The sequence below is a fragment of the Lentzea sp. NPDC004782 genome, assembly GCF_040609115.1.
Taxonomy (GTDB): Bacteria; Actinomycetota; Actinomycetes; order Mycobacteriales; family Pseudonocardiaceae; genus Lentzea.
This window is the reverse complement of sequence record NZ_JBEXJN010000015.1, coordinates 1-57,671: the sequence shown is the minus strand read 5'-3', so window position 1 is coordinate 57,671 and position 57,671 is coordinate 1. Positions and strand designations below refer to the sequence as shown.

At 69.1% G+C, this 57,671-nt stretch carries 49 protein-coding genes (1 of these 49 running past the window's edge); 33 read left to right on the top strand and 16 right to left on the bottom strand.

Translation table 11 applies throughout. The annotated features are described in order from the left end of the window. The 10 genes in view from ABZV40_RS16340 to ABZV40_RS16295 are tightly spaced (at most 26 nt apart) and all read left to right on the top strand, a layout consistent with a single transcriptional unit that may run on beyond the window. Positions 1 to 82: the end of an adenosylhomocysteinase gene (locus tag ABZV40_RS16340; protein WP_355441261.1), read on the top strand. 1,109 nt of this gene lie to the left of the window's left edge; the window shows 82 of its 1,191 coding nt (coding positions 1,110–1,191); its start codon lies beyond the left edge, outside the window; it ends in the stop codon at positions 80 to 82. Continuing rightward, on the top strand, positions 79 to 1,242 hold the full coding sequence (locus ABZV40_RS16335) for an adenosylhomocysteinase (protein WP_355441258.1): 1,164 nt from the start codon (positions 79 to 81) through the stop codon (positions 1,240 to 1,242). Before ABZV40_RS16340 ends, ABZV40_RS16335 begins: the two co-directional genes overlap by 4 nt. Positions 1,243 to 1,249: 7 nt before the next feature. Next, positions 1,250 to 1,903 carry a histidine phosphatase family protein gene (locus ABZV40_RS16330; RefSeq protein ID WP_355441255.1) on the top strand — a complete coding sequence of 218 codons (654 nt, stop codon included), beginning with the start codon at positions 1,250 to 1,252 and terminating at the stop codon, positions 1,901 to 1,903. Then, the gene (locus ABZV40_RS16325; RefSeq protein WP_355441252.1) at positions 1,900 to 3,060 is read left to right on the top strand and encodes a hypothetical protein; all 1,161 of its coding nucleotides are present in this window, start codon (positions 1,900 to 1,902) and stop codon (positions 3,058 to 3,060) included. Before ABZV40_RS16330 ends, ABZV40_RS16325 begins: the two co-directional genes overlap by 4 nt. 22 nt (positions 3,061 to 3,082) lie before the next feature. Beyond that, the gene (locus ABZV40_RS16320; RefSeq protein ID WP_355441248.1) at positions 3,083 to 3,883 is read left to right on the top strand and encodes an MTAP family purine nucleoside phosphorylase; all 801 of its coding nucleotides are present in this window, start codon (positions 3,083 to 3,085) and stop codon (positions 3,881 to 3,883) included. Between the two features lie 18 nt (positions 3,884 to 3,901). Beyond that, entirely contained in the window at positions 3,902 to 4,603 is a 702-nt protein-coding gene (locus ABZV40_RS16315; protein WP_355441245.1) for a phosphoribosylaminoimidazolesuccinocarboxamide synthase, read from the top strand. After that, a complete protein-coding gene (locus tag ABZV40_RS16310; RefSeq protein WP_355441242.1) occupies positions 4,581 to 5,285 on the top strand; it encodes an SDR family NAD(P)-dependent oxidoreductase in 705 nt (234 codons plus the stop codon). Before ABZV40_RS16315 ends, ABZV40_RS16310 begins: the two co-directional genes overlap by 23 nt. 14 nt (positions 5,286 to 5,299) lie before the next feature. Next, positions 5,300 to 5,659 carry a hypothetical protein gene (locus tag ABZV40_RS16305; RefSeq protein ID WP_355441239.1) on the top strand — a complete coding sequence of 120 codons (360 nt, stop codon included), beginning with the start codon at positions 5,300 to 5,302 and terminating at the stop codon, positions 5,657 to 5,659. Then, entirely contained in the window at positions 5,656 to 6,480 is an 825-nt protein-coding gene (locus ABZV40_RS16300; RefSeq protein ID WP_355441237.1) for an HAD hydrolase family protein, read from the top strand. Before ABZV40_RS16305 ends, ABZV40_RS16300 begins: the two co-directional genes overlap by 4 nt. A gap of 26 nt (positions 6,481 to 6,506) precedes the next feature. Continuing rightward, positions 6,507 to 7,190, top strand: coding sequence for an HAD family hydrolase (locus ABZV40_RS16295; protein WP_355441234.1), 684 nt, complete (start codon positions 6,507 to 6,509; stop codon positions 7,188 to 7,190). On the opposite strand, the gene ABZV40_RS16290 is transcribed toward ABZV40_RS16295, so the two are convergent. Beyond that, entirely contained in the window at positions 7,166 to 8,104 is a 939-nt protein-coding gene (locus ABZV40_RS16290; protein ID WP_355441231.1) for a glycosyltransferase, read from the bottom strand. The genes ABZV40_RS16295 and ABZV40_RS16290 overlap by 25 nt on opposite strands. Before the next feature lie 214 nt (positions 8,105 to 8,318). Here ABZV40_RS16290 and ABZV40_RS16285 point away from each other — a divergent pair, with 214 nt between their 5' ends. After that, positions 8,319 to 8,774, top strand: a complete 456-nt coding sequence (locus ABZV40_RS16285) for an NUDIX hydrolase (RefSeq protein ID WP_355441228.1) — start codon at positions 8,319 to 8,321, stop codon at positions 8,772 to 8,774. 62 nt (positions 8,775 to 8,836) lie between these two features. On the opposite strand, the gene ABZV40_RS16280 is transcribed toward ABZV40_RS16285, so the two are convergent. From ABZV40_RS16280 to ABZV40_RS16265, 4 genes are all read right to left on the bottom strand, one after another. Next, positions 8,837 to 11,104 (bottom strand): heavy metal translocating P-type ATPase, encoded by a 2,268-nt coding sequence (locus ABZV40_RS16280; protein WP_355441225.1) that lies wholly within the window; start codon positions 11,102 to 11,104, stop codon positions 8,837 to 8,839. Then, positions 11,101 to 12,501 (bottom strand): multicopper oxidase family protein, encoded by a 1,401-nt coding sequence (locus ABZV40_RS16275; RefSeq protein ID WP_355441222.1) that lies wholly within the window; start codon positions 12,499 to 12,501, stop codon positions 11,101 to 11,103. The genes ABZV40_RS16280 and ABZV40_RS16275 overlap by 4 nt, the downstream gene beginning before the upstream one ends. A 40-nt stretch (positions 12,502 to 12,541) precedes the next feature. After that, entirely contained in the window at positions 12,542 to 12,754 is a 213-nt protein-coding gene (locus tag ABZV40_RS16270; protein ID WP_355441219.1) for a DUF2933 domain-containing protein, read from the bottom strand. A 156-nt stretch (positions 12,755 to 12,910) separates the two neighbouring features. Further along, on the bottom strand, positions 12,911 to 13,879 hold the full coding sequence (locus ABZV40_RS16265) for an NlpC/P60 family protein (RefSeq protein WP_355441216.1): 969 nt from the start codon (positions 13,877 to 13,879) through the stop codon (positions 12,911 to 12,913). 167 nt (positions 13,880 to 14,046) lie between these two features. On the opposite strand from ABZV40_RS16265, the gene ABZV40_RS16260 reads away from it, so the two are divergent. The 6 genes from ABZV40_RS16260 (at position 14,047) to ABZV40_RS16235 (ending at position 18,106) form a co-directional block, all read left to right on the top strand. Next, complete coding sequence (locus tag ABZV40_RS16260; RefSeq protein WP_355441213.1) at positions 14,047 to 14,421, top strand: DUF6153 family protein; 375 nt, start codon at positions 14,047 to 14,049, stop codon at positions 14,419 to 14,421. 55 nt (positions 14,422 to 14,476) lie between these two features. Further along, positions 14,477 to 15,085, top strand: coding sequence for a DUF305 domain-containing protein (locus ABZV40_RS16255; RefSeq protein ID WP_355441210.1), 609 nt, complete (start codon positions 14,477 to 14,479; stop codon positions 15,083 to 15,085). Between the two features lie 114 nt (positions 15,086 to 15,199). Beyond that, entirely contained in the window at positions 15,200 to 15,562 is a 363-nt protein-coding gene (locus ABZV40_RS16250; protein ID WP_355441208.1) for a BlaI/MecI/CopY family transcriptional regulator, read from the top strand. Then, the gene (locus ABZV40_RS16245; protein WP_355441205.1) at positions 15,559 to 16,488 is read left to right on the top strand and encodes a M56 family metallopeptidase; all 930 of its coding nucleotides are present in this window, start codon (positions 15,559 to 15,561) and stop codon (positions 16,486 to 16,488) included. Before ABZV40_RS16250 ends, ABZV40_RS16245 begins: the two co-directional genes overlap by 4 nt. A gap of 308 nt (positions 16,489 to 16,796) precedes the next feature. Further along, positions 16,797 to 17,159 (top strand): BlaI/MecI/CopY family transcriptional regulator, encoded by a 363-nt coding sequence (locus ABZV40_RS16240; protein ID WP_355441202.1) that lies wholly within the window; start codon positions 16,797 to 16,799, stop codon positions 17,157 to 17,159. Next, positions 17,156 to 18,106, top strand: a complete 951-nt coding sequence (locus ABZV40_RS16235; protein WP_355441200.1) for a M56 family metallopeptidase — start codon at positions 17,156 to 17,158, stop codon at positions 18,104 to 18,106. Before ABZV40_RS16240 ends, ABZV40_RS16235 begins: the two co-directional genes overlap by 4 nt. A 5-nt stretch (positions 18,107 to 18,111) precedes the next feature. Here the strand turns inward: ABZV40_RS16235 and ABZV40_RS16230 are convergent, their stop codons facing one another. After that, the gene (locus ABZV40_RS16230) at positions 18,112 to 19,473 is read right to left on the bottom strand and encodes a multicopper oxidase family protein (protein WP_355441197.1); all 1,362 of its coding nucleotides are present in this window, start codon (positions 19,471 to 19,473) and stop codon (positions 18,112 to 18,114) included. Positions 19,474 to 19,791: 318 nt separating this feature from the next. Between ABZV40_RS16230 and ABZV40_RS16225 the strand changes: the two genes are divergently transcribed. The 3 genes from ABZV40_RS16225 to ABZV40_RS16215 all read left to right on the top strand — a co-directional run bounded on the left by ABZV40_RS16225 (position 19,792) and on the right by ABZV40_RS16215 (position 25,706). Continuing rightward, the gene (locus ABZV40_RS16225; protein WP_355441194.1) at positions 19,792 to 21,126 is read left to right on the top strand and encodes a serine hydrolase domain-containing protein; all 1,335 of its coding nucleotides are present in this window, start codon (positions 19,792 to 19,794) and stop codon (positions 21,124 to 21,126) included. A 456-nt stretch (positions 21,127 to 21,582) separates the two neighbouring features. Then, positions 21,583 to 23,154, top strand: a complete 1,572-nt coding sequence (locus ABZV40_RS16220) for a ricin-type beta-trefoil lectin domain protein (protein WP_355441191.1) — start codon at positions 21,583 to 21,585, stop codon at positions 23,152 to 23,154. Positions 23,155 to 23,447: 293 nt separating this feature from the next. After that, positions 23,448 to 25,706: an alpha-L-fucosidase gene (locus ABZV40_RS16215; protein ID WP_355441188.1), complete on the top strand. Its 2,259-nt coding sequence runs from the start codon at positions 23,448 to 23,450 to the stop codon at positions 25,704 to 25,706. Between the two features lie 25 nt (positions 25,707 to 25,731). Here the strand turns inward: ABZV40_RS16215 and ABZV40_RS16210 are convergent, their stop codons facing one another. The 6 genes from ABZV40_RS16210 to ABZV40_RS16185 all read right to left on the bottom strand — a co-directional run bounded on the left by ABZV40_RS16210 (position 25,732) and on the right by ABZV40_RS16185 (position 37,807). Then, positions 25,732 to 27,705, bottom strand: coding sequence for a TIM-barrel domain-containing protein (locus ABZV40_RS16210; RefSeq protein WP_355441185.1), 1,974 nt, complete (start codon positions 27,703 to 27,705; stop codon positions 25,732 to 25,734). 105 nt (positions 27,706 to 27,810) lie between these two features. Then, positions 27,811 to 32,220 carry an SdrD B-like domain-containing protein gene (locus tag ABZV40_RS16205; RefSeq protein WP_355441181.1) on the bottom strand — a complete coding sequence of 1,470 codons (4,410 nt, stop codon included), beginning with the start codon at positions 32,218 to 32,220 and terminating at the stop codon, positions 27,811 to 27,813. A gap of 275 nt (positions 32,221 to 32,495) precedes the next feature. Then, the gene (locus tag ABZV40_RS16200) at positions 32,496 to 34,814 is read right to left on the bottom strand and encodes a glycoside hydrolase family 3 N-terminal domain-containing protein (RefSeq protein WP_355441178.1); all 2,319 of its coding nucleotides are present in this window, start codon (positions 34,812 to 34,814) and stop codon (positions 32,496 to 32,498) included. A 22-nt stretch (positions 34,815 to 34,836) separates the two neighbouring features. Next, positions 34,837 to 35,661 carry a carbohydrate ABC transporter permease gene (locus ABZV40_RS16195; RefSeq protein ID WP_355441175.1) on the bottom strand — a complete coding sequence of 275 codons (825 nt, stop codon included), beginning with the start codon at positions 35,659 to 35,661 and terminating at the stop codon, positions 34,837 to 34,839. After that, positions 35,658 to 36,542 carry a sugar ABC transporter permease gene (locus ABZV40_RS16190; RefSeq protein WP_355441172.1) on the bottom strand — a complete coding sequence of 295 codons (885 nt, stop codon included), beginning with the start codon at positions 36,540 to 36,542 and terminating at the stop codon, positions 35,658 to 35,660. The genes ABZV40_RS16195 and ABZV40_RS16190 overlap by 4 nt, the downstream gene beginning before the upstream one ends. Further along, positions 36,539 to 37,807, bottom strand: a complete 1,269-nt coding sequence (locus tag ABZV40_RS16185) for an extracellular solute-binding protein (RefSeq protein ID WP_355441170.1) — start codon at positions 37,805 to 37,807, stop codon at positions 36,539 to 36,541. The genes ABZV40_RS16190 and ABZV40_RS16185 overlap by 4 nt, the downstream gene beginning before the upstream one ends. Positions 37,808 to 37,972: 165 nt before the next feature. On the opposite strand from ABZV40_RS16185, the gene ABZV40_RS16180 reads away from it, so the two are divergent. The 6 genes from ABZV40_RS16180 (at position 37,973) to ABZV40_RS16155 (ending at position 43,549) form a co-directional block, all read left to right on the top strand. Next, the gene (locus ABZV40_RS16180; RefSeq protein ID WP_355441167.1) at positions 37,973 to 38,998 is read left to right on the top strand and encodes a LacI family DNA-binding transcriptional regulator; all 1,026 of its coding nucleotides are present in this window, start codon (positions 37,973 to 37,975) and stop codon (positions 38,996 to 38,998) included. Between the two features lie 189 nt (positions 38,999 to 39,187). Then, positions 39,188 to 40,339, top strand: a complete 1,152-nt coding sequence (locus ABZV40_RS16175) for a right-handed parallel beta-helix repeat-containing protein (RefSeq protein ID WP_355441164.1) — start codon at positions 39,188 to 39,190, stop codon at positions 40,337 to 40,339. A gap of 164 nt (positions 40,340 to 40,503) precedes the next feature. Then, positions 40,504 to 41,247 (top strand): ABC transporter ATP-binding protein, encoded by a 744-nt coding sequence (locus tag ABZV40_RS16170; protein ID WP_355441544.1) that lies wholly within the window; start codon positions 40,504 to 40,506, stop codon positions 41,245 to 41,247. Next, positions 41,244 to 42,239 (top strand): ABC transporter permease, encoded by a 996-nt coding sequence (locus ABZV40_RS16165; RefSeq protein WP_355441161.1) that lies wholly within the window; start codon positions 41,244 to 41,246, stop codon positions 42,237 to 42,239. The genes ABZV40_RS16170 and ABZV40_RS16165 overlap by 4 nt, the downstream gene beginning before the upstream one ends. A gap of 45 nt (positions 42,240 to 42,284) precedes the next feature. Further along, positions 42,285 to 42,680: a GntR family transcriptional regulator gene (locus tag ABZV40_RS16160; protein ID WP_355441158.1), complete on the top strand. Its 396-nt coding sequence runs from the start codon at positions 42,285 to 42,287 to the stop codon at positions 42,678 to 42,680. Beyond that, complete coding sequence (locus tag ABZV40_RS16155) at positions 42,677 to 43,549, top strand: ABC transporter ATP-binding protein (RefSeq protein WP_355441155.1); 873 nt, start codon at positions 42,677 to 42,679, stop codon at positions 43,547 to 43,549. Before ABZV40_RS16160 ends, ABZV40_RS16155 begins: the two co-directional genes overlap by 4 nt. A 112-nt stretch (positions 43,550 to 43,661) precedes the next feature. Here the strand turns inward: ABZV40_RS16155 and ABZV40_RS16150 are convergent, their stop codons facing one another. Both ABZV40_RS16150 and ABZV40_RS16145 read right to left on the bottom strand, forming a co-directional pair. Next, positions 43,662 to 43,916 carry a Smr/MutS family protein gene (locus ABZV40_RS16150; protein ID WP_355441152.1) on the bottom strand — a complete coding sequence of 85 codons (255 nt, stop codon included), beginning with the start codon at positions 43,914 to 43,916 and terminating at the stop codon, positions 43,662 to 43,664. Positions 43,917 to 43,918: 2 nt separating this feature from the next. Further along, positions 43,919 to 44,605, bottom strand: a complete 687-nt coding sequence (locus ABZV40_RS16145; RefSeq protein WP_355441149.1) for a TetR family transcriptional regulator — start codon at positions 44,603 to 44,605, stop codon at positions 43,919 to 43,921. Between the two features lie 78 nt (positions 44,606 to 44,683). Between ABZV40_RS16145 and ABZV40_RS16140 the strand changes: the two genes are divergently transcribed. From ABZV40_RS16140 to acpA, 3 genes are all read left to right on the top strand, one after another. Then, entirely contained in the window at positions 44,684 to 45,151 is a 468-nt protein-coding gene (locus tag ABZV40_RS16140; RefSeq protein ID WP_355441146.1) for an SRPBCC domain-containing protein, read from the top strand. After that, entirely contained in the window at positions 45,148 to 45,522 is a 375-nt protein-coding gene (locus ABZV40_RS16135; RefSeq protein ID WP_355441143.1) for a DUF1304 domain-containing protein, read from the top strand. Before ABZV40_RS16140 ends, ABZV40_RS16135 begins: the two co-directional genes overlap by 4 nt. 122 nt (positions 45,523 to 45,644) lie before the next feature. After that, positions 45,645 to 47,303: an acid phosphatase gene (gene acpA, locus ABZV40_RS16130; protein WP_355441141.1), complete on the top strand. Its 1,659-nt coding sequence runs from the start codon at positions 45,645 to 45,647 to the stop codon at positions 47,301 to 47,303. Positions 47,304 to 47,382: 79 nt separating this feature from the next. On the opposite strand, the gene ABZV40_RS16125 is transcribed toward acpA, so the two are convergent. Then, complete coding sequence (locus tag ABZV40_RS16125; protein ID WP_355441139.1) at positions 47,383 to 47,754, bottom strand: hypothetical protein; 372 nt, start codon at positions 47,752 to 47,754, stop codon at positions 47,383 to 47,385. A gap of 121 nt (positions 47,755 to 47,875) precedes the next feature. Between ABZV40_RS16125 and ABZV40_RS16120 the strand changes: the two genes are divergently transcribed. The 3 genes from ABZV40_RS16120 (at position 47,876) to ABZV40_RS16110 (ending at position 53,845) form a co-directional block, all read left to right on the top strand. After that, complete coding sequence (locus ABZV40_RS16120; protein WP_355441136.1) at positions 47,876 to 50,893, top strand: BTAD domain-containing putative transcriptional regulator; 3,018 nt, start codon at positions 47,876 to 47,878, stop codon at positions 50,891 to 50,893. A 33-nt stretch (positions 50,894 to 50,926) separates the two neighbouring features. Continuing rightward, on the top strand, positions 50,927 to 51,610 hold the full coding sequence (locus ABZV40_RS16115; RefSeq protein ID WP_355441133.1) for a FadR/GntR family transcriptional regulator: 684 nt from the start codon (positions 50,927 to 50,929) through the stop codon (positions 51,608 to 51,610). Between the two features lie 246 nt (positions 51,611 to 51,856). After that, positions 51,857 to 53,845, top strand: a complete 1,989-nt coding sequence (locus tag ABZV40_RS16110) for an alpha-L-fucosidase (protein WP_355441130.1) — start codon at positions 51,857 to 51,859, stop codon at positions 53,843 to 53,845. 3 nt (positions 53,846 to 53,848) lie between these two features. Here the strand turns inward: ABZV40_RS16110 and ABZV40_RS16105 are convergent, their stop codons facing one another. Further along, positions 53,849 to 55,846 carry a TIM-barrel domain-containing protein gene (locus tag ABZV40_RS16105; protein WP_355441127.1) on the bottom strand — a complete coding sequence of 666 codons (1,998 nt, stop codon included), beginning with the start codon at positions 55,844 to 55,846 and terminating at the stop codon, positions 53,849 to 53,851. A gap of 283 nt (positions 55,847 to 56,129) precedes the next feature. On the opposite strand from ABZV40_RS16105, the gene ABZV40_RS16100 reads away from it, so the two are divergent. Continuing rightward, complete coding sequence (locus tag ABZV40_RS16100) at positions 56,130 to 57,590, top strand: non-reducing end alpha-L-arabinofuranosidase family hydrolase (protein WP_355441123.1); 1,461 nt, start codon at positions 56,130 to 56,132, stop codon at positions 57,588 to 57,590. Positions 57,591 to 57,671 lie beyond the last annotated feature (81 nt).

Genomic DNA, 57,671 nt, shown 5'->3' with positions numbered 1-57,671 from the left:
GACGGCGGAGCAGGACGAGGACGTCGCGCGGCGCAAGCTCGCCGCGATGGGCATCCGGATCGACGAGGAGACAGCGGCATGACGGTGAAGCTCGACACGGCAACCGCGCGCATGCCGGTGCTGGCGGCCATCAGGCGTGAGTTCGGTGAGGTCGCTCCGCTGAACGGCCACCGGATCGCGTTGTGCGGGCACGTCACCGCCGAGACCGCGGTGCAGGTGCGGACCTTGCTCGCGCTCGGCGCCGAGATCGCGTGGTGCGCGTCCAGCACGACCACCACCGACGAAGAGATCGCCGCGGCCATGCGCCAGGACGGCGTTGCCGTGCACGGGAAGCGCGGCATGTCCGAGGCCGACCTCCTCCACGGCGCGCACCAGGTTCTCAGCGTGTGGCCGGAGGGTCCGACACTCGTGCTCGACGAGGGCGCGGTGCTGATCTCCGCGCTGCACCGGGACTTCGCGCACCTGCCGGCGCCGGTGCTGGCCACCGAGAAGACCCCGGACGGGCTCGCGGCGCTCGCCGAGGTCGCGCTGCGGTTCCCGGTGATCAAGAGCGACGAGTCCTTCGGCAAGGACGCCGTCGACAACCCGCACGGCACGGCGCAGTCGCTCGTCGAGACGATCGCCACGGTCAGCGCGAGGTTGCTGGCGGGCAAGGTGTTCGTCGTGGCCGGGCACGGCAGGGTCGGATCGGGTGTGGCGCAGAAGGCGCGCGGGCTGGGCGCACGGGTCGTCGTCACAGAGGTCAGCGCCACCAAGGCGTTGCTCGCCGTGCTGAACGGCTACGAGGTGCTGCCCATGCGCGAGGCCGCCAAGATCGGCGACTTCTTCTGCACGGTCACCGGCAAGCCCGGCGTCATCGGGCGGGACGACCTGCTCGCGATGAAGAGCGGTGCCGTCCTGGCCAACGGCGGGCACCTGCCGTGGGAGATCGACCAGGACGCGCTCGACGCGCTCACCGCCGAGCGCAGGGAGCTCGCGCCAGGACTGGAGGAACTGCGGCTCTCCAACGGCAGGACCGTGGAACTGCTGGGCGGCGGGCACATCGTCAACCTCTCGGCAGGCCGCGGGAACGCGAGCGAGGTCATGGACGTGACCTTCGCGAGCCAGGTGCTGGCACTGCAACTGGTCCTGCCGAAGGCGGGCGACCTGGCACCCGGACTGCACGCGTTGCCACCGGAGTGCGACGAGTACGTGGCCACGGCGCTGGCGAAGGCGCTGGGCATCGAGCTGGACGAGAAGTAGGAAAGCGATGCGTGCTGAAGGACTCCACGGCGAGGTCGTGCTCATCCGGCACGGGCAGACCCACTGCACCGCGCCGGGCAGGTTCTGCGGTGCCCACGAGGGTGTGCTCACCCCGGTGGGCGAGCAGATGGCGAAGCTCGTCGCCGGGCACCCCGCTCTGGCCGGCACGCGTGCCGTGCACACGAGCCCATCGGCACGCACCCGCGCGACCGCGGCGGCGGTCGCCGCGCAGCACGGGCTGCAGGTGACGGTCGACGAACGGTTGCGGGAACTCCACTTCGGCGACTGGGAGGACCAGCTGCCGGCCGACGTCGACCAGGAGTTGCTGCGGCGGTGGGAGTTCGACCCGGCGCTGTTCTCGCCACCGGGCGGGGAGACGGGACTGACCGTGATGGCACGGGCCGTCGCGGCTGTTCGGGACGCCTTGCGCGAGGGTGGAAAGATCGCTGTCGTGACCCACAAAGCACCTGTGCGCCTCGTCCTGTCCTTCTTCCTCGGCCTCCCGCCCTCCCGCTACCGCGAGATCGGCAACGTGTCCGTGGGGTCGCTGTCGCACCTGCGGTTCGCGGGTGACCGGGTGACCCTCAAGGCGATCGGCGACGTCAGCCACCTGCCGGACGAGTGGCGGATCGCTCCGGACAAGGCGGGGGTGGCGGCATGAGCACCATGACCAAGGACGCTCGCCGATCCGCTCTCGTGCTGGCGTTCGGCCTGATGCTGCTGCACATGCCGAGCGGCCTGCCCGCCCCGCTGTACCCGGTGTACCAGGCGACTCTCGGCATCACCGCCGCGACCGTCAGCATGCTGTTCGCCACGTACGTGCTGGGCACGCTGGCCGGTCTCGTGATCATGCCGAGGGTGGTGCACCACCGGTACGTGCTGGTGTGGGCCTGCGCGTTGTCGATCGTCGCCGACGTGCTGTTCCTCTACGCCAACGGTGCGTTCTCGTTGTTCGCGGGGCATTTCACCCAGGGCGTCGTGCTGGGCGTGTTCACCGGTGCGGTACCCGTGCTGCTCGCTCAGCTCGACCTCTCGAACGTGAACAAGACGGTCGGCCGGTTCACCACGTCCGCCAACGCGGTCGGTCTCGCGGCCGGTCCGCTGTGGAGCGGTCTGCTGCTGGAGTTCGCGCCGTGGAAGGGCCAGTTGGTCTGGGTCGTGCAGATCGTCGCGACGCTCGCGGTGATGCCGTTCATGCGCGTGCCGGCCGGACTGGGTGCGGGCGCTGGGGAACAGGCCTCGATCGGCGCGGTCGTGAAGTCCATGCTCGCCGGTGTGCCCGGCCGGATCGCGCTGCTGACGGGTTTCTGCGCGTTCGCCTCCGGCGGCCTGCTCGCGTCGCTCGGGTCGGTCGTGCTGGAGTCGATCGTGGGCGTGCGCAGCGGTGGCGTGCAGGGCTTCCTGGTCGCGCTGTGCTTCATCCTGTCCGCGATCTTCGGTGCGGTGCACCTCAAGCGGAGCGATCTCGGTGTCACCGGGTTCGGTCTGGTGTTCAACGCCATCGGCTCGCTCGCACTGGTGGGCGCCGTGGTGTTCTCGAACATCTGGTTCATGGTCGCGGCGGCGGTGCTCTGCGGCATCGGTCAGGGTTTCGGTTTGCAGGGCGCGACTCAGCTCGTCGCCGTGCACGCCGACGACGCGAGTCGCGGCAAGGCGATCTCGCTGTTCTTCATCTGGTGCTATCTCGGCACCACCATCGCGAGCTTCGGGGTCGGCGGGGTCATCACGCTGGTCGGCCTGGGGGCCGCGTTCAACGGGTTCGCGGCGCTCGTCGCGGTGCTGTCCCTCTTCGGGCTGCTCTGGGGGCGTTCGCGATAAGGACCTTTCGGGGGGAGTTCTGTTGATCGATCTGGGTTTCATCGGAGGCACGGGGTTCTACGAGTTCTTCGAAGGTACGAAGGAGGTGGAGGTCAAAACGGAGTACGGTGACCCGAGCTCGCCCATCACGATCGCGGAGTGGGCGGGCAAGACGATCGGGTTCCTGCCGCGGCACGGCCGCAACCACGAGTACCTGCCGCATCGCGTGCCCTACACCGCCAATGTCGCGGCGATGAAGGAGCTCGGCGCGAAGCAGATCCTCGGGTTCAACGTCGTCGGCAGTCTCTCGGAGCGCGTCGGCAAGGGGGACTTCCTGCTCATCGACCAGTTCATCGATCTGACGTGGGGACGCAACTGGTCGGTGTTCGACAAGCCGGGCGGCGCGCACGCCGACTGCGCGGAGCCGTACTGCCACCGGTTGCGCCAGGAGGCTCTGTCCTCTTTGGAGGGTGTGGACGAGGTGGTGCACCCCGGCGCGACAGCGGTGATCATCAACGGTCCGCGCTTCCAGACCAAGGCGGAGAGCCGGCTCTACAACTCGTGGGGCGCCGACGTCATCAACATGACGCAGTCGACGGAGGCGTCGGTCGCCCGCGAGCTGGAGATGTGCTACGTCAACCTGTCCTACTGCACGGACTACGGCGTCATCTCCGAGGTGATCAAGCCGGAGAGCGGGGAGCCGCCGATCCTGCACCGCGAGATCGTGGAGGAGTTCCAGCGGAACGTTCACCGCGTCGAACCGGTGGTGCGCAAGGTCGTGGCCGCGCTGACCGACGACGCGTCGTGCCACTGCCGCAGCGCGATGGACGGTTGCTGGCTCTGACATCGGGAGGATCCGGACGTGACGAAGACCAAGGCCCCCGACATCGAGGGCCGTTCCAAGCGAATCTGGTTCATCGACGACGACACGTGCCAGGTGGAGCTGGTGCCGAGCCTGCGCAGTTTCACCTTCGACCGTGACGAGATGGTCGAGCACACCGCCAAGCCCCGGCTCGACTTCTACGAGCTCGCGGCGGAGAAGCTCGCCACCGCCGGGGTGCGCACCGCGTTCCTGGAACGGTCGGGCGACATCAGCTACATCGCGAAGTACCGGCCGGCCCCGCCGTTCGAGGTGATCGTGAAGAACATCGCGACGGGGTCGACGACCCGCAAGTATCCGGGACTGTTCGAGGAGGGGTACAGGTTCCCGCGGCCCGTGGTGAAGTTCGACTACCGCACGGATCCGGAGGACCAGCCGATCGGTGAGGACTACCTGCGGCTGCTCGACGTCCCGGTCGAGGCGTTCCACGAGACCGCGTTGCGCACCAACGAAGTGCTGCGCGAATGGCTCGCACCGCTCGATCTGTGGGACTTCTGCCTGGTGATCGCCGTCGACCGCGACGGCGAGCCGATCGTCATCTCGGAGGTGTCCCCGGACTGCATGCGACTGCGGAGTCCGGACGGCGGACCGCTGGACAAGGACCTGTTCCGCATGGGAGCGGACCCGAAGACCATCGTCGCGAAGTGGCGGGAGCTGATCGATGACGTCCGACATCGCGCCTGAGGGAAGGGTCGCACTCGTCACCGGCGCCAACCGCGGCACCGGCTTCGCCATCGCGACCCGGCTGGAAGAGGCGGGGATGAGCGTGTGGCGGCTCAACCGCACCGCAACCGGGCACGAGCGCGAGATCGTCGTCGACCTGTCCGATGTGGATGGTGTGGAGTCGGCGGTCGGCAGGGTCGTGGATCGCGCCGGACGGCTGGACCTGTTGGTGCCCAACGCGGTCGACCGCTACTTCGCGCCGGTGGCGGAGTTCGACACCAAGGAGTGGGAACAAGCCCTCACGGTGAACCTGACCTCCGTGCTGGTCGCGGTTCGGGCGGCGCTTCCTGCGTTGCGTGCGTCGCGCGGACAGATCGTGCTCATGGGCAGCCACGCGGGAACGCGCTTCTTCGAGCAGGGCGTGTCCTACTGCGCAACCAAGGCCGCGCTGAAGGCCGTGTGTGAAGTGTTGCTGCTGGAGGAACGGCCACGCGGTGTGCGCACCTCGTTGGTCTCACCGGGCGCGATCGCGAACCTCGACGGTGATCGGTCCGAGTTCAAGATGAGTACGGACTCGGTCGCCGCTCACGTGGCGTGGCTCGCCACCGCGCCGCGCGACGCGGTCGTGGGTGAGATCGAGCTGCGGCCGTCGGAGCTCCCCGTGCCGCTGCTCACCGGGCTCGACCGGCTGCAGGCCGTCTGATGGGGGGATCGCAGGTGGAGCGTTCCATCGTTCCGGCCGTGCGCGCGTGGCCTGACATCGGGCGGGTCGAGCTGACGTTCGCGGAGAAGCCGGTCAACGGCCTGACGCGGGTGACCTTCACCAGCCCGGTCCGGCTCGACCTCGTCGACGACCGGCTGATCTCCGTGAACGTGCTGCACGCGCCCGAGCTGCTGTGGACGGCCGTTCGAGGGGTGGCCTCGATCGCCAACGACTCCGGCTGGTTGTGGATCACGCTGGCGGAAGGCACGAGGGCGACGCGCCGGTGGGTCGGATCCGCCGGGGTGGAGTTCGCGCTCGAGGGACCGCGGCTGGTGTCGGTGGTGCTCGAACTGGATGAGGGCTACGCGGGATGACCGGCCCGACGCCGATGGGCATGATCCGGTTGGTCGCGGCTGATCTCGACGGCACCCTGCTCGATCGCGACGGCCAGGTGACCCCGCGGGTGCGTGCGGCCGTCGCCACCGCGCGGTCCGCAGGTGTGGAGGTCGCGTACTTGACCGGACGGCCTCTGCACGACGCACGCGTCGTGCTCGGCGCCGCCGGGCTGAGTGGCTTTCTGGCCGCCAGCAACGGCGCTGTCGTGTGCGATCGCGACGGTGCCGTGCTGAGCCGGCACGTGTTCGAGGGCGGCTTCGGGCTGGGCCTCGTCGGCGAGCTGCGCGGGCTCGGACTGGTGCTCGGCGCGGTCACCGAGTCCGATCTCGTGCTGGACAGCGAGTTTCCCGCCGATCTGGCGCGCGAGTGGTGTGTGGTGGCGAACGACCGGACTGTCGAGGACCTCGTCCGCGGTGGTGCAGTGCTGAAGCTGCTCGCGGCTCGTGCCGGGCAACGGGCGGACGAGCTCACTGCTGTCGTGCGCGACGTGGCGGAAGACGTCGTCGTCACCTACTCCACGCATCGGTTCCTGGAGATCTCGCCGCGCGCCGCGGACAAGGGCGCCGCGTTGCGGGTGATCGCGGCCGCGGCGGGCGTCGCGCTGCGGGAGATCGCCTGTGTGGGGGACATGCCGAACGACCTCGTCATGTTCGGCACCGGCGGCCTCGCCGTCGCGATGGGCAACGCCGACGACCAGGTGCGGGCCGCCGCGCACCTGGTCGTCGCGGGCAACGACGCGGACGGAGTGGCGGAACTGCTCGCGCGGATCGTGGATGCGCGGGTGGCAGAGGTTCGGTAGACAAGCTGTGGGGAGAGGAGAGCGGCGTGGCCGTGGAGCACATCATCTGGGACTGGAACGGAACCCTGTTCGCCGACGGTGAGGCGTTGATCGAAGCGACGATCGACGCGTTCACGGTGGCCGGCCTCGGTGCGATCACCAGGGAGGACTACCAGCGGCACCATCGTCAGCCGATCCCGGTGTTCTACGAGCAGTTGGTCGGGCGGCGGCTCACCAGGGTCGAGCAGGGCCTGCTGGACAGGAGCTTCCAGACTGCGTACCTCGCCAGGCGCGAGCGGATCGCGCTCACGGAAAACGCGGTGCGGGCGCTGGAGACGTGGAGGGACGCGAACGGCAGCCAGTCGCTGCTGTCGATGCACCCTCACGACCGGTTGATGCCGCTCGTGAAGAAGTTCGACCTCGGCGGCTTCTTCGTGCGCGCCGACGGGCTGGTGGGCACGGAGTCCGCCCGCAAGGCACCCCATCTGCAGCGGCACCTCGATCTCCTCGGGGTACCCGCGGCCAAGGTGCTGCTCGTCGGAGACAGCGTCGACGACGCGCGAGCGGCGATGGAGTGCGGCGTCTCGTGCGTGCTCTACCACGCGGGGTCGAACGCGCTGCACGCGCTCGAGCACTTCATCGCGCTCGGCGTCCCGGTGGTGAAGGGCTTGCTCGAAGCCGTCCACTCCGTGCTGGACGGCTCCGGTCAGCTCGTCATCGCGTCTGATTGACGCGCGCTGTCGAGAAGCGTTTCCATCCGCGCTCGGACCTCGTCGTCCGGGTATTTTCCCGTGAAGCCGTCGAACAAGATGTGGAGAATGTCCTCATAATAGAGGTGCGGTAGCTGAACGTTCGCGATGAGCCGTTCGATGATGATTTCGTGCATGAGCACACCGAATTGCCGGTAGCGCGCCGCACGCGAATCTGCGGCGACCGGGTACCGCGCGCAGATTCGCTTCCAGCAGTCGAAGAAGCTCTGGAAACCGTCGAGGTTGTAGTCGGCGTCGGCCGTCATGCTCGACGAGTTCTCGAGGCGGTGGTAGATCGCGGTGACTTCGGGGACGTTCGCGCAGCGGTAGCCGTGCACGCGGATCAGGCGCAGCCACATCTCCCAGTCCTCGCAGAGCGGCAGGTCGACGTCGAACCGCGCGCCTGGCAGATCGCGCGGATTGCGGCAGACCACGCTCAGCGGTGGCACGAAGTTCAGAACGTGCAGGAACTCCACGTCCGAGGGCAGGTCGTAGTTGCGGGCGGTCTGCTCGACCGGCGCGCCGCGGTCGGTGCGGACCCCGGCGTTGGCGTGCACGAAGTCGACATCGCCCTGTTCGAGCACCTTCAGCGCACGCGCCAGGTGGCCGGGCAGGTAGAGGTCGTCGTCGTCCAGGAAGCTGACGTACTTGCCGCGCGCGACGTCCAGCGCCGCGTTGCGCGCGTCGCCCACGCCCTGGCTCGAATCTCGGTTCACCAGCTGTGTGGACAATTCACCCGCAAACTCGGCGATGACGTGCGACACATCGACCCCGCCGTCGTTCACCACAACGACCTCGACCTCGTCGACGGTTTGCGCGGCGACGGAACGCAATGCCTCGGCGAGCGGTTCAGGACGGTTCTTGGTGGGTATGACCACACTGACGAGCGGACTCACGATGAACTCCCCTTTCGGCGATTCCCCCGGTTCGCGATGCTAGCGACGATCTCGTCGTGGAGCCAGTGAGGGAATGTCCGGCAGAAGGCGGCCAACGTGGTCTGACCGTTGTCGCGGAGTCGACTGGCAGTTCACCACCGACGACGACCACTAGGCGCAATACTTGCACCGTGAGCGTCAAGACGCTGTCATCGAGGGTCGTCTACCGGAACCAGTGGATGTCGACAAACCTGACTTCGCCGTCGTCATCCCGTTGGAGAACAACGGGTTTCACCTCGTCGAGCAGTACCGCTACCCCATCGGGCGCCGGTCGTGGGAGTTTCCGTCTGGCTCCCTGCCCGCGGGTCACACCGGTACACCGGTGGAGGCGGCGGCAGTCGAACTGGCCGAGGAGACCGGGTTCACGGCCGGTCGGCTGGACGAGCTCGGCTATCTGCACTGCGCGAACAGCACCACGGGCGAAGGATTTCACATCTTCCTCGCCACGGAGCTCACACCGGGCGAGCCACACCGAGAGGCAACCGAGCAGGACATGCGCCAGCAGTGGTTCTCGCGAGCGCAGGTGGAGCAGATGTTGCTCGACGGCACGATCACGGACGGTCCGACGGCCTCCGCCTATCTCCTTCTCACGCTGAGGAACAGGGTGCCGGATCAGCCGTCGACCGCGTGATCGACAGGGAAGTTCTGGACGGCGCGGTCATCCCACCGGCCTCACGACAGGGGACGACGTGCTCAGCTGGCCGGCAGTCGCAGTCGCTTGAGGGCGAGTGCGTTGAGAGCGACGATGACGCTCGACCCGGACATCGACAGAGCGGCGATCTCGGGCCGGAGCACGAGCCCGAACGCCGGTTCGAACACCCCGGCCGCGATCGGCAGCGCGATGGTGTTGTAGCCGATCGCCCAGCCGAGGTTCTGCCGCATCTTGCGCAGGGTGCCGCGGCCGATGCGCAGTGCGATCGGGACGTCGAGCGGGTCGGAGCGCATCAGCACCACGTCGGCGGTCTCGATGGCCACGTCGGTTCCGGCTCCGATGGCGATGCCGAGATCGGCCTGGGCCAGTGCGGGTGCGTCGTTGACGCCGTCGCCGACCATGGCGACGCGGCGGCCGCCGGACTGCAGTTCGGCCACCTTCGCCGCCTTGTCGCCCGGCAGCACCTCGGCGATCACGGTGTCGATGCCCAGCCGCGCGGCGATGCGTTCGGCGGTGGCCTGGTTGTCGCCGGTCAGCATCACGACCTCGACACCGAGGTCGTGCAGCGCCTTCACCGCGGCGACCGAGGTTTCCCTTGGCGCGTCGGCGATGCCGATCACCGCGGCGGCCACGCCGTCGACGGCGGCCAGCACCGCGGTGCGGCCGGTGGCGGCGAGCTCGTCGCGGCGGCTCGCCAGCGGGCCGAGCTCGACGCCTTCCTGCTCGAGGAGCCGCAGGTTGCCGACGACCACGCGCCGGCCGCCGACCTCCGCGATCGCGCCATGGCCTGGGACGTTCTCGAACCGTGCCGCGCGCAGTCCGTCGAGGTCTCCGGCGCGGCGGACGACGGCTTCGGCGAGCGGGTGCTCGGACTCGCGTTCGACGGCGGCGACCAGGCGCAGCAGCTCGTCCTCGGCGAAGCCGTCGGTGATCACGTCGGTGACCTCCGGCTCGCCCTTGGTCAGCGTGCCGGTCTTGTCCATCACCACGACCTCGACGCGGGCGGAGGTCTCGAGCGCCATGGCGTTCTTGAACAACACGCCGCGTTTCGCGCCGAGGCCGGTGCCGACCATGATCGCGGTCGGGGTGGCGAGGCCGAGCGCGTCGGGGCAGGTGATCACCACGACCGTGATGGCGAACAGCATGGCCGTCGCGAAAGAGGCGCCGGACAGCAACCAGGCCGCGAGGGTGAGGCCTCCGCCGACGAGTGCGACGAGCACGAGCCAGAACGCCGCCCGGTCCGCGAGTCGCTGGCCGGGTGCCTTGGAGTTCTGGGCCTCCTGCACGAGTTTGACGATCTGCGCGAGCGCGGTGTCGGAGCCGACCTTGGTGGCCCTGACCCGCAGGGTGCCGTTGGCGTTGATCGTGGCGCCGACGACGACCGAGCCAGGAGCCTTGTGCACGGGCAGGCTCTCACCGGTGACCATCGACTCGTCGACCTCGGACTCGCCTTCCTCGACGACGCCGTCCACCGCGATCTTCGCGCCCGGCCGCACCAGGAGCAGATCGCCCGCGGCCACCTCCGCGGTGGGCACCTCGACGGGTTCGCCGTCGCGCAGCACGACCGCCTTCGGTGGCGCGAGGTCGAGCAGCGCGCGGATCGCGTCGTTCGCGCCGCCCCTCGCCCGCATCTCGAACCAGTGTCCCAGCAGGACGAACGCGGCGAGCACGGTCGCGGCCTCGTAGAAGACCTCTCCCCCACCGGTCAGCGTGATCGCGGCGGAGTACAACCAGCCCGCGCCGACCGCGACGGCCACCAGCACCATCATGTCGAGCGTCCTGGCCCGCAACGCCCGCCAGGCGCCGTCGAAGAAGATCCAGCACGAGTAGAAGATCACCGGCAGGCTCAGCAGCAGCGACCACACGTCCGCGCGCAGTCCGAACGGCGTGGAGAGGTGCAGTCCGAACACCTCGGTGCCGATCGGCGACCACAGCACGATCGGGATCGAGAACAGCACGGCCACGAGGAAGCGGTTGCGCATGTCGGCGACCATCGCGGCCATCGACATGCCCGCGTGACCACCGTGGCCCATCATCTCGTGCGGCGAGTGCTCGGCTCCGGGTTCCGCGGTGGGATCGCAGATGTGGCTGGGGACCGACTGGCCGGCGCAGTGGTAGCCGCAGTCGATCACCCACTGGCGGAGCTGGGCCACGGAGGTCGTGTCCGGGTCGAAGTGCACGGTCGCGGTCTGCGCCGTCGGGTTGACCTCGACGTGGTGCACGCCGGGTTGCCTGCCGAGCCTGGCGTTGACGACGTTCTGCTCAGTGGCGTAGTGCAACCCGCTGACGTCCAGCACCACGGAGTTCATCGCTGCTCCTCATAGCCGAGCACGGACATCATGCCCGCTTCGGCGTGGTAGGCGTTGTGGCAGTGGACCATCCACTGGCCGGGGTTGTCCGCGTCGAACTCGCACGCCACCGTCTGACCGGGCAGCACGATCACGGTGTCCTTGCGCGGGCCGTTGAGCTGGAAGGTGTGGCCGTGCAGGTGCATGGGGTGCCACATCATCGTGGCGTTCCTGAACTCCAGCCGCACGCGTTGTCCACTTCGGACTCTCTGCAGACCGTCCGAGCGGCCGTTGACGCCCCACTCGTAGTTCATCATCCCCCCGGTCAGCTCCAGCCGGTGCACCACGTCCAGCTGCCGCGACGGCAGCGGTGCGGTTGCCTTGAGCTCGTCGTGTCCCACGACCTTGCCGCGCAGTTCGTCCGGGCGCACGTCAGGCCCCGGCGGGGTACCGGCACCGGTGCGCACGACCGCGAGACCGGCGCCGGTCTTGCCCTCCGCTACGGCCACGAGCGGAAAAACGCCATCGGCCAGCGTGACCAGCACGTCGTAGCGCTCGCCCATGCCGATGACCAGGGCGTCGGTGTCCACCGGAACGACGGGGGCACCGTCGGTGTGCGTGACCGTCATGCGGTGTCCGCCCAACGCGACGCGGTAGGCGGTGTCGGCGCCGGCGTTGATGAGCCGCATCCGGGCACGTTGCCCGGGTTTCGCGGCGAAGGTGACGGGTGCGGACGCGATGCGGCCGTTGATCAGGTGGTGCGGATGAGCGACGTCGCCGCCGAGCGCGGCCGCGCCGTGCATCATGTGGCCACCGCGCCTGCGCAGGCCGGCGAGCACCTCGTCCGGGTCGGTGCCGGTGCCGTCGAGCCAGTCGTCCAGCACGACCACCCACTCGGCGTCGTACGCACCCGGTTCGGCCGGGTCCTCCACGATCAGCGGGGCGTACAGGCCGCGGTCGAGCTGCGTGCCGGTGTGCGGGTGGATCCAGTGCGTGCCGGGAGCCGGCGCGACGAACCGGTAGGTGAAGTCCTCCCCCGGCCTGATCGCGGCCTGGGTGAGGGCGGGCACGCCGTCCATGTCGTTGCGCAACGTCAGCCCGTGCCAGTGCACCGACGTGTCCGCGGGCAGCCGGTTCACCACTCTCGCCTCGATCAGGTCGCCGGCGCCGACGCGGATCTCCCGGCCGGGCAGCACCCCGTCGTAGCTCCAGGTGTGCACCACCGGGCCGCCCAGGTCCACCTGGCCTTCAGTGGCGGTCAGCGTGACCGCACGGGTGCGACCGGTGCCCCCGCGGGCCGCCTCAGCCCGGTTCACCAGCGGATCGGTCGGCAGGACCAGCGGGTTCTCGGCGGTGGAGCACCCGGCGACGGCGAGCACGGTCGCGCTCAGGAAGGCCCGGCGGGTGAAGGGGCTCATGCGGTCGCCTTCCGGAACACCCCGTGACCGGCATCGGCCATCACGACCCACCGGTGGTGCGGTGTTGGTCGTGGCGCTCCTGGTCCGATCCACCATGGCCGCCGTGGCCGCCCATCATGAACATCATCACGAGTGGACAGGCCAGCACCAACAGACCGAACAGCACTGTCTGGAGGGGCACTCCGGCGAAGGCGAGACCGACGATCAGGACCGCCAGGGCGATCGCGTACAGCCCCGGCTGCTTGCGCTTCACGGCGTCCTCCTCATCTTCGACTGCTACGAGCATCACCGTCCGCGAACCGGGTCGGCAGGGCAGCTCGTCGCCGCGGCCGAAATCCGAAGGTCCCCGTCCTGAACGGGACTAGGTCCCTACCAAAACCTACGACCTCACATAGGAGATTTCTACCGATCAGCCGACGATTCGACGTGCGCCGATGTAGTGACCGTCACCGCGGATCGCGCGTACGTCCACGAGCTGGCCTTCGGTGGGCGCGTCCACCACCTTGCCTTCCCCCACGTACATCGCCACGTGGTGAACCGCCGCGGGATTGCCGGTGCCGTCGTCGTAGAACACCAGGTCACCGGGCTGCAGCTCGTTCTGCGCCACCGGCCTGCCCACGCGGTACTGGTCGACCGCCACGCGCGGGAGCGTGATGCCCGCAGCGGCGTACGCCCACTTCGTCAGGCCGGAGCAGTCGAACGCGTTCGGCCCGTTGCCGCCCCACTGGTACTGCGAGCCTCGCTTCGACAGCGCTGCCTGCAGCGCCGTGTTCGCCGCTCCCGGCGGCCCGAGGTAGGTGCCGGCGTCCTTGACCCGCCCCATGCCCAGCGACGACTTCTGCGCCGAAGTGAGGCTGTTCACCACCTTGCGGAGCTCTCCGACGCGACCGTCCAGATCGGATTTGCGCTGCTTGAGCTCGTCCGCGTGCTTGGCGGCCTCGTTCGTGGCCCGCTGCGCGCGCTGCCGCGCGTCGTCCGCCTTCGCCACGGCCGCCGCCAGCGTGCCGAGCGCCTCGGCGTTGTCGGCGGCCAGGACGCGCAGCGCGGACATCCGGTTGAGGAAGTCCTGCTGGGAGTCGCTGACGAGCAGCGCGGACAGCTGGTCGAACCGCGCACCCCGGAACGCCGACTCGGTCAGCACGTCGACCCGGCCGCGCAACTGCTCCTCGGCCTGCCGGGCCTGGTTCAGCTCCGCGGTGGCCTGATCGAGCTCGCCCTGTTCGGCGTTGAGGTCCTCCTGCGCCTTGAGGACGTCGTCGTTGAGCTTCTCCGCCTGCCCGCTCAGCTCCTCGTACTGCTTGACCGGATCAGCCACCGGCTGCGCTCCGGCCGGCCCCGCGGCCGTGCCCGCGAGCGCCAGAGCCGTGGCAGCCGCCACCGCACCTCGAAAACCACGCCTGCTTCGCTGGGACATCACGCCGGCGCAAGCTACGGGAACATCACCACGGCTGTCTACTATGATGCTTAGTAGATCACCGGATTGAACCGATCCGGGTCGCGCACCCGTAGAACGCGGTGATGGAACCTACTAGGTACGGTAGTTGCATGACCGGCAGCACGCGTCGCGCAGTCACGCAGTGGCTGCTGCTGTGCGCACTGTTGCTGGGCGTGGTCGGCATGCATCACGTCGCCATGAGCGGCGAGATGGCCACCGGCCACGGCATGACGCAGGTGACCGCCCAGCACGAGCATTCACCCGAGGAGCCCGCACCCTCCCCCGAGCACGACATGCTGCATCTGTGCGTCGCGGTGCTCTGCGCGGTCGTGTCCCTGCTCCTGCTGGCCTGGTTGCTGGTTCGCACGACGTCTCAGCGCACCGGCAGAGCCCCGGGATCGTCGGCGTGGTCACGCGCACCCGACCACCCACCACCCGTCGGCGGCCGTGCGTTGCTCAGCTCCCTCTGCGTGTTGCGGTTGTGATCCGCCCGGTTCCACGCGATCACAGTCCACAAAGCACAGAGAAGGAACATCGAGCATGAAGAAGTCCTTGATCGGGATCGCCGCCGCCGGGGCCGCTGTCGTCGCACTCGTCGCCGGATGCGGCGGGAAGGACACCGCCGCCATGGACCACAGCTCGTCTCCCACCGCTCCCGCGGCGACGGGCAGCGCCAAGGCAGCGGGCAACAGCGCCGACGACGTGGCGTTCGCGCAGGGCATGGTGCCGCACCACCAGCAGGCGCTGGACATGGCGAAGCTCGTGCCGTCGCGCAGCACCAACGCGAAGGTGCTCGACCTCGCCAAGCGGATCGAGGGCGCGCAGGATCCCGAGATCAAGAAGATGAACGGGTGGCTCGAGCAGTGGGGCGCGTCCACCTCGATGCCGGGGATGGACCACGGCTCGATGCCGGGCATGTCGGGCATGATGAGCGCCGAGGACATGAAGATGCTCGACCAGTCCAAGGGCGCGGCGTTCGACAAGATGTGGCTCGACATGATGATCAAGCACCACGAGGGTGCGGTCGCGATGGCGAAGACCGAGCTGCAGAAGGGCAGCAGTGCCGACGCCAAGAAGCTGGCCCAGGACATCATCGACGCCCAGCAGAAGGAGATCACCGAGATGCAGGGCCTGCTGAAGGCGGTCTGACCCGGTGAGCGGCGGCCGGGTGGGCGACCGACCAGGACGCCCACCCGGCCGCCATGTCGCCCGGCAGGCCGATGACGCCCATCACGTACCCTTGACCTGCTGAAAGGGTGGGCGATGCGCGGACTGGGTGAACTGGAAGCAGCGGTGATGGACGTGCTGTGGCACGCCGGCGAGCCACTGCGGGTGCGGCAGGTGCTCGAACGCCTGGACACCGGCAAGGCTCTCGCCTACACCACCGTGATGACGGTGATGGACAACCTGCACCGCAAGAACTGGCTGACCCGGGAGCTGGACGGCAAGGCCTACCTGTACGAGGCGACGGTGACCCGTGCCGAGGCCGCGGCGAACGCCGTGCGCGAGGTCCTCAGCGCCTCCGGTGACCCGCAGGCCGCCCTCCTGCACTTCGCCCGGACGGCCTCGGAAGAGGAGTCCGACCTGCTGCGCAAAGCGTTGCGGAGGAAGGGCTCGCGGAAATGACCGTGGCCCTGGCGCTGTTCCTGGGGTCCGCCCTGGTCGGCTGGCTGGCACCACGCCGGCTGGTGCGGCTCGCGGATCCCGTGGTGGCGCTGGTCGCGTGGCTGACCTCCGTCGTCGCCGTGATCGCCACGGTGGCCGGCGCCATCTTCCTGCTGATCCTCCCCGACCACGGGCTCGGAGTGGTGGAGGCGGTGCACCACTGCTGGCACTCGGTGCAGCACGGCACGGCCCCGGCGGTCGAGGCGGCCGGCGGTCTGACGGGTGCCGCTCTGCTCACCGCCCTGCTCGTCCGCGTCGCCGTCGTGGGCCGCCGCACCGCGCGTCGGCGCGCGCAGGAGGGCCGGCGGCATCTGGACGTCCTGCGGATCGCGGCACGCCGCGAAGCCGGCCCTCACCCGACGCTCTGGCTGGAGCACGACCGTCCGCTGGCCTTCAGCCTCGCGGGCAGGCCCGGCGTGGTCGTCGCCACGGACGGCCTGCACCGCCACCTGACCCCGGCCCAGGTCGAGGCCGTGCTGACCCACGAGCGGGCACACCTCAAGGGGCACCACCACCTCCTGGTGACCATCGGCGACGTCGTCGCGGCCACGCTGCCGTTCCTGCCGCTGTTCAAGCGCGCGGCGGTCGCGGTCCGGGAGCTCGTCGAGATGGCGGCCGACACCGCCGCTGTGCGCGCACACGGCGCGGAGAACGTGCGAGCCGCGTTGCTGCGGGTGGCCGGGCACGGTGCGCCTGGCGCGGCGCTGGCGATGAGCAGGGACGCGGTGGAGACGAGGCTGGCGCGCCTGCAGCGGCACAGTGCCCCGAGCACGGTTCGGCGACTGTTGTCGTGCGGCCTCGTGGGCGCCGCGGCCATGGTTCTGCCCGCCGTCGCGGCCGCCGTCGCGTTGACGGCGCTGATGCTGCTGGCCTGCCCGTCCGGCTAGGGCCCGTGCCGAAGCCCGCCTCGACGGTGGGTGCGCCTCGGATGTGCGGCTACCTATCGGCGTCGGCAAAACCCGAAGTCAGCGTGTTGCTGACCTGCACGCCCCAATCGCACGCAATCTGTGAGCCGTCTGCCCAACCACGCTCGCGTCCACAGGAGGCCGAGGGACCTGTTGGTAGCGGGAAAGTGCCTGTTGATGTCGAGTTGGCGGTACTTGCAGACGCCGCCAGAACCTACTATCACGCCTAGTACCATGTGGGCGGCGAGGGGCAGAAGATGACCAGCGCCGTCCGGTGACGGAGGCGTGCGATGCGGGGACTGGGCGAGCTGGAGACAGCCGTGATGGAAGTGCTGTGGCGCGATCCGAGCCCACAGCGGGTTCGCGATGTGCTGGGCGTGCTCGGCACCGAGCGCCGGCTCGCCTACACGACGGTCATGACGGTCCTGGACAACCTGCACCGCAAGGGCTGGGTCTCCAGGGAACTGGACGGCCGGGCGTACCGCTACGTCGCCACGCGCAACCGGGAGGACGCGGTGGCCGACGCGTTGCGCGAACTGCTGGACAGCGCGAAGGATCCGGAGTCGGTGCTGCTGAGGTTCGCGCGGTCCGTCTCGCCCCGCGAGTCCGAGGTGCTGCGCCGCGCCCTCGACGACACGGCGACGGACCGGTGATCCTCGCCTTCGCGCTCCTGGCGGGCGCGGCGATCGTGGGTTTCACCGCACCACCTGTGCTGAACCGCCTGACCACCAGCCAGGTCGCGCCGTCCGTGGCGCTCGCCTGGTGGTTCGCGACCGGTGTGAGCGTGGTGCTCACGGCAGTCAGCGGGGTCGTGCTGCTCCTCGTTCCGGGCCACGGACCGGCACGATGGCTGCTCGACCGGGTGCACGAGTGCTGGTCGGCCATGACCCACGGCAGCGTTCCCGCGCTCGACGACGTGCTGGGCACGTTCGGCGCGCTGCTGGTCGCCGGCGCGCTGGCCAGGTTCGGTTCGGCGGCGTTCCGGCGGCGGTCGGAGGCGATGAAGCTGCACGGAAGGCAGCTGAGCCTGCTTCGGCTCGCCGCACGGCGGCCCTCCGGCGACGAACCGCTCATGTGGCTCGACCACGACCAGCCGCTGGCCTACAGCGTCGCCGGGCGGCCGTCGTTCATCGTGGCCACCACCGGCCTCACCGGTCACCTGTCCGACGACCAGGTCGCGGCCGTGCTCGCACACGAACGGGCCCATCTCCGCGGCCGTCACCACGCGTTGACCGGCATCGCCGACGCGGCGGCGTCGGCGATGCCGTTCGTGCCGCTGATGCGCCAGGCCCCGGCGGCCATCCGCGTGCTCGTCGAGATGGCCGCCGACTCGGCCGCGGCCGCTGCCCACGGGGCGGAGACGGTGCGCTCGGCCCTGCTGCGCGTGGCGACCGGCGGATCACCCGCCGGTGCGCTCGGCATGGCGGACAACGGCGTCGAGCTTCGGCTCAGCAGGCTGGCACGTGCGTCCCGCCCCAGGCCGTGGTTGCGCGCGGGCGCTTTGGTGGCCACGGTGGTGGCCGCACAGGCAGTGCCCGGCGTGGTGGGCATCGGGCTGTTCGCCGTCACTTCGGCTTGGTACTGCCCCATCCTCACGTGAGCCCGTCACTCCACATAGGACACAAGGCTCATCATGCCCGCTTCTCCGTGGTAGACGTTGTGGCAGTGGGTCAGCCACTGACCGGGGTTGTCGGCGTGGAAGTCCACTTCGACCGAACGGCCCGGCAACACCAGCACGGTGTCCTTGCGCGGCCCGGAGTTGGCGTCGGTTCGCACCTGGAACGTGTGTCCGTGCAGGTGCATCGGGTGGAACATCTGCGACCTGTTGTCGAACTTCAGGCGGACCTGCTGCCCTTCGCGGACCGGCAGGCCGTCGTCCGGGTCGTAGACCTTGCCGTTGATCGTCCACGTGTACTTGTCGCCAGGCCCTTCCAGGACGAGGTCGTGCACCACGTCAGGATCCTTGACCGGCAGCGCCGCCCGTTCCGCCGCGCGGAGCGACGTCGGCATGAGGACGGGCAACGCCATCAGCTGCTTCACGATGCCGTCGTCCACCGAGACCGCCCGCGCATCGGGGTTGCGCAGCACCACCCCGGCGTACTGGTCGCGCCCCTCCGCCACGGCGAGCACCGGAACGGAGCCGGCGGGCATCGTCACCACCGCGTCGAGTCGCTCCCCCATGCCGATGAGGACGACGTCCGCCTCCCGCGCCTGCACCGGAAAGCCGTCGGTGTGGGTCACCCTGAGCCCGGCGCCGGGGACACCGACCCGGAACGCGGTGTCCGCCGCGGCGTTGATCAGCCGGAGCCGCACGCGCTGTCCCGCCCGCACGTCGACGGCCTGCGGGTCGCGGAAGGTCCGCCCGTTGGCCAGGACGTGCGGATAGCTGACGTCACCCGCGTCGCCGCCGAGCAGCTCCGACTTCGGCATCGTCATCGTCATGCCCGGCATCCCGCCCATGCCGTTCTTCTTCAGCTCCTCGAACACGGCGTCCGGGGTGCGGTCGACGCCGTCGAGCCAGTCGTCGAGCACGATCACCAGCTCCGTGTCGTAGTCCGCGCCGTCGTCGGGGTCCTCGACGATGAGCGGCGCGTACAGCCCCCGGTCGAGCTGCACTCCCGAATGCGGGTGGAAGAAGTAGGTGCCCGCATCGGGCACCACGAACTCGTAGGTGAACGAGGCCCCGGCAGCGATGCCGCCCTGGGTGAGCCCGGGAACGCCGTCCATGTCGTTGCGCAGCGCGATGCCGTGCCAGTGCACGCTCGTCGGCTCCGCGAGCTGGTTCTTCAGCTCCACCTTCAGGATCTCGCCCCGCCGGACCCGGATCTCCCGGCCCGGCAACTGACCGCCGTACGTCCACGTGTGCGCTTGGACGCCACCGAGGTCCACCTGGGCGGTGACCGCGTTGAGGGCGACCGACGTGCTGCGGGCGCCCGCAAGCCGGCGCGCCCGCTCCACCTCCGCCACCCGTGGCGATCCAGGCACGATGCGCCGACCGGTCCGATCCGCACCCGACGCACACGCCGCCAACCCGGCCGTGGCGGCGAGGCCGACGCCGAACCGGAGGAAGCCTCGGCGTCCGATCGGACCGCGACTGTCTGCAGTGACCATTACCATCCCGTCCATATCTACTATTGCTGATAGTAGATCATGCGGCAAGTCGCTCAAGCGGGACGATGCTCGAACCATGACCGAGGTGATCTGCGGATGCTCGCACACCAACGCCGGCACCAGCGGAACTCACTACGATCGAGTGATCGGATCGTCGATCGACCTGGGGGACGCGTGAGCCGAGTGGAAGCCGCGGCCGACTGGATGAGCGCTGCCCTGCCCGGCCTGATCCGGCGGCACGGCGTGCCCGGTGCGCAGCTGGCCGTACTGGTGGACGGGGAGATCACCGACGTGGCGGCCGGCGTGCTCAACGTGGCGACGGGTGTTCCCGCCACGACGAACTCCGTGTTCCAGCTCGGATCGATCACCAAGGTGCTGACCGCGACGCTGGTGCTGCAGCTCGTTCACGAGGGGCTGGCCGAGCTCGATCAGCCGGTGCGGGATCACCTGCCCGATTTCACCCTCGCCGACGAACGCGCCGCGGAGACGGTGACCGTGCGGCAGTTGCTGTGCCACACCGGAGGTTTCGAGGGAGATCTGTTCACCGACACGGGCCGCGACTCCGACGCCGTCGAGAAGTACGTCCGGTTGTTGCGCGACTGTCCGCAGTCGTTCCCACCCGGCTCCCTCTTCTCCTACTGCAACAGCGGCTACGTGGTGCTCGGGCGACTGCTGGAAGTGTTGCGCGACAAGGCCTTTCATGACGTGCTGCGCGAACGGATCGTCAGCCCGCTCGGCCTCGCCGAGGTCGCGACCTGTGCCGACGAGGCGATCCTGATGGAGGCCGCTGTCGGTCACACGCGGTCTGCGGACGGCACCACTTGCCCCGTGCCGACCTGGGCGATGCCCGCCTCTACGGCGCCCGCGGGTGCCATGCTCGCGATGAACACGCGAGATCTGCTCGAGTTCGCGCGGATGCACCTGACGACCGTCGACTACGACGTGATGAGGAAACCGCAGATTCAGGTTCCCTCCCTGGGGACTCAGTCCGGCCATTGGGGACTGGGATGGTGTCTGCCGGACTACGGCGGGCGGTTGGTGCTCGCGCACGGCGGCCGGACCTACGGACAGCGCTCTTTGCTCAGGGTGGTACCGGAAGCCGGTGTCGCGGTCGCACTGCTGACCAACGGCGGTGACATCTACGCCATGTACGAGGAGGTGTTCGGCCACCTGCTGGCCGAACTGGCGGACGTCGCGCAGCCCGCGCTTCCCGTGCCTCCACCCGAGCCTCTGCCTGTCGACGGTCACCGAGTCGCCGGCACGTATCGAACCTTCCTGACAGAACTGCGCGTTGCCGTCGAGCCCGGCGGCCGCCGGGCCTGGCTGAGCAGGTGGGCCGACGGCACCGAAACCGGTCCTCCCAGCGAGCTCGTCCGGTTGGACGACGACGCGCTGATCATGGTGAAACCCGAGGAAGGCAAGCACTCCGTGATCCGGCTCGGCGAGAACGCCCCGGACGGTCGCACGCGCTACCTGCACACCGGTCGAGTGGCCGTGCGGGCAAGCTAGATCATCTGATCGAACAAAAACGGGCAAGATTCGACAGAAATATTCGCGAAATACGAGCTTCTCTCACCGCAAGAACGCCCGAACGGGCACCCTTGCGGTGAGGCGAAGGCCCTTCGCGAGCGATACATCGCGGTTCCGGTATTCGACGGGGCCACTCGGTTCAGGGGTGGGTTCGACACCTCGCCCCGAGGCTCGATACAGCCTCGGTCATACTGCTTGACCAGCGCAAATTTCTCGACAGCCAGAGCGCCTACAAGGACTTTCGGCCGATCCGGGAAACCAGCTCGCGGGCCGGATGTTTCCGAGCCGTGCGGGGATATGGACACACCGTTGACACCCCGGCAATCCATATGACAAATTCGAGCAACTTCCAACAGAAAAAAACAGCAGGCACCGAAGCAAGCTGTGGAAGTCCGCTGCTACTCCGACATCCGCCAAGTCGGCAAGGAGATCCCTGTGAAGAGAACACTGCGAACAGTGCTGTCGGCAGTGCTCGTCGCCGCGGTCGCACCCGTCGTGCTGTCGCTCGCGCCCCCGGCCCAGGCCCTCGACAACGGTCTGGGCCGCACCCCGCAGCTGGGCTGGAACGACTGGAACAGCTTCGGCTGCAACGTCACCGACAGCCTGGTCCGGCAGACCGCTGACGCGATGGTCAGCAGCGGTATGGCCGCCGCCGGCTACACCTACGTCAACATCGACGACTGCTGGTCGGAGATGTCCCGTGACGGCAACGGAAACCTGGTGCCCTCGCGAACCAAGTTCCCCGACGGCATGAAGGCGGTCGCCGACTACGTCCACGGCAAGGGCCTGAAGCTGGGCATCTACTCCTCGGCCGGCACCACCACCTGCGCCGGGTTCCCGGCCAGCCTCGGCAACGAGCAGCGTGACGCCAACCTGTGGGCCTCATGGGGGATCGACTACCTCAAGTACGACAACTGCGGCGACCACCGGGGCATCAGCGGCCAGGACCGCTACATCGCGATGCGCGACGCGCTGGCGAAGACCGGTCGGCAGATCTTCTTCGCGATCTGCAACTGGGGCAACGACAACGTCCTGCAGTGGGGAGCGGCGACCGGCAACTCCTGGCGCACCACCGGTGACATCCAGGCGAACTGGAACTCGGTGATGAGCATCCTGGACCTCCAGCCCGGCTGGGCGGGCGCGTCCCGCCCCGGAGCGTGGAACGACCCGGACATGCTGGAGGTCGGCAACGGCCTGACCGACACGGAGTCGCAGGCGCACTTCAGCTTGTGGGCGCTGCTCAACGCGCCGCTGATCGCCGGCAACGACCTGCGCACCATGAGCGCTGCCACCAAGGCCATCCTGACCAACACCGAGGTCATCGCGGTCAACCAGGACTGGGGAGGCCGCCAGGGCAACCGGATCGTGGACAACGGCAACACCGAGGTGTGGACCAAGCCCATGGCCAACGGTTCGGTCGCGGTCGTCCTGCTCAACCGCAACTCCTCCACCGCGACCGTGTCGACCACGGCGTCGCAGATCGGCCTGGGCTCGGCGAGCAGCTACTCGGTGCGCGACCTGTGGGCGCACACCACGAGCAGCACCAGCGGCACGATCAGCGCCTCCGTCCCGGCACACGGCGCGGCGATGTACGTGGTCAGCGGCGGCGGCAACCCCGGCGGGTCGACGTTCGGCCTGCGCGGTACGGCGTCCAACCGGTGCCTGGACATCACCGGTGGCGCGCAGACCAACGGCACCCTCGCCGAGATCTGGGACTGCCACGGCCAGGCCAACCAGACGTTCACCAGCACCGCCTCCGGCGAGCTGCGCGTCTACAACAACACCAAGTGCCTCGACGTCACCGGTGCCGGCACGGCCAACGGCACCGCGGTGGAGATCTGGGACTGCAACGGCGGCACCAACCAGCAGTTCACCATCAACACCGACGGCACGGTCCGGGCTGCCGGGGCCGCCAAGTGCCTCGACGCCACCGGCACCGCCAACGGCGCCAAGGTCGTGATCTGGGACTGCAACGGCCAGACCAACCAGAAGTGGAACAAGGTCTGACCCCATGAGTGCTCGGGGTGGGGCACACCTGCCCCGAGCACGTCGGCCTCGATGTTCACGCTCACGTCCAAGTCGTTTCAAAGACAAAGACGCCAGCCGCAGAACGACAGGCCAGCTTGTTAGCGTTAACAGAACTCGTTGACTGCCGGTAACCGCGGCGCTACATTGACCCGGCATTCGCCCACACCCCCTGTCCACAGTGGTCGATCGGATCCCTGCGACGCGGTACCGACCTGTTGTGCCACAACGGTTCCGGGTTGCCCAGCCTCCTCTCCCCTCACCCAGGAGCTTCGGTGACGCACCCTGCTGACAACACGCTCTCCCGGCGCGAGTTCGGTCTGCTCGCGGCGACCGGCATCGCGGCGTCGGCCCTGCCCGGCCCGGTCGCCGCAGCCCCGCGACGTGACCGCTACACCCCCACCTGGCCGTCGATCGACCGCCACCCTGCCGCCCCGGAGTGGTTCCAGGACGCCAAGTTCGGCGTCTACTGGCACTGGGGCGCCTTCACCACGCCGGAGTACGGCAGCGAGTGGTACGGCCGGGACATGTACCGGCCGGACAGCCGCGAGCACGGCCACCACCAGGAGGTCTACGGCGACCCCGCCGAGTGGGGCTACGAGCGGTTCATCGACGGAGGCGTGGACCGCGCGGGCAACCACGTCCAGTTCGCGCCCCGGCTCGTGTCGCGGGGCGGCAGGTTCGACCCGGACGAATGGGCGAGGATCGTCAAGGACGCCGGCGCGAAGTTCGCGGGCCCGGTCGCGGAACACCACGACGGGTACTCGATGTGGCACAGCCGGGTCAACGAGTGGAACTCCGTGACGAGGGGACCGCGGCTCGACCTGCTGAACCTGTTCGCCAAGGCGGTCCGCGCCCAAGGGCTCAAGCTGCTGGTGTCTATGCACCACGCGTTCAACTACAACGGCTTCTTCGACTACGCCCCGCGCCACACGGACCCGAGTCTGCGCAAGCTCTACGGACAGCTGCCGCGCGCCGAGGAGGACGCGCTGTGGCTGGCCAAGCTGAAGGAGGTCGTCGACCGGGCCAAGCCCGACATCCTCTGGCAGGACTTCTCCCTGAACTCACCGGGTTACTGCTTCAACGACGGCCCCTGCGCGGTTGGTGAACAGCAACGGCTGGAGTTCCTCGCCTACTACTACAACCAGGCCGAGAGGTGGGGCAAGGACGTCGTAGCGACCTACAAGCACTTCGACAAGGGCTTCACCAACTCCGGTCAGGTCGAGGACTACGAGCGCGGCGGACCGGCGGACATCGTCACGCCGTACTGGCTCACCGACGACGCGATCAGCAGCTCCAGCTGGAGCTACACCAGAGGAATCGGCTACTACTCCAGCACCCAGATGATCCACTCGCTGATCGACCGGGTCAGCAAGGGCGGCAACATGCTGCTCAACATCTCTCCCACGCTCGAAGGCGTCATTCCCGACGAGCAGCGCGCGGTCCTCGCGGACATCGGCACCTACCTGCGGCGGTTCGGCGAGTCGATCTACTCCACCCGCGCGTGGTACGTCTACGGCGAGGGGCCGACCAAGATGGGCGGCGGCTCGTTCGTGGCGCCCAAGGTCGGTACCGCCAAGGACATCCGGTTCACCCGCGACAAGGCCGGGCGGGTCCTCTACGCCACGGTGCTGGCCTGGCCCGGCGCGACGCTGAACATCACGACGCTGTCCGCGAAACACGCCGACCTCGCCGGCCTCCAGCGCGTGCAGCTGCTCGGCGACGCGACGTCGCTCACCTGCCGCCAGGACGACACCGGGTTGCACGTCGCACTGCCGGAGACGAAACCGTTCGACGCGCACGCCTACGTCCTCAAGCTCACCTTCACCGGCCGGATCCCCGTGGTCGCACCGGAATCGGGGGTCGCCGTGTTCGCAGACCGCGACTACCGCGGTACCGGCACGAACCTCTCCGTGGGCACCTACACCGCGGCGCAGCTCCAGCAGAAGGGCCTCGCACCGCGCAGCATCTCCTCGGTCCTGCCCGCGGAAGGCTGTGAACTGCTCGGCCACCCCGCCGACAACCTGTCCGGCGCCCCGGTCAGCATCACGAGCCCAACGCCCGATCTCTGTTCCCGCAAGGCCGACAACGCGATCGTCTCCGCACGCGTACGGCTCGACCCCGCCCGCTGGTTCCGCATCATCAACGTGACCAACGGACTGGCCGTGGACGGCGGTGGCGCGGTCGCCGCCGGCAGCCCGCTGAAGATCTGGACCCCGGACGGCAGCACGAACCTGCAGTTCCGGGTCGAGGACGCGGACAGCGGGTCCGTCAAGCTGACCAACACCAACGGCCTGGTCATCGACGGCACGCAAGCCACGCGACAGGGCGGCAACCCGGTGCAGTCCGTCTACACCGGAGCGCCGGGACAGCAGTGGTCGATCACGAGCACCGGAGGCAACACCTTCGTGATCGCCAACCGAGTGACCCGCCTGGTGCTCGACAGCGGCGGCAACGTCGGCTCGGGATCCCCGCTCAAGGTCTGGACCGATGACGGCAGTCCCAACCTGCGCTGGCAGTTCTTCCTCGCCTGAGCCACAGCGGAAGAGCGCGTCGACCTCACCCCGAGACCGGAAGGTCCGCGCCGTCGCGCAGGAACACGGGGATGCGGCCGAGCGGCGCCTCGACGGTGACCGTTCGGCCGCCCTCGTGCACCTGCCCGGTCCACGCGTCGGTCCACTGCGGACCTCTCGGCAGCCGCACCTGACGTTGCCTGGCGCCGTACGCGTACACCGGCGCGACGAGCAGGTCCGGCCCGAACAGGAACTGGTCGTCGGCTTCCCAGGCGCTCTCGTCGTCCGGGAAGTCGACGAACAGCGGCCGCATCGGCGGGATCCCGCTCCGGCTCGCGACCCGCATCTGCGCCAGCACGTACGGGCGCAGCCTCTCCCGCAGCCGCAGCATCGCGGTGATGTGCCCGTAGGCCTCGTCGCCGTACGACCAGACTTCGTTGGGACCACCGGTTTTCGCCGGTGTGAACGGCATCCAGGGCAGGCGGGTGCCGTGCAGGCGGAACAACGGGCAGAAGGCGCCGTACTGGAACCACCGCACCATGAGCTCGCGGAACTCCGGCGAGTCGGGGTCGCCACCGGTGAAACCGCCGATGTCCGTGGTCCACCAGGGGATGCCGCTCATCGCGACGTTCAGCCCGGCGCGGATCTGGCGGCCCAGCGCGTCGAACGTCGAGTCGATGTCACCGGACCACAGGGCGGCGCCGTAGCGCTGGCTGCCCGCCCACGCCGAGCGGCACAGCGAGATGATCTCGGTCTCGCCCTCCTGCCGCATGCCGTCGTAGAAGGCGCGGGCGTGGTCGGCGGGGTAAGCGTTGATCACTTCCAGGCCGGGTCCGTCGTGCGTCAGCAGGTTCGCGAACGTGCCCGGCCTGATCTCCGGCTCGCACGCGTCCAGCCACCAGACCCGGATGCCGTGGCGGTAGTAGTTCTCGCGCACCTGCTGCCAGACGAACGCGCGGGCCTCGGGGTTGGTGGCGTCGTAGAACGAGACGCCGATCTCGGCGGCCACGCCCTTGTCCGGCCAGTCGGCGTGCACCGGCGGTCCCTGCTCGGTCGCGATGAACAGACCGCGCTCCAGCATCGTGCGGTAGTGCTCGGACAACGGGCTGACCGACGGCCACACGGAGACCATCAGCTTCACGCCGAGGCCGTCGAGCTCCCGCACGGCCGCAGCCGGGTCCGGCCACTCCTCGGGGTCGAACCGCCACTCCCCCAGGTGGGTCCAGTGGAAGAAGTCGCACACGATCACCGACAGCGGCAGCTCGCGCCGCCGGTACTCGCGCGCCACCTCCAGCAGCTCCTCCTGCGACCGGTAGCGCAGCTTGCTCTGCCAGAACCCGGCCGCCCACTCCGGGAACTCCGGTGCGTGGCCGGTCACGTCGGCATAGCGCGACAGCAACGCGGCCGGCTCGCCCGCGCTGAACCAGTAGTCGATCTGCCGCGCGCTGTCGGACACCCAGCGGGTCGCGGTGCGGCCCAGCTCCACCCGGCCGACCGCGGGCGAGTTCCAGAGCAGGGCGTAGCCGCGGTTCGACACGAGCAGCGGAATGCTCACCTCGGCGTTGCGCTGCACCAGTTCGACGACGGAACCCTTCTGGTCGAGCAGGCCGTGCTGGTGCTGACCGAGCCCGAAGAGGCGTTCCCCCTCGTAGGCGCGGAAGTTCTGCTCGACGCGGTGGTAACCGTTTCCGGTCGAGGTGAACAACCGCGGCCCCGGCCACCAGAAGTGGATCGGCTCCTCGGCGAGCAGCTCCTCGCCGGTGTCGTCGCGGACGAACCGCACGACGCCGTCGCCCAGCTCGACCCGCAGGTTCCCGTTGACCAGCACCGCCTTGCCGGGACCGAGCTCGCACTCCGTGACGTCGACCGGCGGGTCGAGCAACGCGCCCCGCACGTCGTCCCGCACGCCGTTCAGACCCACCCGGACGCGGACGCTGCTCTCACCCCACGCCTCGACCAGGACGACCTGGTGGCCGTCCCGCCACTCGATACCGCGCGGCACTTCCCGGAACGTGGTCATGTCATCGGAATCGAAGCGTTTCGACTCTCGTACGTCAAGCCTTCACGACCGACGACGAGGGGAGCTTTCCTCCGGGGCGGAGGAAAGCTCCCCTCGTCACTCAACTCAGGCCCTGCGGCGGCGTCCCGTCAGGACCAGGAACGCGCCACCGAGCACCATGGCCAGACCCGCGGCCAGCCAGGCCCACACCGACGCGCCGGTCCACGCCAGCGGCGGTGCGGGCGGTGTGGGCAGCAGACCCGCGTCGAGGGTGAGGTCGACGCGTTTGTCCTTGCCCAGTTTGACGACGTGGGTGCATCCGGTCGCCGGGTCGGCGTCGGAGTCCTTGCCGTCGTCGCCGACGTTCGGTGTGGTGAGCTTGCGTCCCGCGACCAGGCCGGTCTGGGGATCGGCGTTGAAGCAGACCTTGTAGTCACCGTCGGGCAGGTCGGTGAACAGGTACTTGCCGCCGGAGTCGGTCTTGGTCTGGGTCACCGGTTTGCCGGAGCCGTCCTGCAGGAACACCGGCAGGCCGGGCACACCGGGTTCGCCGGTGTCCTGCACGCCGTTGGAGTTGTTGTCGTACCAGACGTAGTCGCCGACGCGGTTGGTCGGCGGCACCAGGCCGAGGTCGAGGGTCAGGTTCTCGCGCTTGCCCACGCCGACGGTCACCGGCGGCGTGCACCCGGTCGCCGGGTCGGCGTCGGAGTCCTTCGCGTCGTCGGCACCGGTGTTCGGCGTGGTGAACTGGAAGTCCTTCACCGCGTCGGGCATCGGGCCGAAGCACACCGCGTACTTGCCATCAGGCAGATCACCGAACAGGTACTTGCCGTTCGCGTCGGTCTTCGTGGTCTGCCCCGTCGACAACGTCACCGGCACATCAGGCACACCGGGCTCACCGTTGTCCTGGACGCCGTTCTTGTTGTCGTCACGCCACACCAGGTCACCGAGCTTGTCCGGCGGGGAGACCAGACCCATGTCCAGCGTCAGGTCCACCCGCTTCCCGGTGCCCAGCGTCGTCTCCGGCGTGCACCCCGTGGCCGGGTCGGCGTCGGAGTCCTTCGCGTCGTCGCCACCGGCGTTCTGCTTGGTGACCAGGTAGTCCTTCACCGCCGCGGGCAGGTTCGCGAGGTCGAAGCACACCGTGTACGTGCCGTCCGGGAGGTTGTCGAACAGGTACTTGCCCTGCGCGTCCGTGGTCGTGGTCGCACCGGTGGACAGCGTGACCTTCACGCCCTGCACCGGGATGTCGGTGGCGTCCTGCAGACCGTCGGAGTTCACGTCGACCCACACGTAGTCACCGAGACGGTTGACCGGCGAGATCAGACCCAGGTCCAGCGTCGGGTCCTCCGGCTTGTCCACGCCCAGCGTCGTCTCCGGCGTGCAGCCCGTGGCCGGGTCGGCGTCGGAGTCCTTCGCGTCGTCGCCACCGGCGTTGGGCTTCGTCGGCACGTAGTCCTTCACGGCCGCGGGCAGGTTCGCGAGGTCGAAGCACACCGTGTAGGTGCCGTCGGGCAGGTTCGGGAACTCGTAGCGGCCGTTCTGGTCGGTGGTCGTCGTCCTGCCGCCCACCCTGACCGTCACACCGGGCACACCGGGCTCGTCCGGGTCCTGCACGCCGTTCTTGTTGCCGTCACGCCACACCAGGTCACCGAGCTTGTCCGGTGGCCTGATACCCAGATCCAGCGTCAGGTCCTCACGCTTGGCGGACCCCAGCGACGTCTCCGGCGTGCAACCGTCCGCACCCGCGTCGGAGTCCTTCGCGTCGTCCCCGCCCGCGTCCGGCCTCGTCACCAGGTAGCTCTGGTACGGGGCAGGCAGGTTCGCGAGGCCGAAGCACACCTTGTACGTGCCGTCGGCCAGGTTGTCGAACAGGTACTTGCCCTGCGCGTCCGTCGTGGTCGTGGCACCGGTGCTCAGCTTCACCGTCACACCGGCAACCGGAGCCTCGCCCGCGTCCTGCACACCGTTGCGGTTGGTGTCCACCCACACGAAGTCACCGAGCTTGTCGTTCGGCGGCACAATGCCCGCGTCCAGCGTGAGGTCCACCCGCTTGGCAGCCCCCAGCGTCGCGGCCGGAGTGCAGCCGTCGGCCGGATCGGCGTCGGAGTCCTTCGCGTCGTCACCACCCAGGTCCCTGCCGGTGAACGTGTAACCGGCGTACTGGGCGGGCAGCGACGACACGTCGAAACACACCTTGTACGTGCCGTCCGGCAGGCCGCCGAACAGGTACTTGCCCTGCGCGTCCGTCGTGGTCGTGGCACCGGTGCTCAGCTTCACCGTCACACCGGCAACACCCGGCTCACCCGCGTCCTGCACACCGTTGCGGTTGGTGTCCACCCACACGAAGTCACCGAGAGAGTTGATGACCTTCGCGTTGATACCCGCGTCGACCGTGTGGTCGGCGGTACCCGCCTTGCCCGTGGTCACCTGGGCCTTGCCCGCGGCGTCCACATTGGAGTCGACGACGCGGTCCGCACCGGCTTCCTTCGCGGTCCACTTGATGTCCGCGAGCGGTGGCGCACCCGGCAAGGCCGCCGTGTTCACCCCGCTGTAGTCGAAGGCCAGGTTGTAGCAGGTCTCCGGCTTCAGACCGTCCGCCGCACCGAAGTAGTACTCACCCTTGGCGTTCGTCGTCTTCACCGGCAACGCCGCACCACCGGCACACGGCGTCGCCGTCACCTTCACCCCCGCCACCGCGGGCTCGTCACCGTCCTGCACACCGTCCGCATCCGTGTCGAACCACACGCGGTTGCCCAGCTGCACCGGCGCCAGATCGCACAACGCCTCCAGATCACCGAGACCGTTCGCCTTGCCCCAGCCCTCGGTGTTCACGTCGCTGATCTGGTAGGAGTTCGGGAACCCGGCGGCCATCATGGTGCCGTTGGCCCGGTCGAACCAGCCGACACCGGCGGTGTTGATGGCGGTGGGGTCCATCACCGTCTCCGGCATCCGGCTCTCGTTGTACAGCACGGTGAGCGCGCCCTGCGCGGTCTCGTGGTGCGGGCTGCCGTCGGCGTTGCTGAAGTACTCACCGGGGTAGTACTCGACCACCGCGGAGTTCTCGTTGGTGTCGGCGCCGGCGCCGGTGTTGTTGTTGGGGCAGCCGCCGGTGCCTTCCCAGGCGTAGCTGCCGTCGGCCTGACGGCAGACCCTGTTCAGGTCACCACCGCTGACGGTGTCGAACGTCCCGGCCGACCCGTCCGCCGGGGACAGGCTCTTGCCGCCCTGGTCGCCGAAGCGGTCGCGGAACGCCAGGACGAGATCGCCCTTCGACTCGACGCCGATGTCGGTCAGCAGCGGCTCGGGGTGGGTCACCAGGCCGCCGTTGGGGGCCGGCTGCGCGAAGGTGGTCTGCCACGGCTGCCAGTGGTCCGTACCGGAGCCCAACCACAGCGCCGTGCCGCGCAGGAAGTTCAACGGCTGGCTGACGATCGGCGCACCGAACGCACCGCCGGAGAACGTCCGCACCACGACCTTCATGTCGGCCGCGTTCTGGCTCGTCTCGCCGGAGCAGACACCACCCACGTACAGCAGACCGTCGCGGACGCCGAGGGCGCCGGGCCGCCAGTCGTTCGCGTTGGCGCACGGCGACGGGATCGCGTAGGAGGCCTTCGGCGCGCTCGCCGTCGCCACCGTGGCGTCGTAGACGTAGAGCTTGCGGTCGGCCAGGTTGACGACGTAGAGCTCGCTGCCGTCCTCGGAGATGTCGATGTCGCCCAGTGACTCCTTGCCGACCACGTTGGCGAAGGCGCCGTCGAAGTTGCTCGCGTGGTTGTGCGCGGTGCCGCCCGCGTTGGGCACGGTGGTGAACAGCGCCGTCGCACCACCGCCCGCGGGCGTGACGTAGATGCCGCCCTGCTTGCCGGGCCCGTAGTCGGTGAGGCGCTTGGCGAACGCGCCGGAGAAGATCCGCTTGTCCTGCTTGCGGTACGCGATGCCGTACACCGAGCCGGTGGCGCCCTGGTTCGCGATCTGCGCCGGCGCGGCGGTACCGCGGGCGGTGAACGGGAAGGTCACCAGTGAACGCGCCGCGTTGTTGACGTTGCTGCTGCCGTCCTGCTTGCGCGTCGCCCGCTGGCAGGCGGTCACGAGCGTCGGGTTCGCCTGGCAGTAGTCGGACGGGTTCCACAGGCCGGTGGTGACCGTGACGTTCTTGCCGCCCGAGACGTCCACGAACATCGTGTTGCTCTCGAGCGTGGCACCGGCGGGAGCGGGCTGCAGCGCGCTGCCGGCCGGCGGGTTCACCTGCACCCGGTACTTGCCGCCGCTCACCGCGCCGAGACCGACCGTGACGTTGCCCGCCGCGTCCGTGGTTCCGGTCGCGGTCTTGCCCGCGGGATCGGTGACGAGCACGGACGCGCCCGCCACACCCAGCTCCAAGGCGGCCTCATAGGTGCCGTTGCCGTTGATGTCTCGTACGACCTTGACGGTCAGCGAGCCGTCGCCGGGACCCGCGATCGCGGATGGCGGTACGACTGCGGCCGACGCGGCTACGAGAGCAGCCACGGCGGCTATGCCGACTGCGCTTCTCACCAGGACACTCCCACCGGATGTGTTGATCACATTGACCTGGCCACGTTAATGGGCGAGGAGGGTGATGACAGATCGCTTGATAGCGCTAACGCGCGCCGGTGGGAAAACACGAAAAGCGATCTACAGTGGACAGTCGCGTATGGACCCACCCTTTCGAGGAAGTTGCGAGCGCAACGAACTCACGGTGCGTGAAACCGCCCCCGAAAGCGGAGTTCAGCTTGCTCCAAACTCGCGGACAGGGTGATACTTCGTCGCGCGTTGACGTCCCAACACCATCAGAATTGATGAACGACGTCCACCGGAGTGGTCAGCACGCGGTTGCGGTCCACCGCGCGAGTGCTGCCGGTGATGATGAACGATCCGCGCAAGGGCGTGTCGCGGGACGAACCGCCGACGGCGAGGTCGATCCGGCCCGGTTCCACGATCCGCCGCAGGTCGACTCCGGTGAACGCGAGACGGTCGGTGTGCAGCCGGAACGTCACTCGGGCGCGTTGTCGGGCCCCGAGGGCCACGCGGGCGAAACCGGCGAGCTGCGCGACGGGGCGGGCGAGCTGCGCGACCGGGTCGTCGAAGTAGAGCTGCACCACTTCCTCTCCGCCGCGCGGGCCGGTGTTCGTCACGGTGCAGCTGACGGTGATCTCGCCGTCGACCGGGACGGTGTCCGCGGAGAGCCGGAGATCGTCGTAGGCGAACGTCGTGTAGGACAGGCCGTGGCCGAACGGGAAGGCCGGCGACGGGTCGAGGTTGCTGACGCCCTGTGTGTTCCCTCCGAGCGGCGGGTGCAGGTAGGTGCCGGGCTGTCCGCCGGGCAGGGCGGGAACCTGCACGGGCAGTTTGCCGCTGGGCACCACCCGCCCGCTCAGCACGCCGGCGAGGGCCGGACCGCCCTCCTCTCCTGGGAAGAACGCCTGCACGATCGCCGCGGCCCTGCCCACGTACCGGCCGAGTGCGTACGGGCGGCCGGACACCACGAGCAGCACCACCGGGGTTCCGGTCGCGAGCAGCTGTTCGACGAGCTCGTCCTGCACTCCGGGCAGCGTCAGGTCTTCAGCGTCGCAGCCCTCACCGGACGTGCCGCGGCCGAAGAGTCCGGAGCGGTCGCCGACGACGGCCACGCACACCTGCGCGGCACGGGCGGCCGCGGCGGCGTCGGCGAAACCCGACCGGTCGGCGTCCTTGATCGGGCAGCCGTGCGAGGAGGTGATCCTCGCACCGGGCAGTTCCGCGCGCAGGGCGTCGAGCAGCGACGGTGCCTCGATGCCGAGCGGCAGGTCGGGATGGCGGGGCAGCACGTGGTTCGGGAAGGAGTAACACCCGAAGAACGCCTGCGGGTCGTCCGCACACGGGCCTACAAGCGCGATCGATGCGTTGGCCGGCAACGGAAGCGTCCCTTGCGGGTTGTCGAGCAGGACGACCGCGCGCTCGGCGAGCCGGCGTGCGATGTCCCGGTTGCCCGGCGGATCGAGATCGACGGTCCCGGCCGGTTCCGGAGCCCAGTCCTCGTCCAGCAGGCCCAGCTGGGCCTTCTGACGCAGCACCCGCCGGACCGCGCGGTCGACGTGCTTCTCGTCGACCGCACCGGACCGGACCTGGTCGAGCAGGTCCTCCCGGTAGCAGAGCGCGTCGGGCAGCTCGACGTCGATGCCTGCCCGCAACGCGAGTGCACCGGCATCGCCGTACGAGGCGGCCACGCGGTGCATCGTCGCGAGGAAGGCGATCGACCAGTAGTCGGACACGACCGTGCCCTCGAAACCCCAGTCGTCGCGCAGGATTCCGGTGAGCAGCGACTCGTCGGCGCCGGCGGGAACGCCGTCGATGTCGTTGTAGGAGTTCATGACCGAGCGCGCACCGCCCTCGCGGACGGCCATTTCGAACGGCGGCAGGATGACGTCGTGCAGTTCGCGTCGTCCCATCGCGACCGGTGCGTGGTTGCGGGCCGCCCGTGAGGCCGAGTAGCCCGCGAAGTGCTTGAGCGTGGCCACGACTCCCGCGCTCTCCAGGCCGCGGACGTACGCCGAGGCCATCATCCCCACCACGTGAGGGTCTTCGCCGAGGGTTTCCTCGACGCGCCCCCACCGATAGTCGCGCACGACGTCGAGCACCGGTGACAGTCCTTGATGGACACCCACCTGCCGCATGCCCGTGCCGATCGCGTGCGCCATCTGCTCGACCAGGGCCGGGTCGAACGTGGCGGCCCACGCCAGCGGAGCCGGGAACACCGAGGCGCGGTAGGTGGTGAAGCCGGTCAGGCATTCCTCGTGGACGATCGCCGGAATGCCCAGCCGGGTCTTCGCCACGAGCTCGCGCTGCAGGTCCGCGAGCGCGGCGGCTCCTTGCGCCGGATCGACCGGCTTGCTGCCGAACGGGCGGGTGAGGTGGCCGATCCCGTGCCGGGTGGCGGTCTCGAAGTCGGCCTGCTGAGCGAAGACGTCCTGCATCGGTGCGACGTTCTCGACCGCGCCGTCCTCGTCGTCGGTGCCGTGCGAGGCGCCCGGCCAGACGCTGCCGAGCTGGGCGAGCTTCTCCTCCAGCGTCATGGCCGCGAGCAGTGCCTCGACGCGGTCGTCGGTGGCCGGACGGCTGTTCGATGGCATGGGTTTTCCTTTGCGTGATGGGCTATTTGCCGAACCCGGCGGTCATGCCGCTGACGAGCTGACGGCGGCCGAGGACGTAGAGCACGAGCACCGGAACGGTCGACAGCACGACGGCCGCGAGCACCGCGGGGATGTTGACGGTGAACTGCCCCTGGAACGACCACAGCGCCAGCGGGAGCACCCGCTGCTCCGGGCTCTGGGTGAGGATCAACGGGAACAGGAACCCGTTCCAGACCGTGAGGCCGTCGTAGATCGCGACGGTGACGACTGCGGGTTTGGTCACGGGCAGCACCAGGCTCCACAACGTGCGCCAGTCCCCCGCGCCGTCGACCCGCATCGCGTCGAAGAGCTCCTTCGGCACGTCCCGCAGGAAGTTGGCCAGGATGACCACCGTCAAAGGAATCGCGAACGCGACGGACGGCAGGATCAGCGCGAGCAGGGTGTCGTACAGCCGCAGCCTGGTGATCATGTAGTAGATCGGGATGATCACCGCCTGCAACGGGATGGCGAGCCCGAGCAGGAACAGCCTGTAGGTGACCGCGGCGGCGCGGTCGGTGCGGCGGACGACGACGTACGCGGCCATCAGCGACACCGCGACGGTGATCACGACGGTCACCAGGGTGACGACGACGCTGTTGGCGAAGTAGGTGGCGAAGTCGTTGGCGAGGACCAGCCGGTAGTTGTCCAGCGTGGGGTCGGCGGGCGGCGCGAGCGGGTTGCCGTCGAAGAACCCGGCCTGGCTGCGCAGGCTCGTGACGACCACGTAGTAGACCGGCACGAGGATCACGAGCAGCCAGAGGAAACCGCCGAGGCCACCGGCGAGGTTCGGGCGCGGACGAGCGGTCATCCCATTCCCTCCTGCTGGCTGCCGCGGTCGAACCGGGCGAGGCGCGACAGGCCCAGCGACAGCGCGACACCGACCACCACGAGCAGGACGGCGATCGTGGCGGCCCGGCCCATGTCGTTGTTGGAGAACCCGGTCAGGTACATGTCCAGCGGCAGCAACCGGGTCGCGTTGCCTGGCCCTCCCCCGGTCAGGACGAACACGATGTCGAAGTAGGTCAACGACCCCACGAGCATCAGCGTCGAGGACGTGATGATCGTGTAACGCAGCTGCGGCAACGTGATGCTGACGAACTGGCGCACCGGACCGGCACCGTCGATGGCCGCCGCCTCGTAGAGCACCGCCGGGATCTGCCGGGCACCCGCCTGGTAGAGCAGCGTGTGGAACGGGATGAACTGCCACGCGATGACGAACACGACGACGAACAGGACGAGGTCGGGGTTGCCCAGCCAGTCCTGGGAGAGCGCCGCGAGGTGCAGTGCCTGGCTCATCCCGAAGTTCGGGTCGAGCAACGCCTTGAACGCGATGGCGATCGCCGCGGACGACAGCAGCAGCGGCAGGAAGTACAGCACCCCGAGCAGCTCGCGGTAGCGGCCCCGGCGCGCGGTGAACAGGCCGAGCAGCAACGCGACCGGCGTCTGCACCACCCACGACAGCACCATGACCTTGGCGCTGAGCCAGATCGCCTCGTGCGTGACGGGGTCGCCGAGCACCGCGGGCCAGTTCGCCAGTCCCGCCCACGACGGTGTGCCGAGCCCGTCCCAGTGCGTCAGGCTGAGCACGGCGACACCGGCGAGCGGGGCCAGGGCGAACACGGCGAAGAACACCAGCGCGGGCATCGCCATGAGCAGTGTCGGCCCGCGCCTCTCGCGCACGGTGCTCATGGCTTGATCGTCTTGTTCATCGTGTCGGTGAACTGCTGTGGGGTGATCTGCTTCAGGAACACCTGGCTCAGCGCCGTCAGCAGCGCGTCGGCCTGGCCGGGGTCGAGCGCCTGGTCCCACGAGAGCTGGAAGCTCGGTGCGTCACCGGCGAGCCGGTAGACGTCCGACAGGTAGGCGCCGTCGGGTGACGCGCTGATCTTGCTCTCCAGCCCCTTGACCGGCGGCACGGCACCACCGGCGAGCAGCGCGTCGACGTACTGCGGGCTCATCACGCCGTCCTTGAGGTAGGACAACGCGGCCTGCTTCTGCGCGTCCGACGCGGTCGCTGCGATCGACCAGAAGTTGGCGGGGTTGCCGACGATGTTCGCCGGATCGCCCTTGCCGCCCGCGACGGTGGGGAACGTGGTGTGGCCGAGCTTGCCTCCGGAGACGAACCCGGCGTCGGCGGTCTTGATCGTCGGGTAGGCCCAGCTGCCCATCAGGTACATCGCGGCCTTGCCGGTGTAGAGCAGCGCGAGGTCGGCGTTGCTGTCGGTGGCGATCGACGCGAACCCGTTGACGAACCCGCCGGCGTCGACGAGCTGCTGGATCATCGTGTTGGCCTGCAGCACCGCGGGGTTCGACCACGAGTCCGGCTTGTTCGCGGCGATGTCGGCGAACACCTGCGGGCCGCCGATGCGGTCGACGAGGTACTCCAGCCACATCAGCATCGGCCACTTGCTCTGCCCGCCGAGGCTGAACGGGGCGATGCCCGCGCTCTTGAACTTCGCCACGAGCGACAGGAGGTCGTCCCACGTCTTCGGCGGCTCCGCGCCGACGCGGGTGAAGAGCTCCTTGTTGTAGTAGAGGACGACCGGCTGCATGGCGTTGTTCGGCAGCGCGTAGGTCTTGTCTCCCACCATGCCGGTCTTCACCACCGACGGCAGGAACCGGCCGGCCAGCTGCGGATCGGCGGCCACCTCGTCGCTGAGGTCGAGCACCTTGCCGGCGTCCACCCAGGACTTGAGCGTGCCGCCACCCCAGCCGAACAGCAGGGTCGGCCCCTGGTTCGCGCCCAGTGCGGTGCGGACCTTCTGCTTGTACGCGTCGTTGGCGAAGAACGTCGGCGTGATGGCGGCGCCGGGATGCGCCTTGTTCCACGCGTCGAACGAGGACCGGAAGGTCTGCTCGTCCCCGCCGGTGAGCGACCAGGCCGTCGCCGCACCACCGGATGCGCTCGGTCCGCTGGTGCCGCACGCGGCGAGGGTGACGGCGACGGCCGCCATGGCTGCGAGTTGCTTTCGGAACATCATTGTTGCCGTCCTGTCGAAAAGTTTTCGAAACATAGGTGCAACTAGTTCGAGTAAAGTAGGCACCATAGTTTTCGAGCGTCAACAGCTGAGGCTTCGCAAAGTTTTCGGCAGGGTTTCACCAGGTGAAGGGGGAGATCGGTGACCGAGGAAGCCACCCGGCGACGCGTCACGCTCGGCGCGGTCGCACGCTCGGCCGGCGTGTCGATCGCAACGGTGTCGAAAGTGATCAACGGACGCAGCGACGTGGCACCGGCCACGCGCGCCCGGATCCAGGCCGCGTTGCTCGACCACGACTACGTCGCGCGCGGACTCGGCGGCGTACCCCAGGGCGGCCGCAGCCTCGAACTCGTCTTCGACGCCCTGGAGACGCCGAACAACCTGGAGATCATCCGCGGGGTCACCGAGGCGGTCGCCGACGCGGGTATCGCGGTCGTCGTCGGCGTCCTGCCCGACGACCCTCTTGGCGCGGAGTGGGCGCGCCGGATCGCCGGCGCCCAACGGGAAGGCGTCATCCTCGTCACCTCCACCCTGTCGCAGCAGCAACGCAACCACTTCACCGAGACCGGCGTGCCGCTCGTGCTCATCGACCCGGTGAACATCCCGGACAACTCGTTGCCCAGCATCGGCGCGACGAACTTCAGCGGCGGCATGGACGCCGCCAAACACCTCACCGAGCTCGGCCACCGCCGCATCGGCATGGTCGAAGGACGAGCCGACGCGCTGTGCGGGGTCGCCCGGCTGCACGGCTACCACGCCGCACTGGCCGCGGCGGGCATCCCGGCGGACCCGGACCTCATCCGTCCCGGCGACTTCACGTTCCAGAGCGGCTATCAGGCGGGCCTGGACCTGCTCGCCCTGGCCGACCCGCCGACCGCGGTCTTCGCCGCCAACGACCCGGAAGCGCTGGGCGTGATGGCCGCCGCCCGAGTCCGCGGCCTGCGGATCCCGGAGGACCTCAGCGTCGTCGGCTTCGACGACATGTCCCCCAGCCGCTGGGCGTCCCCACCGCTCACCACCGTGCGGCAGCCTTTCGCCGAAATGGGCCGTGCCGCCGCCGACGCCCTGCTCCAGCTCGCGGCGGGCGACACCCTCAACAGCACCCGCGTCGAACTCGCCACCACGCTCGTCGTCCGCGAGTCGACCGCGCCACCGCGCACCGCCTGATCAGGAATCCGTTCGGAGCAATCACCTTTCCAGGCATTGTGGAATGAATACCCGGAACAACCGGTGGACCGTAACACGGTCTTCAGCGCGACGATGAAAGGAATATCAGACGACGGGACGTGACCGATGCGTATTCCATCATTCGATGTTCGCCACCCCGCAACCGTTCTGACCGCCACCGCATTGCTCGTGGCGGTCACCTCAGGACCGGCCCATGCCGGCCCGCCTCCCGCGGTCCGGTGCGGCGACACCGTCACCTCCGACCTCAGCCTTTCCGCCGACCTGCACTGCAACGGCCCCGGCCTCGCCGTCAAGGCCGGTGACGTCGTCCTGGACCTCAACGGCCACAGCATCACCGGGTCCGGCACCGGCACCGGCATCTCCGTGATCGAGCAGCCCAGAATCCACGTGCGGAACGGCAGGATCTCGAATTTCGACCGCGGGGTGCTCTTCGTGGGGTCGATTGACAGCGAACTGGTCGATCTGAGCCTCACGGACAACACCGGCCACAACGTCCAAACCGCGGAAAAAAGCACCAACTTCAAGATCACCGACTGCAAGGTCCGCCGCGGTGGCGTGGAAATCGACACGACCTCGGGGCTGACCGTGACCAACTCCGAGTTCAGTCAGGCCGGAATTCAGTTCAACCTCACCAGCCGATCACCGCACATCTCCGGCTCCACGTTCGTCGACAGCCCGATCGGCTACTGGACGAACACGAACAACGGTTCCCTGACGGGGAACACCTTGATCAGGTCCGGGGTGAGCCTGCGCGAGGCGGACAACCTGACGGTGTCCGGCAACACCTTCAAGCAGGGCCACGTCCGAGTGCTGAACGGCTCGAGCAACACCACGATCACCGGCAACCGCTTCAGCGACGGCGACCGCGCGGTGTTCGTCCAGCAGGCGCTGTCGTCCGCCAACCTCCGCATCGTCCGGAACAGGTTCACCGGCAACCAGGTCGGGGTGGACGCGTCCGACGTGTTCGTCGGCGTGGAGAACGGGATCACGATCTCCGGCAACACGTTCACCGACAACGCGGTCGCCGGGATCCTCCTCGACTCCCCCACCGCGCACAGCCCCTACTGGGTGCGGATCGAGCGGAACGTCCTGAAGGCGAACGGCAGGAGGTCCGGTGGGCGCGTCGACAGCGCGGGCCGTCCGATCAACGACGGGATCCACGTGAACGTCCCGGCGAACAGCCCGGTGGAGATCACCGGGAACATCACCAGGGGGAACGCGGACTACGGCATCGAGGCGGTCCCCGGCTCGGTGACGGACGGCGGCGGGAACGTCTCCCACGGCGATCCCTCCGGCTGCCTGGGCGTTGTGTGCACCTGACAACTGTCCTTAATGGACCGGAGCGGAACCGCGCGACGCAGTGATGACGTGCGCGACGCACCTCGGGTTGCGCCCGGGAGGCGGATCTCACCAGTTCACTACTTCACTAGTGAAAGGTGTTACCTTGGCCCGCAGCCGATCACGGAGAGGAGACGGTCGTGACCATGCACGGACCGCCCGGCCAGACGCTGCCGGTCATCGCCGAGCGCGTGAGCAAGAGGTACCGCGGGGGATGGGCGCTGCGGGAGACGTCGCTGGTGATCCCGCCCAACCGGGTCGTGGCGCTCGTCGGCCCGAACGGTGCGGGCAAGAGCACGCTGATGGGGCTGACCACCGGCCTGCTGCGGCCGACGACCGGCGCGATCACCGTCTTCGGCGACCGCCCCACCGGCAAGGGACTGCATCCCGCGGTGTCCTACCTGGCGCAGCAGAAGCCGCTGTACCAGCAGTTCACCGTGACGGAGACGCTGACGTACGGGGCGCGCACCAACCCGACCTGGGACCAGGGCTACGCCGAGTACCTGGTCGCGCAGGCGGGCGTGCCGATGAACGCGAAGATCGGCACCCTGTCCGGTGGGCAGCGCACCCGCGTCTCGCTCGCGCTGGCGCTGGGCAAGCGCCCGAAGCTGCTGCTGCTCGACGAGCCGCTGGCCGATCTGGACCCGCTGGCCCGTGAGACCGTGCTGCGGGCGCTGATCACGGAGGCGCGGACGCAGGGCATCACCGTGGTGCTGTCCTCGCACGTGCTGGCGGAACTGGAAGGCGTGTGCGACCACCTCGTCCTGCTCCACAACGGACGGGTCGTGCTGGCCGGGGACGTCGGCGGGCTCAGCCCGAACGGCGTTCCGCTCGGGCAACTGGCTCTCCAGCACATGCGTGCGGCGGCGGCACAGGAGGAAGCGGCATGATCTGGGCCTCGTGGCGGCAGCAGCGCCTGCAGCTGATCACCCTGCTCGGCCTGCTGGTCGTCGGCGCCGCAGCCATCGCGCTGCTGCGGTCGAACATGGTCGGCGCGCTCGCCTCGGCGCAGCTCACCAACTGCGTGACACTGCCCCTCGAGCAGTGCGCGGCACCGGCGGGGACGGTGAAGAGCTTCGCGGAGACGTGGGCCAACCCGCTGGACGTGGGACGGATGCTGATCATCTGCGCTCCCGCGCTGATCGGTGTCTTCGTCGGCGCTCCCCTCTTCGCCCGCGAGCTGGAACAGGGCACCCACGTGCTGGCCTTCACCCAGTCGGTGAGCCGTACCCGGTGGATGGCGAGCAAGCTGCTGATCGCGCTGGTGCCGGCACTCGTCGTGCTGACCGTGCTCCAGTGGCTGGTCTCGTGGTGGCTGTCCGCGGCCGGCACGCTGGGTCCGCTGATGAACGGTCCGTTCACGGCCGTGAACTTCGGCATCGCGCACGTCTCCCCGGCCGGCTACGCGCTGTTCGCCTTCGCTCTGGGCACCTTCCTCGGCGTGGTGACCCGCCGCACCCTGGTGGCGATGACCGCGGGGCTCGGCGCCTTCGTCGTCATGCGCTTCGCCCTGGCCGGCGTGGTGGACCGCCTGGTTCCCGCCCAGCGCCAGGAACTGCCGCACGACGCGGACCTGACGGTGCTGTCCCGGACAGACCGCCTGGTGCTCGACGAGGGCTGGCTCGACGCGGCGGGGCAGCCGGTCCCCGACGACCGGGCCTCGGCCCTGCTCCAGGCCTGCAAGTCGGCACCGGGCGGGGTGCCGAACACGCAGGAGGGGTTCCTCGCGTGCCTGCCGCAGTCCGGTCTGGTCAAGAAGTACTCGCTCTTCATCCCGGAAAGCCAGGCGTGGCAGGTGCACCTGGTCGACGCGACGATCTTCACCGCACTCGCGCTCGTGCTGCTGGCGGGCACCGCCTGGGCGCTGCGGCGGCAGAGCTGACCGGGATGCGGGTCCCCGGCTGCGGCAGCACCTATGCTGACCGGTGTGATCGAGTTCCGGATCGACCGGCGTTCCGGGGTCTCCACCTACATGCAGATCGTCCAGCAGGTCAAACAAGCCATGCGGCTGGGACTGCTGAACCCCGGTGACCGGCTGCCCGCGGCACGGGAGGTGGTGGAGGCGACCACCGTCAACCCCAACACCGTGCTCAAGGCGTACCGCGAACTGGAACGCGAGGGACTGGCGGAGGGCCGCCGGGGTCTGGGCACCTTCGTGACCAAGTCGCTGTCCTCCGAAGCGACCACCGGTGACGACGCACCGCTGCGACAGGAGCTGTCCGGCTGGATGAGGCACGCACGGGCGGACGGCCTCGACGTCGAGGACGTCGACGCCCTGTACACCGCGGTCCGCGACGAGATCTACCCCGCCGAGGAACGATGACGACTCCCCTGAGCGCCACCGCCGTGGGCAAGCGATACCGCACCCGCTGGGCGATCCGCGACTGCAGCTTCACCGTCCCCGAGGGCAAGGTCGTCGCGCTGGTCGGTCCGAACGGCGCGGGCAAGAGCACCCTGCTGCGCATGGCCGCGGGCCTCGTCCGCCCGACGACCGGTGAGCTGACGATCTTCGGCACGCCGTCGCGGAACCGCATCCACCCGGACGTCTCGTTCCTGGCGCAGAACCGTCCGCTCTACCGCGATCTCACGGTGAGCGAACTGATGCGCGTCTGCGCGGCCATGAACGACCGTTGGTCCACCGACCGGGTCCGCGAGGTGCTCGGACTGCTGGGCGGTGTGGACCTCGACGCGAAGGTCCGCACGCTGTCCGGGGGCGCGGTGACCCAGGTGGCCATCGCGATGGCGCTGGGACGGCTCCCCCGGCTGCTGCTCCTGGACGAACCGCTGTCCGATCTGGACCCGCTGGCCCGCGACGAGACGCTGCGGATCATCATGACCGAGGTCGCCGAACGCGGCACCACCGTGGTGATGTCCTCGCACGTGCTCAGCGACCTGCGCGAGGTGTGCGACCACCTCCTGCTCGTCGACGAGGGCAGGGTCCAGCTCGACGGTGACATCGAGGAAGTCCTGGCACGGCACCGGATCCTCGTCGGCCCGGTCGCCGAGGAGTCCACTGTGGAGGGGACGCTCGTCAGCGCCACCCGCACTCAGCGCCAGTCCTCACTGCTGATGCGGGACGCCGGGCCGGTGCCGCAGGGCTGGGCGGGCACCGAACCCGACCTGGACTCCCTGGTCATGGGCTACCTGCGCGCCTCACGCGAACGGTCTCCGACCACTCCTCGTCGTCGATGAAGGGCTCCTTCATCCACCTCAGGTCGATGAAGGAGCCCTTCATCGCCGGCGCGCCGGCGCCGTGAGAGCCCGCACATCAAGATCAAGACAGCGAGTGACGATCTGCGGGACCTCAGGCCAGGTGCACCAGCACCACGCCGTCGTTGCCGGGAGCCACCTCCACCCGCCGGTACAGCTTCTTCACGTGCGGCTGCTTCAGCATGGCGAGCACGCGGCTCCTGAGCTTGCCGGACCCCTTGCCCGTGATGATCTCGACGAGCGGCACCTTCTCCCCGGCCGCCCGGAACAGCGCGTTGCGCACCGCGGTGGCGATGTCCCGATCGCTGCGGAAGACCGGGTGCAGGTCGACGGTGATCTTCGCGGCCATCGTCAGGACCCCGTCGGCGCGTCACCGGCGCCTGCTCGCGGCCGCGGGAAGGTGGTGAGCCCCTCCTCCACCAACCGGGCGGCGCGGTGGACCTCCCCGGCCACGGCGCCGATCGCGGCGGACAGCGGCCGGCCGGGGCGCAGGTGGGTGCGCAGCGCGCGGAACTGCAGGCGCCACAGGCCGAGCAGAGCGGCCGCGGCGATCTGGGGTTCGGGGTCGTCGGGCCGCAGTCCGGTCCGGGCGGCGAGCACTTCGGCGGCGATGTCGACGAACCGGTCGGCGGTCTCGCTGCGGTACGCCCGCAGCGAGGGAGTGCTTCGGATGAGGTCGCCGAACCGCTGGTACCGCGCCAGCGCGCGGTCGGTGTCGGTGTCGGCGGCCAGACTCGCGACGACGCCGTGCCGTTCCTGGTCGAGGACGGTCAGCATCGCCGCGACCGGGGGCAGCGCCGGGTCCGACAGGTGCGTGCGCAACGCGTCGGCGGTGGCTTCCAGCCGGTCGAGGAGCAGCGCCTCCTTGCTGGGGAAGTAGTTGAAGACGGTCTTCTCGGACACCCCGCACGCCTCACCGACGTCCGCCACCCGTACGGCGTCGAAGCCGTGCTCGACGAACAGCCGCGCGGCGGTGTCGGACAGTTGCCGGCGCATCGCGCGCTTCTTGCGCTCGCGCAAGCCCTCCGTCGTCCTCACCCGGCCATCCTAGTTCAGCCGCACGAAAAGTTCTGCTACTGTAATTTTACAGCCGCTGAAGCTACCGGAGAGGCTCTCATGTCCGAGATCCACATCGTTCGCGACTACCCGCACTCACCCCTGAAGGTCTGGCGGGCGATGACCGACCCCGACCTGATTCCCCGCTGGACCTCGACCGGGAGAGGTGCTCGCGCCGTCGGGTTCCAGCCCGTCGTCGGCAACCGGTTCCAGTTCGTCGCCAAGCCGATGCCCGGCTGGCGCGGGATCGTCGACTGCGAGGTGCTGGAGGTGCGCGAGCGGGAACTGCTGCGCTACACCTGGGTCGGCGCGCCGGGCGAGACACCCAGCCAGGTCCTCTACCGGCTGGAACCCACACCCGAGGGCACCCGCTTCACCTACCACCACACCGGTTTCACCGGAATCGGCGGGTTCGCCATGGCGAAGATGCTCGGCTCGATCCGGGCCAGGATGCTCACCGTCGGCGTGCCCGCCCTGCTCGCCGAGCTCGACGAGACCGGCACGCTGCGACCGGCACGACCCCGATGAACGTCCCCGCGCAGGTGTTCGCGCTCGTCGCGGCACTCACGCACCTGTGGATCTTCACGATGGAAAGCGTCCGCTTCCGCCGTCCCGAGGTGCACGCCATGTTCGAGGTGCGCGCGGAGGACCTCGACGCGGTGCGCCCCTGGGCGTTCCACCAGGGCTGCTACAACGCCCTGCTGGCGCTGCAGGTGCTCGCCGGGCTCGTCGCGGCACACCTGGGAGCCGAAGGCCGGGCTCTCGTCCTGGCCGCTTGCGCGTCCATGCTCGCGGCGGGTGTGGCACTGATCGCCTTCGACCCCCGCCGCGCGAGGGTGAAGGGTCTGATCGGCCAGGGCGCACCGGCCCTGGCGGCCCTCGTCGCCCTCGTGATCTGAGCCGTTCGCTTGGCGCACAACGGCAAAAGCACAACCAAGGCTTCCCATTTCGGACAGGTCGGGTTGCCCGCCACCGGGTGGTGGGTGAAGCTGCACGCGATCAACGGCCTGGGAGGTACGGCATGGTCTCGCGAACGGTTGTGCTGGGGATGGCGGTGCCCGTGCTGCTCGCCGGCGCGCTCACCGCCACCGCCGAAGCGCACGGCAATCGGATCGACCACATCGTGGTGATCTACGAGGAGAACCACAGCTTCGACAACCTGTTCGGCGGCTGGGAGCGGGTCGACGGCCTGCGCGGCGCCCACCCGCGGCCGCAGGTCGCGCCGGACGGCACGGTGCTGCCCTGCCTGCCGCAGAACGACGTCAACCTCACCTCGCCCCCACTGCCCGCGAGCTGCACCAGCGGCACGACCAGCTCGGCGTTCACCAACAAGCCGTTCCAGATCGACGACTACATCAAGCCCGCGGACACGACGTGCCCGAAGCCGGGCCAGTTCCTGCCGAACGGAGTGCCGAAGGGCCAGGGCCTGCCCGGCGGCTGCACACGGGACCTGGTGCACCGCTACTACCAGGAGCAGTACCAGATCGACGGCGGCAAGATGGACCGCTACGTGGCGGCCAGCGACGCGGTCGGCCTGACCATGGGCACCTACGACACGCGCGGCCTGCCGATCTACGAGTACCTGCACGGCAAGCACGCCCCGAACTACGCCATCGCCGACCACTTCTTCCAGGGCGCGTTCGGCGGCTCGTTCCTCAACCACCAGTGGTTGATCACGCCCAACACGCCGACGTGGCCGGGTGCCGTGCGCGACGGTTCGGCGAACGACCTGCACTCGGTCGTGGGACCGGACGGCAACCCCGGTTCCTCGCCGCTGCACCCCGCCGCACCGGGCACCGCGGACCGCGCGCTCACCCAGGCGGCGAACCCGGACGGCACGTGCGCCGTCCCGGCCGGGGTGGCGGCACCGCCCAAGGGCACGACGTGCGGTGACTACGCGGTCAACACGATCCAGCCGCCGTACCAGCCGTACGCGCCGGGCACCGCCGTGGCGAAGCGACTGCCACCGCAGACGACGCCGACCATCGGTGACCGGCTGTCCGCGGCGAACGTCGACTGGGCCTGGTACTCCGGTGGCTGGGACAACGCGAACGGCAACGTCGGCGGCCCCGGCTGGACGAACGGCACGACGCCGGGCACCTGCACGAGCCCGCGCACCGCGGCCGGCGCGGTGTACCCGAACTGTCCTGATGCGACGTTCCAGTACCACCACCAGCCGTTCAACTACTACGCGAACTACGCCCCCGGCACCGCCGCACGCGCGGCACACCTGCGCGACGAGGTCGAGTTCATCTCCGCGGCGAAGTCCGGCCACCTCAAGCCGGTCAGCCTGGTCAAGCCCGTCGGCGAGGAGAACGAGCACCCCGGCTACGCGAGCGAGGACACCGGCAGCCGCCACCTCGTCGACCTGCTCAAGGCCGTTGAGGAAGGTCCGGACGCCGCCCACACCATGGTCGTCGTCACCTACGACGAGTTCGGCGGCCAGTGGGACCACGTCCCGCCACCGTCCCGCCGCGGCGTGAGCGACCAGTGGGGTCCCGGCACCCGCATCCCCGCGCTGGTGGTCTCCCCCCTGCTGCCGCGCCGGTTCTCCGTCGACCACACGCCGCACGACACCACGTCGATCATGGCGACGATCGAGCACCAGTTCCACCTCAAGCCGCTCGGCACGCGCGATGCCGCGGTCTGCGACCTGTTCACCACGTTCCGGCGGTGGTAGGCGGAGCCTCCTAGTCCACATCGGACAGTGCAGGACCGAGCGGGTCACCGCACCCCCGGCGGTGACCCGCTCGACCGCATCAGGCGGCTTCCAGCGTGACCTTCGCGTCCGCGCCGTTGTGCCAGCCGCTGATGTACTTGGGGCTGGGCTTGGTGGCGTCACACCACTGCCACTTGTACTTCCAGCTGCCGATCGTGACCCGGCCGACGGCGCACTTGCCGTCACCCTCCCTGTTGTCCCACAGCCACATCGCGGTGCTGCTCTGCTTGACGCCGTTGTAGGTGCGCTGGCACTCGGTGTACCGCATGCTCACGATGCGGTTCGGCTTGTTCGGGACGTAGATGTCCTTCGTCGTGCACGCCTGCGCGGTCACGTCGTCGGAGGACGTAGCCGCTGACGCGGGTGCTCCCCCGAGCAGACCTGCCGCGAACACGAGGGACGCGACCGACATCCCCCACCTGAAAACCGTTCGGCCGTTCATAACGTCTCCTGTCACTGGCCTGAACTCCTGCGACACCGACAGTGGCAGCGCCTCCTTGCCAAACCCCTTGCCAAAGCCATGACGTTTGCGGGTGTACGCGACTACCATCGCGTGCGTCGGCGACGAGGGGGAGCTTGTGTCCGACACGACGACGTTCCGGTTGCTCGGGCGAGTGGAGGCGGAAAGAGGGGGTCGCGCGATCCCGCTCGGCCGCAAGCGCGAGCGGTGCCTGCTGGCGTTGTTGCTGCTGGAGCCGCACACAGTGGTCAGCACGCAACGGTTGCTGGACCTGCTGTGGGACGACGCGGCAGGTGAGAGCGCCAAGACGCAGCTGCACAGTCACGTGTCACGGCTGCGCAAAGCGTTGGCAGACGATGAAAGCGTGCGTTTGGTCGCGCGCGACGGCGGCTATTCGGCGGAAGTCGACCCGCAGTCCGTGGATGCACACCGGTTCCGCACGATGGTCGCCGACGCGCGGATGCTGCGTGATCCGGCCGAGCGGTCGGCGTTGCTGCGCGAAGCGTTGGCGTGGTGGCGCGGACCGGTGCTGGCGGACGTCGCGTCGGACCGGCTGCGCGACCGGGTCGCCGCCGAGCTGACCGAGCTGCGGCTCGTCGCGACCGAGCTGGCGGTCGAGGCCGACCTCGACCTGGCACGGCACGAGGAGGTGATCGGCGAGCTCCTGGCGTTCATCGTCGAGCACCCGTTGCGGGAACGCCCGGTCGGTCAGCTCATGCTCGCGCTGTGCCGCAGCGGCCGGCAGGCCGATGCGCTGCAGCACTACCAGCGGCTGCGCGAACGACTCGCGGACGAGCTGGGCAGCGATCCGAGTCCGCCGTTGCAGAGGCTGCACGAGAAGGTCCTGCGCGGTGAGGTCTTGTCGCCGACCGGGCCACGACCTGGCCGCAACGACCTCCCGCGCGACGTCACCGACTTCACCGGACGCGCGGACGAGCTGCGACTGCTGCAGACCCTCGACACCGAGGCCACCGCGGTGGTGATCGATGCCATCGACGGGATGGCCGGTGTCGGGAAGACGGCGCTCGCGGTGCACTTCGCGCATCGGCTCGTCGACCGGTATCCGGACGCACAGCTGTTCATCGACCTGCACGGGCACAGCGACGACCGCGACGCCACTCCAGCCGGCACGGCGTTGGAGGCACTGCTGCGGGCGCTGGGCCTTCCCGCCAAGGACATTCCGGACGACGTGGACGAGAGATCGGCGCTGTGGCGGGCGGAACTGGCGGCACGGCGCGTGCTCGTGGTGCTGGACAACGCCCTGGACAGCGCGCAGGTCCAGCCTCTGCTGCCCGGCGCCGCCGGCTGCCTGGCGCTCGTGACCAGCAGGCGCAGGCTGGTCGACCTGCCGACCACGCGGACGGTGTCGCTGGACGTGTTGCCTCTGAGCGACGCCGTCGCACTGTTCACCTCCATCGTGGGCGAGGAACGCGCCGCCGCCGAGACCGGCGCGGTGGATGAGGTGGTGCGCGGCTGCGGCTGCCTGCCGCTGGCCGTGCGCCTCGCCGCGGCACGGTTGCGCAGCCGTCCACAGTGGACCATCAAGCACTTCGCCCACCGGCTGGCCGAGTTCTCGACCCCGGACCTGGGCGTGGCGGCCGCGTTCGACCTCTCCTACCGCCACCTGACCGGCGAGCAGCAACGGATGTTCCGCGTGCTGGGCCTGCACCCCGGCGACGACTTCGACGTGCCCGCCGCGGCCGCTCTCTCGGGCGTCGCGCCCGGTTCCGCCGAACACCTGTTGGAAGACCTCGTCGACGTGCACCTCCTCCAGTCCTCGTCGGCCGGCCGCTACCGGTTCCACGACCTGCTGCGCCAGCACGCGAGAACCCTTGCAGGGGACGCCGAACGCCACGAGGCGCTCACGCGGCTCGTCGACCACTACCTGCGCGCCGCCGACGTCGCTGACGTGATGATCGCCCCGCCCGGCCGGTTCCAGGCCGGCGCGGCCACACCGGCAGCCCCGCCACTCGGCCTCGCCGACGCCGACGAGGCCGTGGCGTGGTTCGACGCCGAACGCGTCGCCCTGCTCGCCGCGGCCCGCATCAGCGCGGCCGAGGGCAGGACGGGACCGTGCTGGCAGCTCGCCGCGAAACTGCACCGCTACCTGCACCGGCAGGGGTGGACCGAGGACCTGCGCCAGATCAGCGAGGTGGCGCTCGCGAGGACCGTCCAGGACGGCGACCGCCGCGGCGAGGCGGTCACGCGCACGAACCTCGGCCTCGCCCTGTACCGGGCGGGCGAGTTCGCCGCGGCACGCGAGCACCTGCTGCTGGCGCTGCCCCTGTTCCGCGCGCTCGGTGACCTCCGCGGCGAAAGCCAGGCGACCGCCGCGCTCGGCAACGCCTGCAAGAAGCTGGGCAGGTTCGACGAGGCGCTGGTCTGCTTCGAACGCGACCTCGCGATCTGCCAACAACAACACAACCGCCACGGCGAAGCGATCGCGTCGGGCAACCTCGGCGCGTTCTGCCTCGACTCCGGCAGGTACACCGAAGCCAGGAGCCACTTCATCCGCACCCTGGAGGTCATGCGCGAAACGGGCGACCAGCTCGGCGAGAGCACCACCCTCGGCAACCTCGGCCAGCTGCACCTCGAACTCGGCGACCTGCCCCAGGCGTTGCGGTGGCTCGGTCAGGCCCTCGCGCTGTGCCGCGAGATCACCGACCGGCACGGTGAAGCCCGCACCCTCACCAGCACGGGCGAGGTCCACGGCCGCCTGAACCAGATCGCTGAAGCACTCGACCACCATCACCGCGCGTGGGCGCTCATCGAGGAGATCGGAAGCCACAGCCTGGAAGCCCCTGCCCTCAACGGCACGGCCCGATCCCTGTGGCACTGCGGAAAGACCGGCGAAGCCCTCGTGCAGTTCGACCGCGCGCTCCGCCTGGCCCGTTCCGCCGAGAACAAGCTGGAGGAAGCCGCGGCACTCGACGGCATCGGCCAATGCCTGCAGCAGCAGGGAAACCGGATCGGAGCGACACGTTCCTGGCGGCTCGCGCACCAGATCCTCACCGGGCTGCACCATCCCCGCGCCGAGGCGGTCGGTGCGCGACTGGCGAGCGCCGTCGCATCGACAAGATCAAAGATATGATGTCCGCCCCGGCAAAGGCAGCGAGGGGCTGGCATGGCACTGACCGACGAGGCGATCACGAAGATCCGGGCCATGATCCGGTCCGGCGAGCTGCCTCCCGGTGCGCGCCTGCCACCCGAACCCCAGCTGGCCGCCCAGATCGGCCTGTCCCGCAGCGGCGTGCGCGAAGCGGTCAAGGTGCTGGAGGCGGCACGCGTGCTCGACGTGCGCCGCGGTGACGGCACGTACGTCACGAGTCTCGGGCCGAGCCTGCTGCTCGAAGGGCTCGGCCTCGCGGTGGAACTGCTGCGCGACGACACCCTGCTGGAGGTCATGGAGGTTCGCCGGCTGCTGGAACCGATGGCCACCGGTCTGGCGGCGATCCGCATGTCCGAGCAGGACCTCGACGCCCTGGGCAGGATCCTCGACGACATGAGGACCGCTCAGGACGACGCCGAACTGCTGATCCAGTACGACACCGCGTTCCACCGGACCGTCGTCGCCGCGACCGGGAACGAAACGCTCGCCTCCGTGCTGGAAGGGTTGTCCACCCGGACCGTCCGCGCACGGGTGTGGCGCGGTCTCATCGAGGGCAACGCCTCGCACATCACGCTCGCCGAGCACGAAGCGATCTATCAGGCACTGCGGTCGCGCGACCAGCTGCTCGCGCAGTCCACCGCCATGGTGCACGTCAACACGTCGGAAGCGTGGCTGCGCGCGATCCTCTCGAACACCTGAGCCCATACATCGGACGAATCGCGGCCATCATGACCCGGCGGTCGAACGGAGTCGATTGTCGAACGGCCAAGGTCAGCTCATCGATGCGGCCGTCGTGACAGCGACAAGTGTTGGAACCAAAGGGGATTCTCACCGGCTCAGACGGCGAGGCCGGCCGGGACACGGACGTTGACGGCTCAGGTTTCCTGGCCTTAACGTCAGATGTCTCGCGTGTTGCGGCCACCGCACCGATCGGGAGGAACCCTCATGTCGCCATCCCCCCACAACCGTCGCCAGTTCCTCACCGCGTTGGGAGCCGCCGGAGCGGCGACCGCCCTGTCCGGCACCTTCGGCGTGCCGCGAGCCGGCGCCGCGATTCCCGGACCGACCAGCTACACGCCGACCTGGGCTTCGGTGGACCAGCACCCGCCGGCGCCGGAGTGGTTCCAGGACGCGAAGTTCGGCATCTACTTCCACTGGGGCGTCTTCAGCGTTCCGGCCTACGACAACGAGTGGTACCCGCGCAACATGTACATCGACGGTTCCGCGGCGAACACCCACCACAAGAGCGTGTTCGGTGATCCGGGTTCCTGGCCGTACCACAACTTCATCGAAGGGGCGCGGGACAAGAGCGGCAACTACGTCCAGTTCGCGCCGAAGCTCAAGTCCGCCGGCGGCAACTTCGACCCCGTGGAGTGGGCGCAGCTGTTCGCCGACGCCGGTGCGAAGTTCGCGGGACCGGTCGCCGAGCACCACGACGGGTTCTCGATGTGGAACAGCAGCGTCAACGAGTGGAACTCCGTCGGGAAGGGACCGAGGCTCGATCTGGTGCGGCTGCACGCCGACGCGATCCGGGCCAAGGGCATGAAGCTGATGGTGGCGATGCACCACGCGTACAACTTCACCGGCTACTACGACCACGTGCCCGCGCAGCCGACCACCACGTTGAAGAAGCTCTACGGGCAGCTCGGCTCGGCCGCGCAGAACCAGCTCTGGTACGACAAGCTCAAGGAGATCGTCGACGGCTACCAGCCCGACATCCTCTGGCAGGACTTCAACCTGTCCGCTGTGGACGAGGCACAACGGCTGAACTTCCTGGCGTACTACTACAACAAGGCCGTGGCGTGGAACAAGGAAGTCGTCGCCACCTACAAGGACGGCTTCAACAACAGGGGCGAGGTCTTCGACTTCGAACGCGGCGGCCCCGGCGACCTCCAGAGCCCGTACTGGCTGACCGACGACAGCATCTCCAGCTCGAGCTGGTGCTACACGGTCGGAATCGGCTACTACTCGCTCAACGCCATGCTGCACTCGCTGATCGACCGGGTCAGCAAGAACGGCAACATGGTCCTCAACATCGCACCGATGGCGGACGGCACGATCCCGGCCGAGCAGCGCACGATCCTGCTGGGCATGGGCGACTACCTCAGGCGCTTCGGTGAGTCGATCTACGCCACCCGCGCCTGGTCCGCGTACGGGGAGGGCCCGACCAAGATGGGCGGCGGCTCCTTCACCACGCCCCACGCCGGGACCAACACCGACATCCGCTTCACCCGCAACAAGGCCAACACCGTCCTGTACGCGACGGTCCTCGGCTGGCCGGGCAGCACCCTGAACATCACCACGCTGACCTCCGCGCGGATCAACCTCGGCACGCTGACCTCGGTGCAGCTGCTCGGATCCAGCGCCGGCAGCTACCTCGACCTGCCCAACCGCAGCCAGGACAGCTCCGGCCTGCACATCTCGATGCCTTCCGCCAACGCGCCGTTCGCCGCGCCCGCGTACGTGGTGAAACTGACCTTCTCCGGCCAGATCCCGGTGCTGGGCGCGGCTCCGCTGCCCACCGGCTGGGCGAAGCTGAGCAACGTGACCAGCAACCTCGCCCTCGACGGCGGTGGCAACGTCGCGGCGGGGTCGATCGTCAAGCAGTGGACCTGGGACGGCAGCCCGAACCTGCAGTGGCAGCTGGTCGACCTCGGCTCCGGCTACCACCGCATCGTCAACCGCACCAACGGCCTGGTGGTCGACAGCAACGGCGCGACCGCCAACGGCGCCGGCGCGGTGCAGAACACCTGGAACGGCGGCGTCAACCAGCAGTGGCGCCTCAGCTCCGTCGGCAACGGCCGCTACCAGATCATCAACCGGGGCACCGGAACCGCGCTCGACGGCGCCGGCAACACGACCTCCGGCTCCGCGGTCGTCCTGTGGACTCCCAACGGCAGCACCAACAACCAGTGGACGATCACAGCGGTCTGACCATCAGCCCGCAGCGGCAAACGCCGTGGCCACCGCCGCACCTTCCCGGACGAAAACGGGGAGGTGCGCGAGCGGAGCCGCGGCGTCGACGGTGGTGCCGCCGTCGTGCACCGCGCCGGTTGCTGTTTGCTGCCAACGGGTTCCGGCCGGGAGGTACACGGGCCGGGTGCGTACCCCGGCCTCGGTGACCGGTGCGACCAGCACATCGGGCCCGAGCAGGAACTCGTCGTCCACCGTCCAGGCGTGCTCGTCGCCGGGGAAGTCGAAGAACAGCGGTCGCATCGGCGGCGCGCCGGTGCGGTGGGCGGCCTCGGACAGCTCGGCCAGGTAGGGGCGCAGCCGTTCCCGCAGCCGCAGGTGCGCGGTGAGGATCCCGCAGGCCTCCTCGCCGTAGGACCACACCTCGTTCGGTCCGCCGGTCATCGAGGTGCCGAAGGCCTGGTTCGGTTTCCGGTCGCCGTGCAGCCGCATGATCGGGCTGAAGGTGCCGTACTGGAACCACCGGACCAGGACCTCCCGGTAGGCCGGGTCGTCCGGATCGCCGCCGTGGAAGCCGCCGATGTCGGTGTGCCACCACGGAATTCCGCTCAGCCCGACGTTGAGACCGGCCCGGATCTGGGTCGCGAGCGAGGAGAACGTGGTGGGGATGTCGCCGGACCACAGCGCGGTGCCGTGGCGCTGGCTGCCCGCCCAGGCGCTGCGGATCAGCGTCAGCGGGCGGTCCTCGCCGGTGGACCGCAGGCCGTCCGCCACGCCTTGCGCGTGCAGCAACGGGTAGAGGTTGCCGACCTGCGCCCCGGGGCCGGCGGCGTAGACGGCGCGGGAGGCCAGGTGCGGTGGGACGTCCGGCTCGCAGGCGTCGAGCCAGAACAACCTGATGCCGTGCGCGTAGTAGTGCTCGCGCAACTGCTGCCACAGGAACTCGCGAGCCCGCGGATTGGTGGCGTCGTAGTAGGCCATCGGCTGATACGCGGGGCCCGGCTCGCGGGACGGCCAGTGCGACGTGAGGAGGCCGCCGTGGGCATCGCGGACCAACAGCCCGTCCGTGCGCATCGTGTCGTGGTTGTCGCTGCTCGGCTCCACGGTGGGCCACACCGAGACCGCGAGCTGGACGCCGAGCGCCGACAGTTCGTCCACCATCGCCACCGGATCTGGCCACTCGGCGGGTTCGAAACGCCAGTCGCCCATCCGCGGCCAGTGGAAGAAGTCGCAGACGATGACCGACAACGGGAGGTCGCGCCGGATGTACTCACGCGCGACCGTGAGGAGCTCGTCCTGGTCGCGGTAGCGCAGTTTCGACTGCCAGAACCCGCTCGCCCACTCCGGCAGCAGCGGCGGATGGCCGGTCGCGTCGGCATAGGCGGCCATGATGTCGGCCGGGGTGTCGCCGGCGGTGATCCAGTAGTCGAGCTGGTGGGTGGACTCGGCGACCCACCGGGTGGTGTCGGCGCCCAGTTCGACCCGCCCCAGCGCGGGGTTGTGCCACAGCAGGCCGTAGCCGCGGGAGGAGTGCAGGAACGGGATGGCCGCGACGGTGTTCGCCTGGATCAGGTCGACCACCACGCCCTTCTGGTCCAGGCGGCCGTTCGGGTTCTGGCCGAGGCCGAAGATCCGCTCGTCCTCGTACGCCGTGAAGTGCTGCTGGACCTGATAGCTGCCGTCGGTCCGCGGCGAGAAGACTCTCGGTCCACTGTGGCCGGTGTGCTTCTCCGCGAGCAGCTCGCGGCCGGTGGCCGAGCGCAGGAACCGGATCCGGCCGCCGGCGTCCACCTCCACGGTGAGCCTGCCGTTGACCAGCCGCGCCGATCCGTCGTCCGGCACCGCCAGCTCGGCATCGGGAGAAGGCGGCGCCACGGCGTCGAGCGCTCCGGGCAGTCCGGTCTCGATCGCGGTCACGGCCGCTCGGACGCGCACCGCGTGCGGCCCCCACGGCTCGATCCGCAGGACCTCCTGCGGTGTGCGCAGCTCTAGGCCACCGGCATCGCGAACTGAGGCAGACACGACCGTCCCCCAAAAAAGCCCGTTGAAGCGCTTCAATTTGCGGAACCTACCAAACGGGCACGCCCGCCGACAATGGACTTGCCCGAACCAATCGAGACAAGCCTGGTCAGCCATTTCCGCGTCGAATTCGTTCGATGAATACGCAGGTCTTCAGCTCACGACCCCCACTTGCCCTCTTGAACTTCCGAAAATGATCTGGCAGTTTGAAAAGCAGGATGTTAACGCTAACACTGCCTATTGCACGTATGCGACTTTGACTCTGAGGGGAATCACCGTGGATTCGATGGAGCAGGTCCGACCGAGACGGCGCAGGTGGGCGGCCGCGCTGAGCATCGTGCTCGCGGCCGCCGGCACGGTCGCGATCGACGCCAGTGCGGCGTCGGCGGCGACCGTGGACACGAACGCGTGGTACGTGCTGGTCAACCGCAACAGCGGCAAGGCGATGGACGTCGCTAGCGCCTCCACCGCCGACGGCGCGACCATCCAGCAGTGGTCGCGCCACGACGGCACCAACCAGCAGTGGCAGTTCATCGACGCCGGGGGCGGCTACTACCGGTTGAAGTCGAGGAACTCCGGCAAGGTCCTCGACGTGTCCGGCTGGTCGACCGCGGACGGCGGCAAAGTCCAGCAGTGGACCGATCTCAACGGCAGCAACCAGCAGTTCCGGCTCGCGGACTCCGACGGCGGCTACGTCAGGCTGATCAACCGCAACAGCGGCAAGGCCGTGGAGGTCACCGGCCGGTCGACCGCGGACGGGGCGGCGGTCGTGCAGTACGGCGACTCGAACGGCACCAACCAGCAGTGGCAACTGGCCCGCGTGAGCGACACGCCGGGCACCTGCTCGCTGCCGTCGACCTACCGCTGGTCCTCCACGGGCCCGCTGGCGACCCCGAAGTCGGACTGGGTCTCGCTCAAGGACTTCACCAGCGTCGTCTACAACGGCAAGCACGTCGTCTACGGGTCGACGGTCGACGCCTCAGGCCAGCACTACGGCTCGATGGGCTTCGCGCCGTTCACCAACTGGTCGGACATGGCCTCGGCCACGCAGACCGGGATGAACATCGGCACCGTCGCGCCCACGCTGTTCTACTTCGCCCCGAAGAACATCTGGGTGCTCACCTACCAGTGGGGTGCGACCACCTTCAGCTACCGGACCTCCAGCGACCCCACCAACCCCAACGGCTGGTCCGCGCCGCAGGAGCTGTTCTCCGGCAACATCCCCGGCAACAGCGCCATCGACCAGACCATCATCGGTGACGGCACGAACATGTACCTGTTCTTCGCCGGCGACAACGGCAGCATCTACCGCGCCAGCATGCCGATCGGGAACTTCCCCGGCAGCTTCGGCACGTCCTACACGACGATCATGACCGACACGAGGGAGAACCTGTTCGAGGCGGTCGAGGTCTACAAGGTCAAGGACCAGAACCAGTACCTCATGCTCGTCGAGGCGCTCGGCAGGAACGGCCGCTACTTCCGCTCCTTCACCGCGACCAGCCTCAGCGGCACCTGGACCCCGCAGGCCGTCACCGAGAGCAGCCCGTTCGCGGGCAAGGCCAACAGCGGGGCGACCTGGAGCAACGACATCAGTCACGGTGACCTCGTGCGCACCAACCCCGACCAGACCAAGACCATCGACCCGTGCAACCTCCAGCTCCTGTACCAGGGCCGGGACCCGAAGTCGGACGGGCTTCCGTACAACTCGCTGCCGTGGCGGCCGGCTGTGCTGACGCTGCAGCGCTGATCGTCTGACACGTTGCGGTCGTGGGGCAGCCCCCCCCACGCGGGGGGGGGGCCGCCCGAGCTCCGGCACCACCCCCGGCGG

Bases quoted from the DNA above. Each gene is read 5' to 3' on its own strand.
- ABZV40_RS16310 (WP_355441242.1), top strand. From the start codon at position 4,581: ATGACGTCCGACATCGCGCCTGAGGGAAGGGTCGCACTCGTCACCGGC.
- ABZV40_RS16100 (WP_355441123.1), top strand. From the start codon at position 56,130: ATGGAGCAGGTCCGACCGAGACGGCGCAGGTGGGCGGCCGCGCTGAGC.
- ABZV40_RS16330 (WP_355441255.1), top strand. From the start codon at position 1,250: ATGCGTGCTGAAGGACTCCACGGCGAGGTCGTGCTCATCCGGCACGGG.
- ABZV40_RS16325 (WP_355441252.1), top strand. From the start codon at position 1,900: ATGAGCACCATGACCAAGGACGCTCGCCGATCCGCTCTCGTGCTGGCG.
- ABZV40_RS16195 (WP_355441175.1), bottom strand. From the start codon at position 35,661: ATGACCGCTCGTCCGCGCCCGAACCTCGCCGGTGGCCTCGGCGGTTTC.
- acpA (WP_355441141.1), top strand. From the start codon at position 45,645: ATGGTCTCGCGAACGGTTGTGCTGGGGATGGCGGTGCCCGTGCTGCTC.
- ABZV40_RS16115 (WP_355441133.1), top strand. From the start codon at position 50,927: ATGGCACTGACCGACGAGGCGATCACGAAGATCCGGGCCATGATCCGG.
- ABZV40_RS16250 (WP_355441208.1), top strand. From the start codon at position 15,200: ATGCGCGGACTGGGTGAACTGGAAGCAGCGGTGATGGACGTGCTGTGG.
- ABZV40_RS16210 (WP_355441185.1), bottom strand. From the start codon at position 27,705: ATGACCACGTTCCGGGAAGTGCCGCGCGGTATCGAGTGGCGGGACGGC.
- ABZV40_RS16335 (WP_355441258.1), top strand. From the start codon at position 79: ATGACGGTGAAGCTCGACACGGCAACCGCGCGCATGCCGGTGCTGGCG.
- ABZV40_RS16170 (WP_355441544.1), top strand. From the start codon at position 40,504: ATGCACGGACCGCCCGGCCAGACGCTGCCGGTCATCGCCGAGCGCGTG.
- ABZV40_RS16150 (WP_355441152.1), bottom strand. From the start codon at position 43,916: ATGGCCGCGAAGATCACCGTCGACCTGCACCCGGTCTTCCGCAGCGAT.
- ABZV40_RS16245 (WP_355441205.1), top strand. From the start codon at position 15,559: ATGACCGTGGCCCTGGCGCTGTTCCTGGGGTCCGCCCTGGTCGGCTGG.
- ABZV40_RS16125 (WP_355441139.1), bottom strand. From the start codon at position 47,754: ATGTCGGTCGCGTCCCTCGTGTTCGCGGCAGGTCTGCTCGGGGGAGCA.
- ABZV40_RS16185 (WP_355441170.1), bottom strand. From the start codon at position 37,807: ATGGCGGCCGTCGCCGTCACCCTCGCCGCGTGCGGCACCAGCGGACCG.
- ABZV40_RS16275 (WP_355441222.1), bottom strand. From the start codon at position 12,501: ATGAGCCCCTTCACCCGCCGGGCCTTCCTGAGCGCGACCGTGCTCGCC.
- ABZV40_RS16110 (WP_355441130.1), top strand. From the start codon at position 51,857: ATGTCGCCATCCCCCCACAACCGTCGCCAGTTCCTCACCGCGTTGGGA.
- ABZV40_RS16165 (WP_355441161.1), top strand. From the start codon at position 41,244: ATGATCTGGGCCTCGTGGCGGCAGCAGCGCCTGCAGCTGATCACCCTG.
- ABZV40_RS16200 (WP_355441178.1), bottom strand. From the start codon at position 34,814: ATGCCATCGAACAGCCGTCCGGCCACCGACGACCGCGTCGAGGCACTG.
- ABZV40_RS16280 (WP_355441225.1), bottom strand. From the start codon at position 11,104: ATGAACTCCGTGGTGCTGGACGTCAGCGGGTTGCACTACGCCACTGAG.
- ABZV40_RS16255 (WP_355441210.1), top strand. From the start codon at position 14,477: ATGAAGAAGTCCTTGATCGGGATCGCCGCCGCCGGGGCCGCTGTCGTC.
- ABZV40_RS16260 (WP_355441213.1), top strand. From the start codon at position 14,047: ATGACCGGCAGCACGCGTCGCGCAGTCACGCAGTGGCTGCTGCTGTGC.
- ABZV40_RS16140 (WP_355441146.1), top strand. From the start codon at position 44,684: ATGTCCGAGATCCACATCGTTCGCGACTACCCGCACTCACCCCTGAAG.
- ABZV40_RS16240 (WP_355441202.1), top strand. From the start codon at position 16,797: ATGCGGGGACTGGGCGAGCTGGAGACAGCCGTGATGGAAGTGCTGTGG.
- ABZV40_RS16155 (WP_355441155.1), top strand. From the start codon at position 42,677: ATGACGACTCCCCTGAGCGCCACCGCCGTGGGCAAGCGATACCGCACC.
- ABZV40_RS16135 (WP_355441143.1), top strand. From the start codon at position 45,148: ATGAACGTCCCCGCGCAGGTGTTCGCGCTCGTCGCGGCACTCACGCAC.
- ABZV40_RS16300 (WP_355441237.1), top strand. From the start codon at position 5,656: ATGACCGGCCCGACGCCGATGGGCATGATCCGGTTGGTCGCGGCTGAT.
- ABZV40_RS16190 (WP_355441172.1), bottom strand. From the start codon at position 36,542: ATGAGCACCGTGCGCGAGAGGCGCGGGCCGACACTGCTCATGGCGATG.